We start from the raw sequence: 57,671 nt of genomic DNA on the forward strand, positions 1-57,671 counted from the left end.
AATTGATGTTCCGGTTTACAATATCAAATTCCAGAATACTGTTTTCTATAATATCTGTGATTGTTTCCAGCTTTGTTAAATTATTTTTACGTATTGTAATATCTCTTGCAACACCGACAAAACCCATTAAAATATCGTCCTTAATTACTGGTCGAGAAGATACTTCAAGCCAGATAATTTTTCCTTCTTTATTCGAAAAGGGGACTTCAAAAATTGCATCTTCAATAATTCCTTTCTCCAAAAAAACATTGCGTCTATTCATTAAAACATTATACAGTTCGCTTTCTTTGGTAATATTCAATAATTCAAAAACAGATTTTCCAACTGCTACTTCGCAAGGCAACCCCGAAATCTTCGTAAATGCAGGAGAAACATATTTTATTAAGTAATTATCGTCAACTTCCCACAACACATCCTGAATACTTTCCATATACAAATCAAATCGTTTCTTTTCAGTTAAAATAGTTTCCGATTGTGCCTTCTGAAGAGTAATATCTCGATTGTCTGCTATTCTCCCGATGTACTTTCCATCTTCATATATAGGTCTGCATATATGCGAAATTGTTTTAATTTTTCCGCTTTTTGTAACAATTCTGAATACTATTTCATTTGTTTCCGGGTTTTCCGAATAAGCTGTCTTTTTATGTTCAATGAATTGCTCTTTATCTTCTTCATAAATAACATCTATTAAAAAATTTTCATTCGCGGCTATCTCTTCTAGTGTATATTCCGTAAACTGCTCGACTGATTTTGAGTGGAACATTGCTTTGCCCTCTGCATCCACCCAATATATCCAGTCAGCAATGTTGTCAGCAATGATTTTTAATGAGTTTTCTTTCATAGTTTATCGTGATAATTTTTTAATTATTTTTATGTTTTATTATTGACTTTGTTAATATCAGAATATTGCATACAAAATTATCATCTTAAAAGAATAATACACTTCAGAAAAAATACTTATTTTATATTATGATAATAATTATTTACTTGTAATAAATTTCTTTTGCAAGAGTAAATTTATTCCTATAATTACTTGATTTTTCGAAATATTAATATTAATTTATATACTTATTTGCAATTTAGTAGGAAGCACAATGAATAAATCAAACAAAGCTCAAACAAACAAAATAGATTATTTCGCTCCTCAATATTATATAAATCGTGAACTCAGCCTGATTGAATTTAACCGAAAAGTGCTGTTCGAAGCCACCGACAATCAGCACCCGCTGCTCGAACGTCTTAAATTTGTCTGCATTTTTAGCTCCAATTTGGACGAATTTTTTATGATACGAGTTGCTGGGCTTAAAAGCCAGATTGCCGAAGGTGTTATTGAATACTCTTACGACGGCAAAACTCCGCGTGAGCAACTAACAGAAATTCGTACCGCTCTGCTTCCGCTATACCAGATGCAGGAACAATTGCTAAACGAAGAAATATTGCCGGAACTTCGTAAATATGGTGTTGTTTTCCATCGTTTCGACGAACTTGATGAAAAAGATAAATCATATTTGGAGAAATACTTCCGCGAAAATATAATGCCGGTGCTTACTCCGCTAACTCTTGGTCCGGCTAATCCTTTTCCGCGACTGATTAATCGTAGCCTTAATATTGCTTTTGCTTTTCAGGATAATTTAGCTGACGATGAGGATCGTCGTATTGGGTTTCTGCAAATTCCCTCTGTTGTGCCAAGATTTATCCCACTCAACGGCAAACGCAAGCACAACTATATTCTGGTCGAGCAGGTTATTCGTGCATTTGCTGAACAACTCTATCCCGGAATGACTATACTTTCCTCGAACACTTTTCGTGTAACACGCGATGCTGATATTGAAATAGCAGAAGACGAAGCCGAAGATTTGCTTTCAGAAATCGCAGAACAAGTCAAACAACGCCGCTGGGGCGGCGCAGCTGTGCGTCTCGAAGTTAATTCCAATATGCCTGACTTTGTTGCCAACATTCTTATGAAATCACTCGATTTGGAACCAACAGACGTCTATAATCTTAACCGTCCGCTAAATCTCCCTGATTTTATGGAACTGCTCAAACTTGAGCTTAAGGATATTAAAGATAAACCGTTTTCCACACGCGACCTGCCACAGTTCAAGCAGGATGGTCCAGGTGTTTTCGAAGCTATTCGCCAGTCTGATCTGCTTGTGCATCATCCATACGATTCATTCACAAACAGCACTTTGCGTTTCTTAAATCAAGCTGCCGACGATCCGGACGTCCTCGCCATCAAGATTACTCTTTATCGAACAGGTCGATACTCCGCTATAGTCGAGGCTCTAAAACGTGCAGCCGAAAACGGAAAATATGTTACTGCTTTCGTTGAACTTAAAGCTCGTTTCGACGAGGAATCCAATATTATCTGGGCAAAGGAACTTGAAAATGTAGGTGTTCACGTTGTCTATGGAGTTCCGGGACTAAAAACCCACTGCAAAATTGCCCTGATTGTGCGTCGCGAAGGTGGAAAACTAAAAAAATATCTTCACCTTTCCACTGGGAATTACAACCAAGTTACTGCTCGCATCTATACAGACATTGCTATGTTTACCTCTAACGATGAATTTGGCGATGACGCTGTTGATTTGTTTAATTACCTTACAGGTTATTCTCACTACGACAATTGGAAACATTTTTCTGTTGCTCCGATTAATCTGCATAATAAATTGATCTTTTTGATTCGACGCGAAGCTGAACTTCATACCCCTGAAAATCCCGGACTTATTATTGCAAAACTTAATCAAATTGCTCAAAAAGAAGTTATTGCGGAACTTTACAAAGCATCTTCCAAAGGTGTCAAAATCCATCTGATTTGTCGGGGTGTCTGCTGTCTGAAACCCGGCGTTCCAAACATTAGCGAAAATATCGAAGTTCGGTCTATTCTCGGTCGCTTCTTAGAGCATAGTCGCGTGTTTTACTTCAAAAATGGTGGCAACGAAGAAGTTTATCTGTCCAGTGCCGACTGGATGACACGCAACTTGCTCCGCAGAGTTGAAATTATGTTCCCCGTTTATCAAACTCAAATAAAAAAACAACTGATCGAACTTCTCAATCTTTACTGGAAAGACAATACTAAATCCTGGAGATTGCTCCCAGACGGTTCTTACGAAAAAATTTCCCCGTCGAAAGGTGCTAAACCATTCTCTGTGCAGGAATATTTATTGGCAAACAATAAAAATAATTAATTATTCTCGACTTTTTTATGCTTTAATACGTCATAAATTTGAATTTATCATTTATTTGTTATAAATTATATTCTATTTATTTTCAATATTTTTGTGCTTTGTATGAAAAAAATACTGTTGTTAATATGTTTTCTGTTTATTAGTTCACAATTTGCGCATAGCCAGCTTACCCGAGGAGAAACAATGGACAAAGTGCTGGCAGTTGTTGGCAACGAGGTGATTTTGCTTAGCGACGTTCGGGGGCAACTTCTTATGATGGCTCAGCAGGATCCACGTGTTAATCCAAACGACCCTCAGCTTTTTCAAGAACTACTTGATGCCCTGATAAACGAAAAACTACTTATCACAAAGGCAATTGAAGATTCTATAGTTGTTACCGATGAACAAATCGAAGCTCGTTGGCAGGCATTTCTGCAAACCTTGCTTCAGCAATTCGGTTCAGAAGAGCGGGTGGAGCAGGTTTATAAAAAATCGATAAATCGGATTAAATTTGAATTACGCGACGATATTCGCAATAAATTACTTTCTGCTAATCTTGTTCAGCAACTTATTGGAAATGTTTCAATTACTCCGAAAGAAGTTGAGGAATTCTACAAATCTTATCGCGATTCTATACCAAAAGTGCCGGAAACCTATGAAATCTATCACCTTGTAAAAAACGTTGATGTCCGGCTTGACGAAAAAAAACGCACTTTTGAACTTGCTCGCAATGTTAGGGACTCCATTCTCCGAGTGGGTGATTTCGAAGGCTTTGCTGCCCGCTATAGTCAGGATTTTGCCACCTCATCGAAAGGGGGCGATTTGGGATGGGTCGCTCGTGGTAAGTTTTTCCCTGAGTTTGAAAATGCGGCATTTTCGCTCGAACCTGGCGATATTTCGCGCCCGGTTGAAACTCCTTTCGGGTTTCATCTAATTCAAGTGGTTGAAAAAAAGAAGGATGCTATTCACGCTCGTCATATTTTATTTAAAATTTCGCAATCGACAGAAGACTATGAACGTACTCGAGCATTTTTGGACTCGCTTCGCTTGGTTGCTATAGAAAATAATAATTTCCCTGAGCTTGCTCGCCTTCACTCTGACGATAAAGAAACACGAGGTTTCGGAGGCCTTATTGGTAGGTTGCCAATAAAAGAAATTCCGTCCAATTTTCGTGAACAAATTACTAAACTCAAAGATGGAGGTATTTCGGAACCTCTTTCGTATAATGTTGTCCAAAATAAGCCTGCTTTCCATATTATTTACAAAAAAGCAACTATTCCGGAGCATTTCGCTACTATTGAACAGGATTATGATTATATTAACAGTATTGCCCTTGACCATAAAAAAATGAAAATATATAACGACTATATTCAAAAATTGCGTAAGGAAATTTATTGGGAAATAAAGAAATAAAAGGCTTTTTATGGACAACAACAAAAAAATATTAATAGTTGATGATTCCATAGTTGCCCGGATGGCAATTAAAAAAATTCTATCAAAAAAATTTACTTCGATCAAAGAAGTAAGTAGTGGGACAGAAGCTATTAATTTACTAAAAAACGAGCAATTTGACTGCATTCTTGTCGATTACCTTATGCCGGGCATTAATGGAATTACCACAATCAAAATTTTACGTGAAATCGGCATTAACACTCCTATTATAGTTATTTCTGCCAACCAGCAGAAATCTATTTTAGACAAATTCAATGAACTTGGGGTTGTTGCCATTTTGAAAAAGCAAGTTGCAGAACAAGATTTGTTCGAAGCTGTCGAAAAAGCATTCTCTTCCTGCGGAGGTTAGCTATGAACTACGATCTTACGCTGATTCAACAAGAAGCTATTCTTGAACTTCTTAATATTGGAGTAAACGAAAGCACCAATATTCTAAGCGATATTCTAAATGTTGAGATTGAGCTTTCTATCCCCCAAATTAGAATAATTCCATCCGACCGCCTTATAGAAGAATTACAGGATCTGGGAAAAGAAGATTATTCAGCTGTAAATATGGAATTTCACAATAGTTTTTCTGGTATTTCGCAGCTTGTCTTTTCGCAGGAAAGTGCAAATAAATTAGTTGATGTGTTCTCCCGACAAGTGCTCGACTCATACGAATTTGACGAAATCAAAGCCGGCGCTTTGGTAGAAATCGGGAATATTATTCTTAATGCTATTCTTGCCACTTTCAGTAATTCTCTCGAACACGAGTTTGAATTCTATGTGCCTGTATTTTTTGAAAACTACAAAAAAGAATTTTTCGAACAACGGCTTAAATTTGTCGATGAAGTTGTTCTTCTTGGAAAAGCAATATTTGTAATTAAGGAGCTTAAAATCTCTGGCGATATTATCCTCTTCTTTAATATTCATTCCTTCCAATACTTCGTAAGTATTATCGACCAGTATATTAATAAAATTAGTTAAACATTACTCAGTGATGCTATGCTCAAAGATGTTTATTATGAAAATCCCCTCATTGCTTACGACCATATCCCAATTGGCATTTGCATTATTAATAATAATTTCAATATTATTTTCTGGAATAGAACTCTCGAAGCGTGGACAAATATCCAACGCGATGATATTATGTTTAAAAATATATTTGAATTGTTTCCACATTTGCAAACACCAAAATATAAATCAAGATTGCAATTAATGCTTTCCGGGCGCCCTCCGATGGTGCTTTCACCAATGCTTAATGAGTATTTCATCCCAATAAATGACACCGAAGGCAACTACCAGGCTCAAACAGTTACTCTTTCGTCAATTCCAACTAATGAAACTGGTTTGTATAATGTCATCATAGCCATTGAAAACGTTGCTACTTTGTTCAATAAAGTTAAGCAATATAGAATTATAAAAAACCAGGCTATTGATGAATTAAATCGTCGTATCGAAGCAGAAGAAAAACTAAAAGAATATACAAAAAAATTAGAGCAGCTTAATTCTACAAAAGACAAATTCTTTTCCATTATTGCCCACGATTTGATAAATCCTATCTCTGCCCAATATAAACTTGTTAAAATTCTTAAAGATAATATTGAGCAATTCAGCAAAGAAGATATTATAGATATTATTAATGAAATCGAGCATTCCTCATCTCACACGTATAAGCTACTCGAAAATCTGCTCACGTGGTCTCGTTCGCAGTTAAATAAATTTTCTGTCCATATTGATAAACATAATTTGATGAATATTATTAAGTTAGCAGCTAGCGATGTATCCTCGCAAATAGCAGTTAAAAAAATTACTCTCAATTTCTCAGAAAATTGCGACATATCTGTTTGCTGCGATAATAATTTACTTACTACGATTATTCGAAATCTACTTTCCAATTCTGTTAAATTCACAAATTATGGTGGGAAAATTTCTGTAAGTTGCCGTATGGATGATGAATTTACCTATATTACAGTCGAAGACAACGGTATTGGTATGGACGAAGAGACTTTAAACAACCTATTCAAATTAGATCAAACTCATTCTAAGCTCGGAACAAATAAAGAAGTTGGAACAGGGCTCGGACTTGTTATCTGCAAAGAATTTGTTGAAAAAATGAATGGCGATATTTTTGCTGAAAGCAAACTTGGCGAAGGAAGTAAATTTACAATTAAATTACCAAACTGTCGTAATCAATAATCAAAACTTACCTCCCTGAATAATTCCAGAATTTGCTGGAAGTCCTCAGGAAGTTCACTATCGAAACGCATAAATTGCTTCAACGCTGGGTGGTAAAACCCAAGCGTTTTAGCATGTAATATCTGACGCTCGTTTGCAATCTGCAGGCATTTTTCTGCTCTGGAACGAAATTTTGGGTTCTCTCCTCCAAATATAATAGACGTCCCGCCATAGGTCGGATCCCCGAAAATGGGATGCCCGATATAGTGCGAATGAACGCGTATTTGATGCGTGCGTCCCGTGTGCAAGACAAACCGGGCAAGCGACACGTATTTAAAATTTTCAAGCACTTCGTAATCTGTTTTTGCGTATTTCCCACCTTTTGGAAGAATAGTGAAAAGCTTCCGATTTTTGGGCGAACGTCCTATATTGCCTACTATTGTTCCTTTCTCTTGCCTTGGATTGCCCCAGATTATTGCCTGATATTCGCGTTCGGTCGTTTTTTCGGCAAATTGCCGGGACAGTTCTGCGTGTATAGCAGCATTTTTTGCAACAACAAGTAGCCCGGAAGTGTCTTTGTCAATTCTATGGACTAATCCCGGGCGAACAGCGTCGCTTGCAAAAATTTGCTCGTCTGTGAGTTCGTCGTCGTTTTCAATTTCCTCGTCTTCATCGTCAAGTTCAAGTTTTATTGCGTCTCGCAATCCAAAATGATAAAGCAAAGCATTGATAAGCGTTCCGCTTCTGTGCCCAATCGACGGGTGAACAACCAGCCCGCGTTGCTTATTGACCACTACAAGATGCTCATCTTCATAGACTATTTCAATCGGTATCGGCTCGGGAATAAGCTCAATAGGCGGCAATTTCAGAATAACGCATTCGACTTCGTCCCCAGGCTGGATTTTTCGACTTGCTTTGACAGGCTTGCCGTTAATACGAACGCATTCTGCATCTATGGCTTTCTGAACACGGTTGCGGGTTGCCCCGGCAATTGCCCGCGTCAAGAATACATCAACGCGTTCGGGCTTCTGACCCGATGTGATATTGAATTTATAAACGGTTTCAATTTTGTCGGGATAATTATTGTTCGCCTGCATTTTCCTTTTGCAAGTCCTCTATTTGCGTGTTTTTCCCAAGTATTTCCTTTATTCCAGGTAATTTGTTGTGAAATAAAATAAGCAGAATAATTCCGCAAGTAACGCAACTATCCGCAATATTGAAAATAGGGAAGTGGGTGTAATGAATGCCCATAAAATTTATGTCCGGAATATCTACCTGAATGAAATCGACCACGTGCCCGTAAAATAGCGGTTGTGTCCCATAGAATACACCGTAAAACACTCTATCGATTAAATTTCCAACCGCACCCGCAAACACAAGGCTTATTCCAATTTTCACTGCTTTGTGTGCGAAAGTGATTTTGTATAAGTAGTAACCAAGTGCAATTGAGGCAAAAATCGAGAACAAACTCAAAAATATCTTACCCCAGCCGAATTCTATTCCGAACGCCATACCGGGATTTTCAATATATGTAAGTTGCAGAAATGTCCCCCATATCGGTATGGATTCGCCATAATACATTCCTTCGTGTTGCCAACCGAACAGATTGAACCCTTTCACAGCTAGTTTTGTCGACTGGTCGAATATTATCAATAAAGTTGAAACCAGGAAATATATGTTGTTGTTTTCTCTATTATCCATAAATTTTTCAATGATATATCACAAAACAACAAATATAGTAAAAATATGGTAATTTTTTGCAAATAGTGCAATTAGCAATTATATAAGAAAACTCTTTTATAATATTCCAATCTAATGTAAATTGTAGTTTATTATCATCGATTTTTCTTATTTTGCTATGAGAATTTCTATCGCTTTCAAGCCCGAACGGAATATTTTCCTGCTTCCAACAAATTATAACTATGAATTAAGCTCTATGATTTATTATATTATGTCTTTGAGTGGTCCAAAGTTTTCCAATTGGTTGCACTCGCGTGGCTTTAGTCTTGATGGTGGGAAAAGATTTAAATTCTTCAATTTTTCCAGGTTATTTTTCCACGAAAAAGAAATACAGGGGGACGTAATCAAAGCTTCGGGCAATTTTAAGCTCATATTTAGCACACCTATCGACGAAAGCGTCCTCACAAACTTTGTTTCTGGAATTATGGAAAATTCCGAAGGATTATACCTTGGCAATAAACAAGTTGGCACAAAGGTAAAGATTGTTAGAGTTAATATTCTTCCTTATCCTCGTTTTGAGCATAATACTAAATACATTATGCTTTCGCCAACAGTTGCTTCCATAAAAAACAATCAGGATAGAGTAATATATCTCGACCCGTCCGACAGCAGAACAATCGAAGTCCTGCGAAACAATATTGTGAGAAAATACGAAGCCATTTATAGAGAAAAGTGCCCTTATGCAATAGATATTGCTTTCGATGAAGATTATTTGTCGAAAAAAGGCGACGTCTCGGAGGTAATGAGATTAATCAATGTGAAAGTAGGCAAAGCAAATTCTGCAAAAATAAAAGGATTTCTTTTGCCACTTTATATTCAAAGTGATGAAACTATCCACCGACTGATTTACGATGCCGGACTCGGCGAGAAAAATTCGCTTGGCTTCGGTATGCTCGAAGTTGCAAAATAAGCAACTATCTAAATTTTGCGTTTAATAAATTATCGTGAAAAAAGTTTACCAGATTTCTTATACTATCTTTGTTCAGTTCGAATTTCCCTTTCCTATCCAGATGGGCTATGTTATTACGTATTTTTTTCAGTTCAATGAGCTTCTCTTTAAAATTGTTAATTGGTTCAACAAGCAAATCATCGTTCTTTTCTAATAATTTTGAGAGTTTTTCGTTTGCCTCAACCTTGTCTTTTATCTTCTTCTGAGTGCAAAAAGCCTCGATAACTGCTTCGTAAGCGGCAATTACTGCAAGTGAGTAATTGTGGTTTCGCTGTTGCTGGCGTGCGACTTTCAGTATTTTCTCAACGTTTGTTTTCCCATTGTTTATCTCGTCTGCAAACTCTTTGATTATTGGCTTAACGTAAAGAAATGGTTTGGGTGGTTCTTTTACAGCGTCAATCTTTTGGGAAATTTCTTTCGAAAGCTCGATGATTTTAGTAAAAGAATTCACGCTGAACGCAGACGAAAAGTCTTCTATTAACTTACTTAATTCTTCTGTGCTTTTGTACCTTTTCAGTAGCTGAGCAATTTGCTCGGGGTCTTTGTATTTGCGTAATACTTCGGCGGCAGTTACCCATTTATTCAGCTCTGTGAATAGATTAAACTCAAAAATTGGTGCTCGTCCGTTGTGTTTCGGGTCGTTCATTAGCTCTAATGCACCATAGTAGATGCTTCCCAACTTTACTTTTCCATTCGTAATCGCATTAAAATAGAATAAGCTGAACAGAAAGAAAAATGGTTGATACCTCAATCCGTGTGTAATATCGAACGATACGGTAGAACTTTTTATATCGAGATGCAAAATTTTATTGAAAATCGACCACAGCTGTTCTACGTTTTCCCCAATTTCAATAATGTGGCAATAAGTGGGAATTTCGAAGTAATCTGTCAATCGACGGTTCAATGCTTCAATTACTTCCGGCTTTTCGCCTATGCTGCTGTCTTCCACTGATTTCCATATCAATGAGAATTCTTTGAGAAGATGTTCTTTGTCTGTTTCTTCCGGGATAGTGTGAACAAACAAAGTTTCCCACATCGACGACGAAGTCCCAAAAATATGCACTTCCTGAAATTTCTTTGGGCTAAGCTTTATGATTGCTTCGCCGACAAATGGAGATTCGACGTATTCATCGCTTTTGCTCGATGGCAGATAATATTTCGTTCGCCTATAATTGCGGCTGTCTATGCTTCGCAAAACATTCTGCCCTGTCCCAAGAATTAGAAATAGAGTGTTTTTCAAGTTAGATGCTCCATAAATATTTCAACTAATTCATCAGGAATTACTATATTCTTTATGTTACTTCTGTCTAAGTCTGTCAATACAAATTCCCTTCTTTCAGCAGAAATAGTTTTGTTCTCTCCGTTCTGAACTGTGTGGATTAATGCGAGTGTTTCAAGCTCGCATAGTTCGAACGTTCCATTCCACTTCTTTGCTTCGTCTTTGTCGCGAGAAACTATTATTCCGCTATTGCAATTCGAAAAAATTGTCAAATTTTTCCTGTCTAAACGACCGCCAACATCAACCAGCACAACTTTTTTCGATTTTGCCGTATTTTCAATGAAACGCGCCATTTTACTTGCAAATTCATCAGTAAACTCGCCTTTATAGCGGAACACCTTGCCTTGATTTTCCGGAATTTCTCCGAACCAATCGCCTTCTCCATCAGGGCAAGCGCGAATGATAAAAAAATCCTCATAAAATCTTTCGGGCTTCATTGCTCTGATTTTTTCTCTCAGTGCCTGGATAAACACGCTTTTCCCACTATGTGGCGGACCACCGACGACTGTTATTAATTTTTCTAACTTTTGCTTTTCCTTGCGTTTCTTGCTTGATTGATTTGTTTCGTGTTTAATATATTGAGTGATTTCCTCAACCGAGGCAATAGTGTCGCCCACGCTTTTCCCATTTGCAACGTGATTTTCTACAATTATCGCTCCAATCCTTGGGTCGAATGTAGCAACCCACGCAAAAGGGTGAAGTTCGTGCACCAGAAAAGCATAAAGCCATATCGGCGCTTTCCCGTTGATAATCACTCCCAGATCGGTACGCAATTCTTGTGGCAACTTGACGCTTTTGAGCAAAGCAGGTTCTATCACTCCGTCTTCGGAAATCTTAATATCCAATATTTGATAGTTTTTTTCAGTACTGACAACATTAAACTTGATTTTACCACAATTGTTCAATTTTTATCCATCCTAAATGTTCATAATAATTATTTATTTCAGACACTTTGCGAGAAGTGGGGAATTTATGCAAATCTACCTTTTTTGGCTTTGCATTTTTCCCAGGTGTTTGACCTATTCTAAATAAATCAAAAATTTCCTCGTATATTTTCTTAATTTCACCATTGTTCTGTGAAATTTCATCAAGTATGTTAAACAAAACAGTTTTGCTGTGGAAACCGCCACCCCATCCGATTTTTGTGGCAATATCTTTATCGCCAATCTTTGGGAAAATTAATTTCTTTGAATTTTTAGGATATCTATCGTAAAATCCATCATCAAGTTTTTCAATTCCAACAAGATAGTTGTTCAAATAATCCATAATGTTTTCTGAAAACATCTCGACTATTAAGCTATTACTTAATTCATTCATATTTTTCTTGCTTATTCCAAACAAGTTCTCCAATTTGCTATAAAACATATCTCTTTCTTGCTTATTATCAATTGATTTCTCGACTGCTCGCAAAAATTCAATATCGAAATCTATAGTAAAATCGAACGAAACGCCTTTCTTAATCACTTCGAGTGCATTTAGCTGCCCTTGTGCAGTGCCTTTTGCAGTCAAAGTTTTTGGCAAAACCAGTTCGCAAACTTCCTCGGGCAATCGGCAATTTGTGTCGCTCACACGAACAAACTTCATCAAATCGTATTTTGCATCATATTTTTTTGTTGTGTAGTTGAATATTTCATTAATTTCATCTTCGAAAAAATTTTTTGCGTCCTTTTTCTTTTTATTATCTTGACTTTTACATTCTCTCAATTCTGATTTTAATTTATCAAGGATTTCGATTTTTTCCGAAGCAAATTCTTTGTCTGTGAATACTTTATAAAAATACTCATTCAATATTGCTGTCCGAATTATACCTTTAATAGTTGTGCCGGGGATATAAATTTTATTATCTGCTGTTTTAATGTGTGAATTGACAAGCTTTGAAACGTTTGGTTCGTTTGTAGGCATTTTGTATCTAATAAATTTACCTTCTTTTATCTTCTGGCGAATTGTATGTTCTAAGTCCTTTCTATTGAGATGATTGGAGATAAAATCGAAAATATTGAGCTTGTATGTTCCCTTCTTTTTCAAATTGGAACTTGATTGATTATTGAGTTTTTCATCTTTTGTTTCGACCCATTCCGATATTTTATTTATTGATTGCGGCACTTCCTTGATTACGTAGCTCAATATTTCGTCAGTTTTTAGCCGATAAAAGTAATTTCCTTGAATTAAATACTCGAAGCTATCTATTTGTTCTCCACTGGAAATTGCAATTGGAGTAAGTGTTGTAATTCTAAACTTATTGCTTTCTGTGTTCATTTTATTATCCCCGAATTTTTATTTTAATTGGGAAGGACAGACCATTGAATTTTATTGAAATATTATCTGCTGTCGCAACTTCTTTTATGCTTCCGTAGTGTTTCTTACCGTTTATGATTGGGAAGACCGAACCCGCAGCAAAGTAGCTTACTGGTTTCTTGCGGAATACATTCCACGAATAATTGTTGCTGAATATTTTTCCTTCTTTCGTTTCGAGCTCGTAGAACAATAATTTTGTGTGTTCCTGATAATACTTTATCTCGTCAGCAGTCGGGTAATAGCACGAAAGATTAATAAATGCATTAGCATCTGATGGTTCTTCCAGTACAATTTCGTCGACTTCGTAACTAAATTGCCCTCGACCAGTGGAGGCATCGCGCCCAAGCCCGTAATGATTTAAAAAATTGAACACGGGCTCTACAAGCGAGAAATCACCTTCAAATAGGAAATACAGCCCACCATTATCTATAAATAAATCATCTGTATGATAAAAATGTTCTTCCTCTGATGAATTTGTCAGCCGATTTATTTGAACGTGCGGAACGGAAACTTCCCTAATTTGCGGTTGAGCGAGCTTCTCCTTCGAGTTTACAAATATCTCGAAAATATCTTGAATGGTAATTTCTCCCTTAATCAATCTGCTGAAAGTTTCCAAATCCAAATATCTCAACGACTTAAACTCTTTTGTTTTGCTGTATTCTTTTATTGTTTCAATTTCTTTTTCATCAGTTGGCAACTTCGGTTTTGGAAAATAAATTCGCTTGCGGCTGTCTATCTTGTTGAATACAAAGCAATTAGAGAAAAGAAATGGGGGCGAACCCGCTTCGAAGCTCTCGACAACCGAGCGAGTGAATTCTTCGCCTTTCAAATATCTCATCACCGTGAGAGTTATGCCGAAAAGAAAGTCGGCATCATATATTCTTGAGAAAGACGTTTTTGGATATAAATATACTATCTTCATTTTACAAATTTTTGAATTTGTTCATAATTCCCGCTAATTTCTCATCAGTAAAATCAGATAAACGCAAATATTTATCTTTATCAAATGTTACATCGATATCTTTAAGCGAATTCTTAAATCGCTCATCTGGTTTCAGATAATCTGCTCTTGTCAGAACGTATGGTTCTTCGAGTTTGAAACTTATTTTGCCATAACCGCGCGATCCACTTCCGCCAAGTGTGTTGTGTTCGAGTAGTTTCATCGATAATAATAAATCTTTGAAGAAATCAATATCTTGTTTTTCGCAATTGTCCAGCTTATAGACGCCAAAAATCATCTCAAAATTGAAGCACGAACCTTTTACAACACGTTCGAGAAATCTTGGATTGGCAGCGGAAGTGATTTTATTAATCGTGTTCTCCGGCTTGTATTCCGTATACATCAATTCTGAATCAAGGTTTTTCCACATCATTACTGTTTCCTGGTCGGGGTGAGCATCGCGGACAATCAATCGAGTTGGTCCAATTGCTTCTTCTTTGGGCGCTACTTCGGCGGGCACACCAAATATTCGCTGCAATGATGAATTGCTATCGAAATTTTTCTTCTCAGGAGGGTCTATGTCCGCTTTACCAAGATGATACGCAAGCAGCGTCCTCATCTTTCCTTTAAGCGATGAACCTGGAATATAAGGATACTGCGTAAATGGGTCGCGAATTACGGGCGAATCGACACCGCCAATTTCAAGTTTATCTTTCGAACCGCCTATGTGCAGTCCCGTTAGGCATTCTATTTTGCCTCGAAGAATAATATTTCCTAAAAATTCTATTTTCATAACTACTCCTTATTAATCTTTTCCACCATAATATTTATGATATGCTACTATTGCCTCTACAAATTCGAAAAAGTTTTCATACGCTTTTTCTTTGTTATTTGATTTATACACTTTGTCTATCACTTCAAACATTAACTCTTTGAAGTCTTCAACTTCCCGGTTTCTCCCTTTTGCGTAAGCCAACTTTGGTTTGATAAGAATTAAACTTGCGTCGAGTTCCTGGAATTCCATTTTGGTAATTTTCCTCTGTTTGAACTCGTTTCTCAAAGTATTGAAATGAGAGAAAAAGTTACGAATTTGGTTCGTTTTAATTGTTTGCGAAAAATCGTGTCCTTTCATATCCGCAACTTCATTAATTCTTTCAGCAGGAACCAGAGCGAAATCCTTTTCAGTGAAGACTTCGTTATGATTTCCTTTTTTGCTGTCGTTAAAGTTATTTCCCATTTTTACCTCTATTTTTGAATACTACATAATTTCCAATAATCGGGAATGTGCTATACCAGCGTTGCCTTTCGAGCTTTTCGCTTTTCAAAAATTGTCGCAGAAGTGTATTTTTGATTTCTCTAATTTCTTTGTCATCTTTATTGTCTTTTGAATTAATCGCGTGTTCCGACAATTCGCGGCGTGCGAATAGATAATGAAGTTTTGCAGTAAGATTGTATATTTTTTCTGTGTTCAGCTCGCCTTTTTTGTCGAAAGTCTGCCTCACATTCGATAGCAGGCGATAAACAAAACTCGACGTTATCCCTTTCGAAGATGACTTGTTTTTGTCTATTGCCTCGTTCAGGCTTTTGGCGAACTCAATTTTGTCTTCCAGTTCTTTCCAATAGACAACCGTTTCGAACACCGAAATTTTATCTTTTTTGCCTTTTTCAGTGTCTTCCCTGTGTATTGCAGTTCTCTTTGCTCTTGATTCTTCTGCCCCCGAAATCAATGCGGATTTAGCAATAGGGTATGTTGGCTTTGTAATGGCAATTCCTGCCGATAGAGTAATATTTGGATTTTTTGTTGTGTATTCAGCGAAGTTTTCTTTCACTTTTTTTGCAAATTCAATGATATTTACCCACGAACCGACTGCAAAAAGGTCGTCCCCGCCCGAATATGTAATGTATATATCGTGCTCTTTCGCAAGCAAATCCACATCACGAGTGAAGAACATATCCATCTGCCGCGAAAGCGTAGCAAGCCGCGATATAGAATATCTCTTTTTCTCCTCTTTATTCTCCATTTCTTGTTTTTGCGTCCATTTTAGCCCCTTCTTGAAAATATACCCAAGATTGTCCACATCCATACGCAGAACCCCAAGCAACGGGTAGTTCTTTGACTTCAACTCGGATATTTCGCTAAACTCCAACAACTCGTAATTATTTTTCTGATTTCTTGGCGCATTTCTTGCAATAAACTTAAAAGACAAAGCTATCGGAATATCGCAGAATTCCCTAGTAATATCGGCATTTTGTGCTATTTCAGTGTCCTTAATTGAATAAATTGTTGCAAATTCAGGTTTTTGATTATATATACTTTTGATAAACTCTTTACAATGCTCTTTGCTGTCCGCCAGATACCAGTAAGTGCAAAAATGAGGCAATTTAACCACGCGTCTGCTGAATTTTTCCTCAAAACCAATTTCCTTTGTTGATACAATTTCCACGATATACTTTGTGTGCGGTATCGCACCTCCAATTTCATCAAAACTTATTCCCTTTATTTCACTCAGCTGTTCTTCAACTGTTTCGGGGAAGATACGTTCAAGAATACTCAAAGATTTTCTTGATTTTTTCTGCCTCAACTCACTGCCCAATTTTCTCTGAACTTCATCGAACTCAACAAAAATTTCGTTTATTGACGCTTCCACCCAGGCAAGAACAACTTGCAAAGAACTTCGAAATACTTCGTATAGCGACAGATTTATTCTTTTTTCAAGTTCTTCTAATTTCTTCCGATTTTCAGTATTTGCAGGAATTAATATCTCAAATCCGCCACCGCTATTATATACAATGTTCCCATCGTATAGATTGAATTCTCTAATAATATAGTTGCCAATTGTATCAGCAAGCAATTTCACAAAGAAAGACCTACCCCGAAGCTTTTTCGAAGCTTTGTCGGTGTCCTTTATCTCGGAATAAATGAAATTCTGTATTCCCGAAATGTCGCCTTTAAGCAATATCACTTTATCAATGCTTTCCTCTGCTTGCGACATACATACCGATGCAGCTGCAACCATTCGGCTATGGTCGAATAGCGAAATATCGGGGTTTGTCAGATAACTTGCTGAACTCACAGTAGAAGTGTATTTCCACAATAGCGAAAATAATGTGCTAAGCATAGCTTGCTTGTGGTCTGTGCAGCCATTCTTGTATATTGTCTCTAATTCTTCTGTAAATTCTTCCCAACTATCTTTATGCAAAGCAATCATTTCCTCTTCATCTGGTTGCCAGCTCTTTTCGGTAACATTCCTTTTGTGCACAGGTCTTGTTATCTCAATTAGGCGTTTTAGCGGCTTGGGCTCTAAATAATACACTTCGCTGGGGGCATCGCCAATACCAATATCAATATACTTGAAAATAGACATCAGAGGACGTCGAGTTTCTTTGCTCTCTTGTTTTATGCGTTCGCTTGCAGCAGCGTGGTCAGCTTCGCGAACAAAAGTATTGCCTCTTACAAGAGCTTTTAGTATTTCATTACCTTTTGGTTTGAAGCATTCAAACTTGGTTGTCAGATATTCGCTTGCGAACATTTCGCCAAGCATTTCGTGGTCGACGCCTCTTTGGGTTTTTTTAGCTCGAAAGGCGAACTTCCCTATATCGTGAAGCAGTCCGCCAAGATAAGTAATATCAGTTTGGTTCATAAATTATTTCACTATTTTTATTCTATTTTTACTTAATTTAATCCCGTATTTTTTGTCGGCGTAGCTTCCAAGAGTGCTAATAATATAGAAATCGCTCATTAATTCATTATCTAACGCTTGTGTGATTTGGTTTTTGATAACCGAAATTGATTTTTGCAAGTTCTCGAAATTTAATTTCCCTTTCTCGAACAATCCCGACTGTGCTCTCTGCAAATGTCCTTGCGATGGTGTGTATTTGCAGTATATTTCCCATATTTCAGATAAATTCTTATCGGAAAACGATTTGCCACCACGTAGAAATTTTCCCGCCTTCTTTGCAAAAAAGAAATATACTGCAAAAGGCAACGGCTGCATTTGCACCACTTTGTTACCTATTGATATTCGCCTTGTGTTCGGATAAATTTCGAGTATTGGCAATTCGATACGGCTATCGAGTTCTTCCTGTGCGGTTTGTATTAAGTCGTTGACCTCTAAATTGCCACTTTTACCCGGATTAAACTTCAATTTTATAAAAGGCTTTTCGAAAAAAACAATCTCATTTGCTTCTTCATCGCTTTCGGGATAAAATTTCTTGCTTGCGGCAAATTTTTCGCTTGCAACAACGTGATACATCTTATCTGCGTCGCCACCGAACACCGATAGGGCAATTGCCAAATCAACGCTCATCGTTTTTCTGCCACCGGAAATTAAGCAGTGCAATGTGTTGCCTCGAAGCTTCTCGGATTTTACTACGTCGAATATTAACTTTGTCAAAGAACTGCTCGATTTTTTGTTGTATAATTCGTCATCTGCTGATAAATACTCAACACTCCATTCTTTTTTCAAATTGTAATAACCCTGGAATTCCTTTAATTTCAACGAAAGCGTTTTCTCTATGCTTCCCCGGCAATCGTTCGTTGTTATGATAATTATTCTTTGAATTTCCTGTCGCTGCTTGAACTCTAAAAAATATAACGCCTCCGTCAATATTTGCGGACTTTTGCCCGCCAAACATATTAATACGTTATCTACATTCATCTTTCGCTATTGTACTAAAAATTAATTAACAAAACAAAAATTTTTTTTATTTACTCAAAAATTCTAATATAGCACTTTCGAAATTACCTGTTGAATTGCAATTTATTGTTGTTGCCTTTGTTATATACCACAATTTTGTATTAAAATCCATCTCGTATAAATTATGCAATGCGTTATAGTTAGCTACCACTCTCACTTTTGTTTGGTTCTCATTAATCTTCGTTAGCAAAATATTCCAATTGCAACTAACTTCCTCGATTTTACCTTGCCAACCAAAACCGCTCCCAGGCACACCACAATCGCATAATTTTCCAGAACTGCCATATTTCATTGTTTTTGACCTGATTACGTTACTTGTTTTGTCCATTTGTTCTATCGGTATATCTGCTTCTACAAAGAAAGTTATCAGCATTTCCCAAACTTTGTCGTAACTTTTATTGACTACTCTTTCCTTTTCAAATTTGTATGTTTGTGGTGGCTTATAAGGTGTTGCACACCCACTTAAAAATAATACAACAAGAACTACAATTAATGAAATAAGTAAATTAGTTTTCATTTTGAACCTCAAAAAATTGTTGAATGAAGATTTTACTCAAACATAATTTCTTTTTCAGCCGTTTGCAAGAACAAGAATGTTATGAGAAGGTTCTCGGAATGTTCTTTTCTTTGATAGTTTCTATTAACATTATGAAATTGTGAATGGGAATTATTAAAAAACTTGGTTATCTTATGAAAAAAATCTATTACATCGTTAGCAAAGGGAGTTTGTATTTAGATAACGGAAATCTATATTTCGAACCATTCTACGAAGATTGCGATATCCCCAAAAAATTCAAACACGATAATGATGATGAAGAAATCCAGATTGTAAAGCAACGTCAATCAATACCTATAGAGACAACCTCTTCGATTTGTTGTTTTACTCTTGTTCAATTCGATTCAACTATCCTTAATTATATCGCTAAATACAATATTCCGATTATTAGTTTTGATAGTTATATCCCAACGGGCTACTTTTACAGTAATTTTTCCAAGCCTGATGGCAATCTTACAGTTTTGCAAGCAGCTCACTTTGCTAATAATTCTAAAAGACTATCCATTGCTCGAAAGTTTGTTCTTGGAGCTATTGCAAATAAAATTGTCAATCTTTCATATTATTACAATCGAGGTGCTATTTCTAATATTGATTTAAACAAATTTACTTTAATCATTAGCCAGGCGAACAAATGCAGTGATGTAAACCAACTTTTGCTTGCCGAAGCTCAAGCTCAGAAGCTCTACTTCTCATTTTTCAACCAGATTATCAAAAACGACAATTTTCATTTCGAAAAACGCGTCTATTTCCCACCTCCAGATCCTGTTAATGCTCTGATTTCATTTCTCAATGCTTTGCTTTATTCCACCTTGCTTACCGAAATGGCTTCTACTCCAATTTATCCTTTCATTTCATATTTGCATTCCCCTGGAAATAATAAAATGTCTCTCATTTGGGACTTTTCCGAGATTTTTAAACCCGTTGTTTGCGACAGGCTTCTCTTCAAAATGCTTAATACAAACATTATTAAACCAGATATGTTCGATCAATCTGCTGATAAATGCCTGCTTAATAAAATTGGCCGCCACAAAGTTGTTTCCGAATACGATAAAAAAATTAAAACAACAATCTTTAATAGAGAAAATCAAAAACAACAGTCTTATAGAACTATCATTAGAGAAGAGTTCTATAAATTCATCAGATTCTTGCAAAATAAATCAGACTATAAGCCTTTCAGAATGAACTGGTGATAATTTTTTTTCAGGAGTTTATCAATGTTTGTAATTCTATCGTATGACGTACATCGTAAAAGAGTGCATAAAGTTCATAAAGTTGTAAAAAAATATTTGCACTGGGTTCACAATTCTGTTTTTGAAGGAGAAATTTCACTTTCTCAAATGCAAAAATTAATTAGCCAGCTCGACGATATAGTTAAGCATAATTATGATTCTGTCGTGTTTTACATTTATCCAAATGATAAATATGTAGTAAAAAAATACATTGGAATTGATAAAAGCTGGCTCTCGTCTAACATTTTGTAATTAAATGACTTACAAAAAACAGGGTAAAAATTTAGTCGTCGAGCTCAGAGAAAAATACAACTTACGAGGACAGCAATTCGATGATATTTTCTCTTTATTTTTGTAATTCATTGGAATATAGCGATTTAGGTCTTGTCGTCGAGGATTTTGGGTGAAAAATGTGTAAGTCTATGGAAATAAAAAAAGTTTGTAAAAAGAAAAAAAGTGTTAAATTGCCGACGACAAAAAATAGAACTTTCTGATTTTTTGTGACTGAAAAGTGTTGTGCAGTCGAAAGCGTTCTTTGAAAATTTGTCCTCTCTGAATTGTACTATATTAGTATCGCGACTGAACCACGTTTTTCCATTCACATTTGGATATCCGCTCTGAATTGTACTATATTAGTATCGCGACCGTTGTTTGAAGAAACCTTGTTATTTTTTTATTTTTCTCTGAATTGTACTATATTAGTATCGCGACTCGGAGCAAAACGAAAGAGAAAAGCGAAATTTGGAGTCTCTGAATTGTACTATATTAGTATCGCGACATCAAATATATAATATGCAGCTTTATTGATAGTATCACTCTGAATTGTACTATATTAGTATCGCGACCTATGCTTGCTGGAAGTATGCATTATACTTTCAGAGACTCTGAATTGTACTATATTAGTATCGCGACAAATAATATGTTCGCAAGTTCATTTTCATCTCCTTCGCTCTGAATTGTACTATATTAGTATCGCGACTTAAGGGCTGTAATGGAGGATTTTATTTCCTCCACTCTGAATTGTACTATATTAGTATCGCGACTCCCTTGCCATTCGACCATCAATTTAACATCACTCTGAATTGTACTATATTAGTATCGCGACTAGTGTGTAATCTAAATCCCCTAATAGTTCGTATGCTCTGAATTGTACTATATTAGTATCGCGACCTTATTTGACGGAGAGAGATTTTGTCCATGACAAAGCTCTGAATTGTACTATATTAGTATCGCGACCCGTTGAGCGGTGCAAGCCTGTTAAATTTGCAATTTCCTCTGAATTGTACTATATTAGTATCGCGACTGAACATACTGTTTGATATTTCATATTCATTAAACTCTGAATTGTACTATATTAGTATCGCGACTAGTCCAAGATTGAACAGTGTATAAACCACTGTTCTCTGAATTGTACTATATTAGTATCGCGACATGCTACATAAGTTTGCTATTTGAGTTCTTGTAAACTCTGAATTGTACTATATTAGTATCGCGACTCCCTTCCTTGATTTCGTTGTAAAATTCGTTGTAAAAGCTCTGAATTGTACTATATTAGTATCGCGACTCTTTTTGGTGTATAAAACATCAAGAAGCCTCCTGCTCTGAATTGTACTATATTAGTATCGCGACACAATAAAAAATCTTTTCATTTTTCTACTCCCACTCTGAATTGTACTATATTAGTATCGCGACTCAATACGGATATGATAAGGTATATTTTGCATCTATCACTCTGAATTGTACTATATTAGTATCGCGACTACTTTTGCTGGATATAACTCATTTTATGCATCTCTGAATTGTACTATATTAGTATCGCGACTTAATTGCGTAAATGTATTATACATTATAGGTATTTCTCTGAATTGTACTATATTAGTATCGCGACGAGTTTAGCTTTATCCTTACTAAACGGGTTTGCTCTGAATTGTACTATATTAGTATCGCGACCTATGAGATGCAGCATTATTGATAGTATCATTTACTCTGAATTGTACTATATTAGTATCGCGACTGATTATCGTTGCCAATTCGTTAATCTTATCTTCCCTCTGAATTGTACTATATTAGTATCGCGACGCCAAATCCAAAACAAATGTCTTTTTCATTTTCATCCCTCTGAATTGTACTATATTAGTATCGCGACGTGGTAGCAGGTGGCTTTTTCAATTGCAGCCGTTACCGCTCTGAATTGTACTATATTAGTATCGCGACCTAAAAACGTGTCAACTGTGTCGATTATGATTGTTCTCTGAATTGTACTATATTAGTATCGCGACTTTGGTTCGAGCAAATATGCGTTAACGTTATCACTCTGAATTGTACTATATTAGTATCGCGACATTACGTCTATATCGCTTAAGTGTAGCTTGTTGTCTCTGAATTGTACTATATTAGTATCGCGACTTAGACAATGTATAACAAACAGTTCGTTTTATATTTTTGCTGCTCTGAATTGTACTATATTAGTATCGCGACCACAATCACCCTTTGCGGTCGCCCATTTTCTATTTTTACTCTGAATTGTACTATATTAGTATCGCGACAATGTCCAGCACGCCTTATATAAATTGCCTGCTTCTCTGAATTGTACTATATTAGTATCGCGACCCATTTTCCCTATCCTTTTTAAAAGAATTGTCCTCTCTGAATTGTACTATATTAGTATCGCGACGTCTCCTTGTAAACCCAAGTTTAGACAATGTATAACACTCTGAATTGTACTATATTAGTATCGCGACGTCTCCTTGTAAACCCAAGTTTAGACAATGTATAACACTCTGAATTGTACTATATTAGTATCGCGACGTCTCCTTGTAAACCCAAGTTTAGACAATGTATAACACTCTGAATTGTACTATATTAGTATCGCGACTAAACGATAAGCAAATATGCGGTCAAATCTGTACTCTGAATTGTACTATATTAGTATCGCGACTTCCAACTCGGCGATTTTGTTTTTGTAATTTTCCTCTGAATTGTACTATATTAGTATCGCGACCCATAAGGACGTCTATTTGGTCGCCTGATTTTTTGCTCTGAATTGTACTATATTAGTATCGCGACTGTCTTACTTTTATGTCGCCGCGCGCTGTAACAGTTGCTACAGCTCTGAATTGTACTATATTAGTATCGCGACAAATGGCGTAAATTTGCTTGGAGCTGGAGACGTGAATCTCTTAATTGTACTATATTAGTTTCTTCTATTTTGCCCCTTCCTTTCAAGTGTTCCTACTTCTCCAATATTATTTTTGGAATTATCTATCTCTTTGTTATATTTGTTGTAAGTAATTATCACCTTTGTATAACTACTAATTAGATTTTATGAAAGATTTCTTTACTCAATTAGGTTCGGAAAAAGCAGAAACACACCACGGCAATCCCGAAATGTTGCGGACATTTTTCGAACAAATATATAAGCAAATTATCGTCGAACCTCAGTTTATTGTGCAACCAAACCCTCTGAACAATGTTATTGAAAATGAAAAAGAAAATCTGCTCAATAAAATCAAGCAACTCGACGACAAAATCACGGATGTCCGCCAAGATGAAGAAAAATACCGTCGTGAGAAAATCGAAACTGAAGAAAAAGCTCGCAAATACGACCTCGAAAACAAAAAACTTACTTTCAATCCACGATTTTATCGAACTTTGCAAGTTATCAGCTGGCTACTTGTGATAGTCTTGGTTTTGGTTTACAGCATTTTCTTTATGCATTTGTTTGCGCCCCCTTCGACAAAAATAATTCCTCCAATTAGTGAATTCCTTGTCCTATTAGAATACTATTGGTTGGCTTGCATTATTTCAATCGTTCCAATTGCTTTGGGGTTTGTTTTTGATATGCTATGGCGTTCAGAGAAAAAAAGCAAAATATTCGCTATTATTCCTATTGTTTTGCTTACATTTGCGTTAGATTTTATTATTGCTTACTCAACTCATACACGAATTGCTCAGGCAAATGAACTTCTTGGACTTCCTTCGCCTTCGCTTCTGGCAGACACAAATTTTTGGATTGTGATTTTTCTCGGTCCAGTGCCCGTAATTATTTTATCCATAGTTCATCATTTTAAATATAAAAATTCGCGCGAGTTTATTGAAGAAAAATCCAAAAATCCATTCCTCGAACAAGTTGCCAAATTGCGTGAAAAGGAAATGAACCGAAAGCGCAAAGCCGAAGAACTAATCGCAGAAAAAGAAGAACTACAACGCCTTTTTAATAAAAAAGATGCTATTCCAAAAAGTCTGAAACTTTTGCCAAAAGAACAGCTCGACGTCCGTATATTCTATTTCTATGATGGCTGGACTTCCTGGATAACTAACTTCTTCAATAGTTCTTTCGAAAAAAAATATAATAAAAGTAAATCTGAACTCCTTTCCCTATGCAAATTAGAATATGATGAATTTTTGAAGGAATCAGATAAACATTTTACAAATATTTACAATTTGTATCAATAGGTAAATTATGAAAAATGTTGCTTCTTTGCTCCTCTTGCTTATATTAATTTCTTCTTGTGGCAATAAATCTGAACTCGAAAAAAAGCCCGTCTCTCGCAATGTCATTATTTTGCTCGATTTGTCCGATAGAATTTTGCTCGAAAACCAAATAGCCAGAGATAAATCTACAATTAATGCAATTTTCCAGACTTACTTGAATTCAATAAAAGATACAATTGTTGCCTACGACAAAGAATTTAACCGAATAAGCGATAAATTCTCTGTTAGAATTGCCTACCAGAAAAATATTCCCTACGATAAACAACACTTCGAGAACATTCTGCAATTTGATTTTGCTCGCAAAGATGCCAATAATGCTAAATTCATTCTTCAAGACTTTCCAAAACAACTTTCCACTGAACTCGATAATCTGTATAACGCAGCAAAATTTAGCGATAATTCGAAGGATTACCACGGTGCTGATATTTGGAAATTTTTCAGTGAAGATTTGGATAATTTGATTTCAGATGATGATAATTCAATTAATTATCTTTTTATAATAACTGATGGTTATTTGTATTTCGAGAATTACAAGGAAAATATTAAGCAAACAAATCGCCGACCCGATATGCAATTTTTGTCCGAACTCCGAAATAAAAATTGGGAAGAAAAATTCGACAAGGAAGATTGGGGCTTGATTCCTCTAAATAAGCAATTCCCGAATTTGAAAGTCTGCGTTTTAGAAATTGCTCCAAATGATTTCTGGAATGAGTTCGATTTATTGAAAAAAGTTTGGAGCAAATGGCTTACCGAAATGGGTATCGATAGAAATAATATATATTTCAGCAAGTCTGAAAATACAGAAGTTACTACTTCACTTGTAAAAAAAGTTCTTCGCTGATATAGTTGAATTAGTTCAAAATCAAAATAGAAATCTTTCCCCGTATTTGCGGAGGATGAGGGACTCGAACCCCCACAGGCTTGCGCCCGGCGGTTTTCAAGACCGCTGCAATACCATTATGCGAATCCTCCGTAGCGTCTTGAATTACAAAATTAACTCATTTTTTATTTTCTTCCAAAAATTTTTTTTCTCTGCTGTATTGCTTTTCCACCAATCTTTTAAAAATAATTGAAACTTACATAAAAAATATACGTATTTTCTCCGAAATATTTTCTATTTTTGTGCGTCAAAAAAACCAATTTCGTTTTTTAAGTTTTCGGAGTTTGTGTTGGAAGTAAAAGATAAAATACTCAAAATTGCTCGCGAAGAATTTGCTCGTCTTGGGTACCGGAATGTTCGCACAGACGAATTATCTCAAAAAATTGGTATTAGTAAACGCACTCTCTACGAACATTTCCGGACAAAAGAGGAATTGTTCGAATCAATCATTGATTTAGAATTAGAGAAAACGAGGTCGTTTGTCGAAAACATTCTTGAATATGTCGAACGGAACCCTCAAGCTAACCTGATTGAAGAGATTAACAAAATATGGCAATTAGATGCCGACTCTGCGATTAAATTTACCCGAGAATTTTTCGACGATATGCAAAAATATACTCCGCATCTCTGGGACAAAATCTATCAGTTCCGACAAAAAGTTATTGAAAGGAACTTTTCCCGTATCTTCAAAATTGGTGTCGAACAAGGTTTTTTCCGTTCTGATGTAAATGCCGAAGTACTCTTTCATATGCATCTTACTCTTGTTCAGAACCTTGTTACTCCAACTATGATAATGCGTCTGCAAGCTTCTCCAAAAGAAATTTTGGAAACCATTTTCAGTGTTATTTTTAGAGGTGTGCTTACTGATTCTGCTCGTCAAAATTATTCTGATTATCGTAATAAATTATGTCCAATAAATTTTCAAGAAAGTTGATGAAAAAACTTATTTTTATAACCATTTTAGCTTTTTGCTCGCTGGCTGCTTCCGCTCAAGTGAAAGTCTATACGCTCGAAGACGCTATCCGAACAGGATTGGAGAACAACTACGACATAAAGCAAGCAGTTCTCGAAATCGAGAAAGCTCGCGCAGCTGTTCGCGAAGCATACGGCTATGCTATGCCCTCGGTTGATTTATCAGCCGGGTTCAATCATTTTGTCGAAAAACCGAAAATGGCATTCCCGGATTTCCGTTCAATGCTTACAAATGCAACCTATGGCGTTTTGTTTGACGAAGGATTATTGCCGCGCGATAATTCAAAATTTCTTCCAATGAAAACTAAACTTCAATCGTTTTCTCAGGCGAACTCATACGAAACAAAAATACAGGTTTCTCAAATTCTTTTTAACTCGACAGTTTTTGAAGGTATTGGAGCATCCGGAACATACCTTCAAACTTCGAAAGTTTCTTTGAAATCGAGTATTGTATCTAAAATTACAGAGATTAAGAAGAATTTCTATTCCGTAATCCTTACTAAAAAATTATTAGAGATTACCCGCGAAAGCTTTGAAAATGCTCAACGGAATTTGTCGAATGTCAAGGCACTTCGCCAGCAAGGACTTGTTTCGGAATTCGATGCACTCACTGCCGAAGTTCGTGTTGAAAACATTCGTCCCGCGGTGCTTCAAATGGAGAATGCGTTGAAACTTGCAAAAGAAGGTCTCAAAATATCGATGGCAATCCCACAGTCGCAGGAAATTGACGTCGAAGGCGAAATTGACTACGACAACAGCAACATCATTTCCGAACAATCTGCAATTGAACAAGCAATGAAGAGCAACTATGATTTGCTTACTCTGGAAAACGTTCGCCGTGTTAATAAGGCATATGTAGAAGTTGGTCGCTCTGAATATTGGCCCTCGCTCGTAGCTTTTGGGAACTATTCATTTAATGGTTCTTCCGACAATTTGAATTTTAATAATTACAGAAGTGCTATTGTTGGTTTAAGTTTTAGCATTAACCTATTCAACGGTATGCGAACAACAAACAAAGTTCAGCAAAGCATAATAGATGTTGAAAAAACCGACTACCAGATTATGCAACTTCGTCAGGCGATTTCTATGCAGGTGAAATCCAAAATTAACGACTTAGCTCGGATTAAGTCCAACATTGAAGCTCAGGAACGCAATGTGAAACTTGCGGAACGTGGCTACGAAATTGCAACTACCCGTTATCGCGAAGGAACAGGTAGCCAACTCGAAATAGAGAATGCAGACCTTGCTCTTCGTCAGGCAAAAACTAATCTATTGCAATCATACTACGATTGGACTATCGCAAAGAACGAACTCGAAGCTTTGCTTGGAAACATAAACTCGCGATATTTCACAATTTATTCTAAATATATTGATGAAAATTAATAAATCAAGGAGTAATATAAATTATGAAATGCTTTAATTTATCTAAAACACTTTTCTTCGCTCTAATAATTGCCCTGTCGGTCTCTGCCTGCCAGAAGAAAGTAAAACCAGGCAAAAGTATCGAACAAATTCGTGCCGAATCCGGCGTCCCTGTCCGAATTATGACAATCGGCGAACGCGACTTTGCAAAAGACCTGAGCTTCTTCGCCAAAGTAACAGGCATCAAAGAAACTATGCAACAAGCTGCGATTGAAGATAAAATTGTCAAAATTAACGCAAAAGTTGGTTCTCGTGTTAGCGAAGGTCAGGTAATTGTCGAGTTCCCGAAAGATAATCCTCGTATCCAATACGACCAGGCAAAAGTCGGCTACGAAAACGCTAAAAAGCTTTATGAGCGTATGAAGCAATTACTCGCTGCCGGCGAAACTTCACAGCAGAATTTCGACAATGCCGAAGCTCAATTCTTAGTGGCTAAACGCAACTGGGAATCTATCTATAAATTAATCAATATTGAATCGCCAATCAGTGGCACCATCACTCAAATGCTTGTAAAAGAAGGTGATAAGGTGAAAGCAGGCGATAATCTCTTCACTGTAGCCCAACTTAACAAAGTTAAAGCAAAAGTTTGGGCTTCACCTATTGAAGTTCAATACATAAAGCCTGGTATGGACGCAACTATGAAAATAAACGGAGACGTCTATACGGGAAAAGTGTCTGTCGTTGATTTGTCCATCGACCCAAAACACAATGCTTATGGTGTGGAAATAGTCTTCGATAATTATCACGGCAAAATTCGCAGTGGAGTTACAGCTGATATTCGCATAAATGCTTACAAAAGAAACAACGCTATTGTTGTGCCTCGCCGCTATATTGTTTTCGATGGAGACGAAAAATTCGTCTTCGTAGAAAAAGACGGCAAAGCATACAAGCAAACAGTAAAAACTGGCATCGAAAGCAGCATCGATATTGAAATTACCGAAGGCTTGAACCCCGGCGACCGTCTTATCACAGACGGTATATTCCTGCTTCGCAATGGTAGTAAAGTTAAAATCGTAAATTAGAGGTGCAAATATGAAAATTGCTCATATATCTGTCAATCGCCCTATAATGATGAGTATGCTTATCATCGTATTCGTGTTATTCGGTGGATTGGCATATTTCAGCCTTACTCTCAACCAGATGCCCGATGTTGAAATTCCGTATGTAACAATTTCAACTGTTTATCCAGGGGCAGGACCGAAAGAAATTGAAACACAAATAACCAAGAAAATAGAAGACGCTGTTTCTACGGTTTCCAAAATTAAAGTTATTGATTCCTATTCTCTCGAAGGCATCTCAATCTCTATTATCCAATTCGAACTCGATAAAGACATAGATATTGCCAATCAAGAGGTTAAGGACAAAGTCGATGCAATTTTGAGCCAGCTCCCAGATGACGCAGAATTACCAATCATTCAAAAAGTAGATTTGCAGGCATTCCCTGTTGTAAATGTTATTCTTTCGGCCGAACAAACTGACCCACGCGACCTGTACTTTTACGCCGATAGAGTGCTTCGCGACCGCTTCTCGCAAATCGAAGGTGTGGCAAATGTTACTATCACCGGCGGACAAGAACGCGAAATTCAAGTGAAGCTCGACAACCGCACTGTTTACGAAAACAATATTTCGCTGCCTCAGCTTATTCAAGTATTAAAAGCTCACAATATAGATATTCCGGCAGGATATTTTAAACTTCAAGGTCAGGAATATACTGTTCGTATGCAGGGGCAATATTCATCACCCGAGCAAATAAAAGAACTTCAAATTCCTACAAGTGGCGGACTTAAAAAAATCGGGCAGCTTGCCGAAGTCTTCGACGAAGGAAAAGATGTCCGCGAACGCGCAGTCTTTTTCGACAATAAAGCTAAGGAACGCCTTGATAACGTGATTAATATCGGTATTATCAAGTCGCCCGAAGGAAACGTTGTAAATGTTGCCAATGCTATTCGAAAATCACTTCCACAAATTGAAAAAAACTTGCCAAAAGGGATGAAATTAGACATCGCCCTGGACCGCTCTGAGTTTATTAAAAGCTCCGTCAGCGACGCTCTTTCCAATATATATATGGGTGTATTGCTAACAGGATTAGTACTACTGTTCTTTTTGCACGATATTAGAACAACATTTATAGTTGCTCTTGCAATGCCTATTTCCATTGTCTCGACTTTCTTCTTAATGCAGGTTTCGGGCTTTTCATTGAATACGATGACACTTATGGGGCTATCGGTATCGGTCGGCGTGCTTGTTTCGAACTCAATTGTTGTTATTGAGAACATTTTCAGACATAAAGAAGAACTTGGCTCCGACAACAAAGAAGCAGCTGCCAAAGGAACTGATGAAGTCGTCGTTGCAGTCCTTGCTGCAACAATGACAAACTTAGTCGTGTTCCTTCCGATTGCACAAATGACTTCTATGGTAGGACTTTTCTTCCGCGAATTTGCTTTAACCGTTACTTATGCAACTTTGTTCTCACTTTTGGTTTCCTTTACAGTTACTCCTATGCTTGCATCATTAATTCTACCAAAAGAAATAAAAGTAGGGAAGATTGGTGCCGCGATAGAAAGATATTGGTCGAAAGTGGAACAATTCTATAAACGTACTCTTGCGTGGGTTCTTAGCCGTAAACTTTATGCTTCGATTGTTGCCTTCGGTTCGTTTACTCTGCTCATTCTTAGCTTCATTGTGTTAGGTCCGCAAATCGGTTTCGAGAATTTCCCCCGTATTGACGATTCCCAAGTTAGAATTAACGTTGAATTGCCCGACGGATATAATATAGACGAAACTGCTATCGTAATGGCAGAAATCGAGCGCCGTATCAGTCAATATCCTGACGTTACCAAAATTATTACAAGTCTGGGCAAGCAAAGCGAAATCGACAAAAACACAAACCTTGCTGTGATGGATGTAACAGTTACCGACGCTAACCAACGCGAAACCACACTTCAAGAATTCATCACTGAATTTACAAACCTGCTTTCAGACATTCCAAATGCTAAAATTAAAGTTGATTTTGCTAATAATGCTGGCGGTCCTGGTGCTCCGATTGAATTTTACTTGATGGGCAACGACGCTCTTGTCCTTGAAGAACTGAAAACGAAAGTAGTTGATGAAATATCTGATGTCCCAGGTCTTATTAACTTCGATAATTCATCACGTTCGGGCAAACCTGAAATTACAATTTTCCCATATCGTGAGAAAATCGAAGAAGCTGGAATTACTGTTATGGATGTGGCAATGACGCTGCGTGCTTCGATGGAAGGGATTGTTGCCACAACATACAGAGAAAAAGGCGAGGAATACGATATCAAAGTGAAACTATTCGACGACGCATACAACACTCCTGAAAAAGTTGGCAATATTCCAATTGCAACACCAAATGGTGCATACCGACTGTCCCAATTAGGCGAAGTCCGTTTCACCAAAGGTTTTGCAAAAATACTGCACCGCGATAAACTTACTACTATTAAGTTCACAGGGTCGCCCGCAGCTGGTGTGCCATTAGGGCAGGTTACAGACGAAATTGAGAAGCGCCTTGCCAAAATTGAAATGCCAGCAGGATATTACTACAAATGGGGTGGTAGTGCCGAGATGATGAAAGAAACAGTTGCCGAAATGTTGCGTGCGTTTTTAATAGCAATTGTGCTTACTTATATGTTGCTTGCTGCTTTGCTCGAAGATTTAGTCCAACCGCTAATTATTATGAGCACTTTGCCGCTATCATTTATCGGTGTGTTTGCAATCCTGGTTATCACGGGCTCAACTATGAATACTATTTCTATGATGGCGATAATAATGCTGGTGGGAATTGTGGTTAATAACGCAATTCTCTTACTCGACTACTCAAACCAATTAGTTCGCAAGGGTATGAGCCACCGCGATGCCTTGATTGAAGCAGCTCCAACAAAACTAAAACCACAAATTATGGCTTCTGCTGCTATTATTTTGGGTATGCTTCCAATGGCTCTTGGTATTGGTGATTTCGGCAAAGAATTGCGTATGCCGCTTGGTATTGTTTCTTTGGGCGGATTGCTTGTCTCGACAATTCTTACAATTTATGTTATTCCTTCTGCCGATTATTTAAATAACGCATTCGGTAAAGCTGTGTTCGGCAAAATAAAAGGAATTTTCAAGAGAAAAACTGCATAAAAATTAAAAAATAAAAATAATTATTCAGGCTGCCTTTTTCCAAAAGTGCAGCCTGTTTTTTATATATTAATTCATTAAAAACTAAACGTTGGCAATTCTATTCTTTATGGCATAACGAATCAAACTTGCAGTGTTCGAGCATTGAAGCTTCTGCATTAAATTATAACGGTGCGATTCTACAGTGCGAACGCTTAAAAATAGTATTTCTGCAATTTCTGCGTTGGTCTTGCCTTCAGCAATCAGATTCAACACTTCCTGCTCTCGTTTGGTAATAGAAACTGTATTGGCTTCTGTCTGGGATTTGAATAACTTATGTTGCATCATATTCAGAATGGACTTGCTGAATACTCTTTCGCCCAACACGACTTTTTTTATTGCATCTATCAAATCAGCAGATGAAATATCTTTTGATAAATACCCGTCCGCTCCGGCTTCAATTGCTTGCTCTATATGCAATGAGTCCTCGAAAGCAGTAAGCATCACAACCATTGTGTATGGCGACATTTTCTTAATCATCGGCAATGCCTCAATTCCTGTCATTACTGGCATCAGAATATCGAGCAGCATTACATTTGGCTTGTGGTAGCTCGCAAGCTCCACTGCTTCTTCGCCATTACGTGCTTCATCAATTATTCTGAAAGATTTTTCGATATTCAGCAAACGTTTAAGTCCCGCACGGACTATCTCGTGGTCGTCTGCTATTACTATCAATAGCGGATTATTTATATCGAAAAAATCGTTCATAGCTCGAACCCATCTATCTCTGAAAGCCAGATTTCCATCACTGCGTCGCTTGGCATCCTCCAGTCTCCCCGCGGAGACAAAGCGACTGTTCCTACTTTTACTCCATCAGGAATACACGAACGTTTATATTGATTTACGAAAAACCGTGTAATAAATTTTTTCATACTATCTTTGATTTCATAATTTTTAAACTTTTCGCCAAATGCTACTTTTGCCATCATCATAATCTTTGTTGGCGAATAACCAAATCGGGCAAAATAATATAGGAAAAAATCGTGTAGCAAATACGGACCTATAATCTTTTCAGTCTGCTGAACAAGTTCGTCCTCGCTTGTAGGCAATAGTTCCGGCGAAATCGGAGTTTCCATAATGTTCCCAAGTATTTGCGACACCTCTCCCGCAAATAAATTGTCTTTTGCCCAGTCAATCAAATACATCACAAGTGTTTTTGGAACTCCCGAATTAACGTTATACATAGACATATGGTCGCCGTTGTATGTGCTCCATCCCAATGCAGCTTCCGATAAATCGCCTGTTCCGACGACAATACCATTCAGCTTGTTTGCTAAATCCATTAATATTAAAGTTCTTATTCGTGCTTGTGCATTCTCGAAAACTAAATCAGTTTGATTTTCATTGTGCGATATGTCTTTAAAATGCGACCGAACAGTGTCTGTAATATCAATTTCTCTAAAACTAACTCCAAGCGCCTCTGATAATTTCTGTGCATTTATCTTTGTTCGGCTCGAAGTCCCAAAGCAAGGCATAGAGACCGCCAGAATACCATTTTTGTTTAATCCAAGTCTTTCAAAAGTTTTGGCACATACAATCAACGCAAGAGTTGAATCCAGCCCGCCGGAAACGCCCAGCACAACAGTTTGTATTCCGATATGCTTTAAGCGTTTCGAAAGAGCAGTAATTTGTATGTTTAATATTTCTTCGCACACTTCTTTTTTCTGCTGATAAGAACGAGGAACAAACGGCAACTTTGGAATATGTCGCAATAGTTTTGTTGCGGATACTGTTCCAAACTCAAATCCAATTGTTTTATACTGTTTTTGTGTGCGTCCCGTTGCAAATGAACTATTTTTCAAACGTTCTGAATTAAGCTTTTCAATATCCACATCGGAGATAATCATTTGTGTATTAAAAGAAAATCGACGGCTTTCTTCCAATGCTCTCCCATTTTCTGCTATTATGCAGTGCCCGGACATTATAAAATCGGTTGAGCTTTCGCCCGGTCCCGCCGATGAATAAAGATAAGCAGCGTGGCAACGTGCAGATTGCGATACCACCAGATTTCTCCTGTATTCTGCCTTTCCCAGATACTCACTGCTTGCCGACAAATTTAGCAACACATTCGCACCCGCAAGAGCCAAATCCGAACTCGGTGGCACTACCGACCACAAATCCTCGCATATTTCAATTCCTATGCGAAGTAATGGAAAATCCTTTGCTTCGAATACCAAGTCCGCTCCAAACGGAATTTCCATTCCATTTATTTCAATAATTGAGCAGTTCCTGTCTCCATCGCCGGAAAACCAGCGTTCTTCGTAATATTCATCGTAATTCGGAATAAATGTTTTAGGAATAACCCCCAGAATTTGCCCATTTGAAATAAAAACAGCACAGTTGAACATTTTTCCGAGCGAACGCAAAGGTGCACCAACCACAATTGTAACGGCTTGTTGCTGAGTGAATTTCTGCAAATCCAACAGTCCTTGCCCGACAGCCCGATTTAAGTTGTCCTGAAAAAACAAATCACCGCAGGAATATCCCGTTATCGACAATTCAGGGAATAAATAAAAATTACACTTGTTTTCTAAACCTGTTTCTACTGCTTCCTTGATTTTTTCCACATTGAACGGGACATCCGCAATTCTAACCTCAGGCGAGACAACCGCAAAGCGTGCAATATTGTATTTGTTCAAATTTATCAACATATTTTTCCCTTTCATTTATCGATAATTATGGCAAATTTTATACCAAATCTATTTCTTCAAAACATACATACATTCAAGCGACAGAAAATCACCCAAAAACGGTATCTTACCAATTGCCCCGATTTTCACGGTCGGCAATCCGAACTTCTTTTTGAATACGGGACGCAACAAAAAATAGTCTTCCTTAGCTATCTTGTAGCCAGCAGAATATACGCATTCTTTGAATTTTTTCGAAGAAAGCCTGATTTTGCGTAATCGTAGTGTTTCCTCCTGGTCGATTTGTCTTCCGGAGCTTATCATTTTTCGGAAAATAAAGTCCGGAAATAAATGAATATACGGCAATTTTGTCAGAAAATTGCCGGCAAGCGTATGCTGATGTCCACCATAAGGCGAACGGTAAGGCGGAAATGTAGCGTAGAGAAATCCTTCATCACGCAATAGTTCCCGGATTTTAAGAATTGCAAGTTCGGGTTCGGGCAAATGTTCAATGACATCCCGCAAAATAACTATATCGAAGTAGTTTTGCCATTTCTGAGGAATTTCATCGGTAAGAATATTGTGAGAAGTGAATTCTACATTTAATTGCGTAGCCGCTGATACTTTTCTTCCGCTTTCCAATCTGTTTTCAGCAATATCAGTGCCTAAACCATAGCTGGCGCCAGCCCGGACAAATGAATGAAGCACACCGCCCTCGGCAGAGCCAATCTCGACAATTTTTTTGTCCTTTATCTCGCAGATGTTTTTTTGAAAATATGGCACAATAATATCCCTGCCTAATTCATATTGATACCGCCAATAGTAAAAATCAGCCTTCCCAAGACCGCTTCGTTCCGCTTGTGTGATAATTTCATCTGCCATTATTTTTAATCGGATATTTTTAATAAATTAGTTAAATTTAAATATCAAAAAACGAAATTTATAATAATTAATTGCTTTTATATGAAAATAGCGTATCTTTCGACATTTTATCCTTTTCGTGGTGGTATTGCCCAATTCAATGCCGCTCTTTTCAGGGCATTTGAAAAATTTGCAGAAGGCAAAGCCTATACTTTCTCACGGCAGTATCCATCAGTATTATTTCCAGGGCAAACACAACTTGTTTCGCCTTCTGATAAAGTCGATAGACTTATTGCCGAACGTATTCTCGACACAATAAATCCGATGAGCTATCTTCGCTCGGCACAGAAAATACGCCGTTACGATCCCGATTTGTTGCTAACTAAATATTGGATGCCATTCTTCGCACCTTCACTTGGCACTGTGTGCAAGTATTTGCCTGAAAAAATCACAAAAATTTCTATTCTCGATAACGTCAAGCCACATGAAAAACGTCCCGGCGATATTAAATTGACAAAATATTTCCTTAAATACAACGATGCTTTCGTTGTAATGAGCGAAACTGTGAAAGACGACCTTTTAGAATTCAAGCCAGATGCAAAATATATCGAACATATTCACCCGCTTTACGACCACTTTGGTGAAAAAGTTCCTCAGAAAATTGCACAGGATAAGCTATTTCTACCTTTCGATAAAAAGATTTTGCTGTTTTTCGGCTTTATTCGCGACTACAAAGGGCTCGATATACTTATCGAAGCGTTGAAATATTTGCCCGAAGATTATCATCTGCTCGTTGCTGGGGAACCCTATGGCAACTTCGATAAATATGAACGGCTCATAAAACTGCACGGAGTGGGAAATCGTATCACAAAACACGTTCGCTATATTTCTGATAGTGAAGTACCTCTTTGCTTTTCGGCTGCTGATGCGTGCGTACTTCCTTATCGCTCGGCTACTCAAAGTGGAATTGTTGCTATTGCTTACCATTTTGATTTGCCCGTTATCGCTACAAATGTCGGTAGTTTACGCGAAGCAGTAGAACCTCACGATACAGGCTATCTCGTTGCAAAACCTGATGCTTTGATTTTAGCTGAGGCTATCAAAACTGCGTTCCAGCAGAATTTGCTCGAAAAATATCGCAAAAATATCCAAACATATAAATCAATTGCATCCTGGGATAGTCTTGCTCGCAAAATTGCAGACTTGCACTACGAAATTGTTCAGCAAAAAGCAGATGCAAATAAAAATAAGATAAGTTTGATGTAATATTATGCTTAATCTTTCTGCTGTTATAATTGCAAAGAACGAAGAGAAAAATATTTCTCGGTGTTTGAGTTCGCTCGAATTCGCCGATGAAATAATTCTGCTCGATACTGGCTCGACCGACCGCACCTGCGAAATTGCTCAATCTCTCGGTGCAAAAGTCTTTCGTCTTGAAAAATGGGAAGGCTTTGGGCTTGCCAAACGCCGGGCTACCGAGCTTGCCACAAACGACTGGATTTTTTCAATTGATGCCGATGAAGTTGTATCAGACGAGTTACGGCCTCGTATCCAGCAAATTTTGGAAAATCCGGAGTTCTTTCTCTACCGAATTAAGCGAAATTCCTTTTACTTGGGCAAAATGATTAAATATTGCGGTTGGCAGCGCGACTTTCCAAAGCGTCTGTTTAATCGCAAGCAAGCTAATTTCAACGAGAAGCCACTTCACGAAAGCGTTGTTGGCAATTGCCCAATCGGCACAATCTACGAACCAATCTATCATTACACTTACCCAACGATAAAATCTCATTTGCAAAAAATAGATTTCTACACCGATATTGCCGCAGACCAAAGCACAGCGAAAAAATACAGTATTTGCAAGCCATTCCTGAGCTTCTTTGCTAAATTCTGTAAAATGTATTTTCTCGATAGGGGATTTTTGGATGGGTACAAAGGGCTTGTTCTTTCCTTTATCTCTGCTTTCGGAGTTGCCCTCAAATATTTGAAAATTATCGAAAAGCAAAGCAAATGACACCTCGTGTGCTACATATCGACACCGGTCGCACCTGGCGCGGCGGGCAGCAGCAAGCCCTTTATCTCTACGAGGCAATGCTAAAAAAGGGCTTTTCAACAAATATATGCGTTGCGTTTGCTTCTGCTTTTTCAGAGAAATTGAAAAATTTAGGCTATCCATTGTGCGAACTACCACTGCGTAATGAATTAGATGTTTTTTCAGCTCGTAAAATTGCTCGTATTGCAAAAGATAATGGCTACAATATTTTGCACTGCCACTGCTCGCACAGTCTGAGCATTGCTGTTCTTTCAACTTTTTTCAATTCTGATGTAAAAATTGTCGCTTCGCGTCGTGTGGATTTTCCAGTGAAACTGACTGTTTTCAACCGCTGGAAATATCTCAATAAGCGGGTTGCTAAAATAATATGTATTTCCGATGCTATTCGGAATGTCCTGCTTGATTGCGGCTTCCCGGAAAATCGCCTTGTTACTATCCGAAGCGGAATAAATTTAAATAAATTTTCTAATTCAGACGGTTCGGCTATTCGCAAAAAGTTTCCGGGCAAAATAATTATCGGCACTGTTGCAGCTTTTGCCCGACACAAAAATTATCCACTTTTGCTCGAAGCAGCTACTTTGCTTAAAAATGAACCTGTCGCGTTTGTTGCCGTTGGCAACGGTGAACTTTTCGAACAAATGAAAAATCTTGCAGCAGAACGTTCCCTGAATAATTTCCATTTCGAAGGGTACCAAACAATCATCGGCGATTATCTGAAAGCTTTCGATATTTTTACTCTCGTTTCCAAAAAAGAAGGGCTTGGCACATCTTTGCTCGATGCAATGTCTGTGGGGTTGCCGGTTGTTGCAACTGCTGTCGGAGGTATTCCCGAAATTGTGCGTGATGGTGAAAATGGCTTTCTTGTGCCTCCCAACAATCCTAATGAACTTGCAGAACGTTTTCGCCTGCTTGTAGAAAATGCCGAACTGCGCTACCAATTTGGTGCTCGTGCGCTCGATCTTGTAAAAGAATTCGACATTAATAAAACTGTCGAATCAAATATTAATCTGTATTACGAAATTTTAAATGAGTAATATGAAAATTCTGGTTATTCAAACTGCTTTCATCGGCGACCTTATTATGACGACACCTATTTACCGTGCTTTGCGTGAAATATTCCCAAAAGCTCAAATTGATACGCTTGTAATTCCTCAATCCTCGATAATTCTTAAATACAATCCTTATATTGATAATATACACACTTTCGACAAAAAAAGCGGTTTTGCCAGAAAAATTTATTCCTTCTTTCGTATCGTTCATCAATTACGCAAAGAAAAATACGACATCGGAATCTCGGTGCAGAGTTCATATACAAGTGCCTTTATTCTTCTACTTTCGGGAATTGTTCGCCGTATTGGTTACAGACGTCTGCCATTTGCCACAGATAAGGTGCTACTTCCAAAAGGATTGCACAACCGTTTGCGTGTATTAAAACTGCTCGAACCGCTTAGCAATAATACTTTTTCTGATAGTACAGAAATTTTTCTATCCGAATCGGAAGTATTAAAAGCAAGAGAAATTATTCAAAAGTATAGTAATAATAACAATAGAAAAATCGCAATTGCTCCCGGTTCGGTCTGGGAAACAAAAAAATGGTCTTCGGAATATTATGCCGAGCTGACAAATTTACTTCGTTCCGATAATGTCGATGTTTTTTTCATTGGAAGCAAGCAAGAAACCGAACTTTGCGAAAAAATCATTTCTCATTCACAAAATAAAAATGCTTATAATTTTGCAGGTAAGCTAAATTTACTTGAATCTGCTGCGCTGATTGCCGAAATGGATTTGCTAATTTGCAACGATAGTAGCCCACTGCATATTGCTAATGCTGTTGAAACAGACGTTTTCGCCTTCTTTGGTCCAACTGTCAGGCAGTTTGGCTGCTTTCCGTATCGCCAAAACGACAAAATTCTCGAAGTAGCTCTCGAATGCCGTCCTTGCAGCAAACACGGCGGCCGCCGCTGTCCGCTTGGTCATCACAACTGTATGAAATTAATTAAGCCAGAATATGTGCATCAACTAATCACCGAAAAATTTGCTAACTCGTTGCCGAAAACTTAAATTTTGAACCCCGTTTGTGCGACGCTCTCGTGCCTGGGCAACTCTCTCTGCAGCAAGTGCAAATGTTTCGAGCCGTGCCTCGATTATTTGTGAATACACATTTCCGTCTGTTTCTATTGTCAAAAATGGTATGTTCTCAATTCCATCGAAAATACCTGCAAATGAAACATCCTGATTGCATTCTGTTTTTGCCCGCAATTTCCCTTTGGTGTTCATTTCTGGCAATCCTACTGCTTCTGTAAACCGGGTGGGCATACAGGTGAATGGTCCGAAATTGATAATGCCACAGTATTTTTCCAGTCCGTCTTTGAGAGCAATTCCGAGAGTTAATCCGGGTTCGCCTTTGAATTCGTATGGCAGCAGATGTCGGCTATGTTTCAAAATCGGTTCGATTTCGGTGCGATGAAACTTGTAGAAGCCGCTCTTTTCGAGTGTTTTCTTGATTTTTCTTTCTGCATCACGCATAAAGAAATTCCGTATTTGACGCTCAAACTTCTTGCGAAGCGATTTCTCGCTTTCGAGCAAATCTATTTGCAGCAGATAATCAACGTAAAATATCCATTCGGAAATATGGGCAGGAAGCAAAACAAATCCACGTTTCGCGAAATACTCGTTTAACCACTTGTGAGCAAAATGGTCGCGTCTGACGTATATTTCCCCGACAAACGCAATATAACGGGATTTTTCTATAGGTATTCTTGCTGGAATTTTGCTCTTCAAGGCATAAGCAAAATTTTCCAGATGACTGTAAATCTGCTCTGGGTTCTGTTCAAAATGATGAATTAGATTATCGAACTCGTTCTCAAAAATTTCTATTCCTCTGTCAGGGTTTTCTGCATTAGCCAGAATTGCATTTCTAATGTCCTCGATAACATCAGCCGCCAAAATTGCTTGAATTCCCCGTAGTGCAAAATTTTCGCCAAGTCCGGCAAAACCATCTTCGTTCATCAAGACCATCTGAGCTACATTCTCGATGCCGCGCCGTTCAAGCAACTGACGAATGAACACCGGATATTGTCCAAGCCGGCAGTTGCCTGCTCCTTGCACAGTGAAATAGGCAAGATTTGTGCGACCGTCCCAGTGATTTTCGATGTAGTCCATTAGCAAGCCAACCATTATAATTAGCGGCAAGCATTCTTTGCCTGTGCAATTTGCCCTGCCAAGTTTCAATATATCAGGTGTTGGCACTTCCAGAGCTTTGGCACGGAAACCTAACGATCGCAGTGCAGCAGCAAATAATTTTGCCGAAAACTCGCCCATCGACGGTATGAGTATTTCTACGCTTGGGTCGTTCAGTGGCACAGTTTCACCCGAAGACCTGACAAAACGTGCAACTGGTTCGGCAAATTCAATTCGCGCTAAATTTACTTGCTTGGGTTGTGAAGTTTTATTTATTCTCAAATAGTTGTTGATAATATCAATCGAAGCATCAATACGTGTGTTTATACCGGCGTCGGCTGAATGGCTGTCTAATTCGAGTGTTAGTGATGGCTTGTCCTTCATTATGTTCCGAAACGAACTGATAATCATCGAATCGGGACCACAGGAAAAATTAGTAATATAAGTTGCAAATAATTGCCTGTGCTTTTTTATAAACTTACCAATCCGAAGTATTCTTTTGCCTGCTTCCCAGAACATATTGTCGTCGATTGTTTCTTCGGAGCAGTCAAACAAATCGAACGGCAATACGTAAATTCCACGCGAAGCATATTTCTGTGGTATTCCTTTATTTGCAAAATCCGGGAATGAATTATAATGCCGACCTACAAGCACCACTCCGAATTTGTCGGGTGATTGCCCTATTTCTTTTAGTGCTTTGCGACCGAGTTCAAACGCTTCCTGCTGACAGCGGTGCTGCATTTCTATTGCGTATTCGAGAGCTGAACGAACTTTTTCCTTGCCCGAAACCCCAATTTTTACAGCAATATTATAAAATTTATCGAATTCTCGCTCAAATCCGTTAGCAAAATTGAAATTTTCTGTCAGAAGTGGAATATTTTGCAATCTATCTTTGAAAGCCTGTCGTAAATAAAACGCCTCGCCACTTACAAATACACAGGTGCAATTAAAATCAAGTCTCTGCGGCTCCCGGTCTCCAGCATTTATTTCGAAAACAGCCGGAAGAAATACATAGTCGGGCTTGAGATTTAACAATTCTTCCATCAAACCAAGCGAAAGCTGTGCAGGAAAACAAAACGATGAAATTTCCCGCTCGAACCCTTTTTTGTCTGGATTTTCCGGAATTACAACCCGAAAGCCTAACTGAGTGAAAAAGTTGTAAAACAGCGGATAGAGCGAATGCGTCAGAAACGAGTTGTTAATTCCGATTGTTTTTGCATCCGAAGGAAAATCGCTTTCTGGCGCATACTTTTCAAAAAACAAATGATTTCGCAAAGAAACATAATCGTATCTGCTAATGTTTGCATCGCGTTTAAGGTTGATTGAGTAATATTTATCGCAAGCACCACCAAATGGATAGGTGCGATCCTCGATTTGTATCAGGTTTATTGTGCATTTAAGATCGCATTTTTCTTTGCCACCACGGCAAATAAATGGCTTTTTGTAGATTACTTCACGATTGATAAGAACGTCGAGATCGAATTTTTTTTCTGAGTAAATACCAAGATTTATTTTATTCAGGACGTCGAGAGCAACTCCGTAAGCTCCCATCAGACCGGGTTCCGGTGGAACAATAATTTCTTTGCCTGTGATTGCTGCCATAGCAATCGGAACGGCGCGATTATAGCAAACCCCGCCTTGCATAAAAATCTTGTTTCCTACCGGGCGATTTCCTTTTACACGATTTGCGTAATTCATACAAACGGAATATACAAGTCCTGCTACAATATTCTCGCGCGAAATTCCCTCTTGTTGAGCCGTTTTGATGTCCGAACCGATAAAGGCGGCGCATTGGTCGCTAAAATTTGGTGGGTTGTCTGCATTCATCGCAAGCTGCTCTATCTCGTGCAGAGCTACTTTTAAACTCTCGTTTGCAGCTTCTTCCAGAAACGACCCGGTGCCAGCCGAACATGCTTCGTTCATAGCATAGTCTGCAGGCACACGATTGACGATGTAAGTGTATTTTGCATCTTGACCGCCAATTTCGAATATTGTGTCCACATCTTTGTTGAAATGCACAGCGGCTGTAGAGTGTGCTGTAATTTCGTTGATTACTGCCTCAGTTTCGGCATGCAAAGCGGCAATATGACGTCCCGAACCTGTTGTTCCAATCCCAATAATTTCAATTCTATCAGGCAATTGCTGCCGAAGCTCGCGGTAGCAATTCTTGGAAGCTTCAATTGGATTGCCGTACGTATAAAGATAAGATTTTGCAAGGATTTCCTTAGTTTCGATACTTATTGCTACTGCTTTTGTAGTTGTCGAGCCTACATCCAGCCCTATGATACAACGCTCGCCATCTTTTGCTTTGCGAACAGCAATTTGCTCGAATTGAACTTTATCTGCATACTTTTCGAGTGGTGGCAGAAACGCAAACGAACTTTCTTTGTGCCTGAAAATTTGTTCGCAATCAGCAATAGGTTCGATTTCGTTCTCGGAAGCGTACAGGGCAGCACCAAAGGCTTCGAATATTTCTGAATACTCTGATACTTCTGCATTTGGATATTTAGCTTGCAAAAATTTCATTACAGCACTATTGCGCGTAACTCCACCCAGCAGCAACACTCGCTCAATTTTTTGCTTTTCGAACAATTCCTGAGCTTTTTCTGCTATCATTTGCGAAAGACCTGCAGCAACCTCTGCTTTTGGCACACCTTTGTTGAGTGCGTGAGTGCAATCAGACTTGCAGAAGACCGAACAGCGTCCAGATACTCTGAAAGGTTTGGCATCTTTCGTTATATTATTAATTTCGTCGAGCGAAAGGTTCATTCGTTTTATTTGTTGCAGGAAAAATTCGCCCGTTCCGGAAGCACACTGATTTTTCGTAATGACACCCGAGATTTTACCGTAACGGTCGAGAGTGTAAACAAGGAAAGTTTCGCTTCCGAGCGAAGCAATTGCATCAAATCTGCCTGCACTGAATAATTTGCTATAAGCTATTTCTGTTGCTTCGGGTTCTGATATATTTGCTGTATTGATAATTGACCTGAACTTTCTTCCAGTGAAGGTAACCGGAATTTTGTGTAAATTATACTTATCGTAAAACTCTTTAATTATTTTCTGCGGAGTACCATTATGCGATTGAACTTCCCAATTTTGAAGAGCAAAACCATCCGAGCTTGTTCGGTTGATAATTGCTAATTTAACACTTGAAGCACCTATGCAAATCCCTGCTGCTAATTGCATCGAACACCATTTTGATATTCCTCTATTACAAAATTAAAAATAAATCATTATAATTTACCTTTAATTGTTTCTAAATAACACAAAAAATATAAAATCGCAAGTCGTTGAAAAACAATGATTTATTTGATTGCGATTTTTGGCAAGATATTTGATAAATTGTTGGTTGATAAATTACGGAGCGAAATTAAATTGAATTTCGACGAAAAAAAATACTTTATGCGAACGCTGCTGAAAGCTAATTTTTGGGGCGTATTTCTTTTCGGAATTATTGTTGCAATCGGGATTTATGCTCTTTCGAGCAATTTACCGGACAACCAAAGTTCCGACCAGACCAAAGTTTCGCAACAAATTGACAAAACAGCCGAATTGCTTTGCAAATATATAGAGCAAAATGTTTCTGTCAATTTCGAAAAAACTGCTTATGCAATTGACGAAAATTTAAAATTGGGCTCTGGATGGCGACTTTTTCCGGATATCCCATTTGATAAAATGTATTACGAAAGCATTCCATCTCTGTACTTTGGCAATATTAATCTTAGCAGTAACGAAAAAAACAGAATACACCCTTTCCTTCAATCTTTAAAATCTGTTTCTGGCAACGATTTTCTTATTTTTCAACGAATAAGCGAAGCCGGCGATATGTATCTTGTAAACCACACTTTCTACAATCTCCCTGATAATTTCAATCTTAATTTGATTAGTCCGGAAAAAAATCGTTCAGCTGCTCTGCTTATTGAAAAAATATTCAAAGGTCAAAGTTTCACTATCTTGCAAAATATTAACGATAATATTTATTCCGTTACATTCCGCCGGCTAATCAACCGACAGGGCAAAATTCTCGGTATGATGGGTATTCTCAACAAACTTTCAGGCTTTATCGATTTCAACATTTCTAAGCTAAATTACAATATCACTTATTATGATGCATTCACAAAAAATGTTCTTCTGTCGTTTGGGGCTTCGCCTCGCAAAAGCACATTAGCCTGGGCTGATAGTTTGCGACTTACAGGCATTGATTTTCAGACTTGCAGCTATGACTGGGGACGCTCTGCCGTATATTCAGGCAAATTGAACTTGCTGATTTTGTCTGAGTTCCCGCAACAACCCAAAATTATGCCATCCGGTTTGCGGGCAAATGGGCTGAAATTGGTTCTCGCTGTTGCAATTCTTGTAATGGCAGTGCTTGTTTTTTATTCTGTGCGTGCTTCGGACTATTTTGCTCACAAACTGCACGAGAAAGAAGAGCACTTACTCAAATTTCTTAACTATGTTGCTTTGGGCAAAAGCCGTGAATTTGAAAACGAGATTATCGAAAAATCATTCAAAGGCGAAATTGCTAACGATGAGTTTGTTAAATCGCTAAACAGAATAAATAAAACTATTTACGATTTGCAACAGGATAAATCTGATTTGCAGGATTTTATTGAAATTAAAATTAATCGCTTGCTTGACGTTGCCGATAAAATCGGGCAACTGAAGACAAATGCCGAGCTTGCCTTCGATGCCTCTATTGAACATATTGCCAGTCTGACTGTTAAAATCACTCAACTTGCTACCACAGCCAACGAACTTGCCCGATGGGAAACTCCAGCCGAAATATCTTCTAAATTCGACAATAATTCGGCAAAAGAAAAAGTCAAACAAAAAGCAATAACTATTCAGACCAAAGCAAAACTACTTACCGACAAACTTGATAAATTATTTGCAGAATTAAACAATCTGAAAAAAATATCAGACCATACTTACCTTATTGCTGTTAATTCTTCCATTTTTGCTGAAAAGTTAAGCTCAAGCAAAATGGAATTATTATCGAACGAAATTAAGAAAATTTCCGAAAATCTTCTTAATTCGCAGGACCAGCTTTACTATCTTGCTACCGAAGCACGCAACGCAATTTATGCTTGCAGCAACGACCTTGAAACTATTGAAATTGTTCTGGAAAATACTCCAACCCAATCTGATATTGCCAAAATGCTTCTTGAATACTCCAAATTCAACGAACGTCTTGCTTCTATTTCGACTAAGTTTGATTCTGTGGTCGATGATTTTCGTAATATTCTCAAAAATACTGAGAACGCAAAAAGCGATTTTGCAAAACTTGATGGTATTATTGAAGATTTGAATGATATTTCTGAGAAAATATAATGGCAGTCCGTAAAATTAAATATTATAAAAGAAGATTTACTGATAATGATTTTTTCAAATCTGAACTATCTACAAATCAATATTTCGAAGAATCGCCTCTAACTAATTTAAACAAAAAAATAACTTTACTTCCTTTCAAAATAGGAAACATTAACTTTGTTGCTAATAGCAAGTTTATTGAAATCGTAATTCCGAACAGAGAAAAGTACACTAACCAAAATTTCCCCAAATGGATTTCCGGACTTATTGCTTACGAAGGAACTATCTTGCCGATAGTTGACCTAAAGCAATTGGGCGATTTTCAAGCAAACTCCGAGACGTTTTGCACTATTATTTTCAACAACGGGACTTTTCGGTTTGGTATAGAAGTTGATTTTGTGCGTTTTCCGTTTGCTCACAACACGTTTTCAGCAATAGATAGTTCTTTGTATGGCAAGATTAACATTCAGCAAAGAGATTATTATTTTTTAAATTCTGAAATGATATTTGAATTAATTAAAGAACTCGAATTTGAGTAATATTGAGCAACATATTGAATATTTCAGGGAAGCGTGCCGCCGCCATTGCGACATTATCGAAACCTGTTTGCTTGATTACGAAAAATATCGGATATCGGAACTTTTGGCAAATGCGGCTAATTCTATTAATCAAATCAGACTGTCGGTAAAGAAATTGTCAGTTGACAATGCTGTTCTTATTGCTGATGCAATGCTCAAAATAGTTTCTCTTGCAAAAGAAAAACGATTAGACTTACTCCCGAACGATATTGATATTGTCTTGCGTGCTAATGATTTCTATTATTCAATCATTCAGTTTTCCTCTTTTGAAATTCTCGAATTGCTGAATTCCGAATTTGCAATTATCAATGAAATTACGAGCGAATTGCAATCGATTGCTGCACCTCATAGAATTAAAAAGATGCAGCCAGCCAGAGCCAAATCCGAAACATCTTCCGACGAACAGCAAAGCAAAGGAATATTGCTTGAAAAATTCAAATATGCAATTGTTCGTTCTGTAGGCACAATCGAACACGTGTTGGAACAGTCTGAAACGCAAAAAGAAACAATAGATGTGGTTCCAATTTCGCAGGCATTGAATACAATCAAAGGCGCGGCAATAAGTGCCGGAGTTTCCAAAGCATTCGATCTTGCTGATGCATTGAGCGACTTCATTCGTTTTCTTGCCGACCACAATCTTCCGATTAATCCATACCAGATGGATTTATTATTGAGCTGTAATCGATTATTCAAAGAAATTGCCGCTACAAGTGCCATCGCAATCATCGACAAAATCAAAGACTATAGCGATTATATCGACACCTATTCTGATTTTCTCCGTTCATTCCTGACCGACCAGGAACAAATGCAACCAACGCCTTCGGCTAAATTATCAAGCGACGAAATTCTTCCGATTGTCAGCTCTGGTAGTGATACAGCTGATATTGCTGCGGACGATAAACTCTATTATTTTGGCTACAAATCTTCTCAATTCAATGATTATTCTAAGTATAACAGATTGCTCGATGCTACTGTTAATATTATTTCCAACCTTGTTCCAATGGCTAATTCTATCGGAAATCTGAAATCTTTGAAATCGCTTATCCGACAAATACAACTCGATAATAATAACATCTTGTATAATATCACAAATACCGAAACGCTTACTGAAATTGCAATAAACAACGCAAAAAAACTTGATGATATTATTTCTCAATTGGATCTTTTCTCTTCTTCTGCTGATGAATATCTGCAAAACATAAAAAACAGAATTAATACTATTTACAACGGTCTTTACAATTTCCGTTCAGTTGCTTTTGGCGATATAGTTCGCGGCTACAATGAACTTGCAAATGATTTGGCAAATTATTCAAACAAAAAAGTAAGCCTTAAAATTGCAGGTCGCTTTGTTCGAATTGGTTCTGAATTGCATACTTTGCTTGAAATTTTGCTTCCTCAATTGCTTCGCGATATTATTATGAACAATATCGAACCGCCCAATCAGCGAAAAGAAAAGCCGGAAATGGCTGAAATTTCTCTTTCTGCCCGCACTTTAAGCGGTAAACTCCTTATTGAAATTGTTGATGATGGCAAAGGAGAAGACGCTACAGCTGTTGCAGGTCGCTTAGAAGGGCTTATTAATTTGATTAGCAACAACAACGGCAGAATTGATATTAGTTCTGAATCAGATTTCGGCACCAAACTTACTATTTCATTCAATATGAATTATGTTTTGCTGAAATCTCTCGTTTTTGATGTTGCTGGCAATCTCTATGCAGTCCAAATTCTCAATTGCGAGGCTCTTATAGACGAAAAGACTTTTCGCAAACAATATCCAAATACCAGTTCTATAGACATTCGAAAAGTCTTAAATATTGAAGCCGAATATATTGCAAAGAATAAACCTGTTCTATTAGTAAACGACGTTAATTGCAATTTCGCCTTGATTTTCGATAAATTTATCGGGGAAGCGGAACTTGTGCCTTCGCCACCGAACAAACTTCTCAGTGATACTCCATTTATTGCTGCATCATCAGTTTACAACAACAAGCCCGTAATGATAATTGATGTGCAAAAACTACTTAATATGTTTATTAATCAGAACGATAATTGATTTAAGTTCATCTGAAAAAGCAATTAAACCATCTTCGTGCCCACTTAACGCAAAAATTCCTTCGTTGTCTGAAAGACCTGAAACATAATCTTTTGCTTCGAGTGCTATTTCCACTGTACCATACTCAGAAAATCCATTAGTTTTAGCTCCATTTTCGATTAATAATTCCCAAATTCTTTTATTATGGAAGTGAGCAACAAACTTTGTTTTAGGTTTCGCTTCATATATCCCTAAATGAGTGATAGTTTCCGACGAAGGTAGTCGCAAGCCGCTATATACTAATGTATTTTGTAAAATATCGTAATCGTGAATAATTGAATAATCGCTACAACTGAGAATTGCTTCGCCACCAGTCTGAGAGCCGCTAACGATGAACTTGTCGTTCCATCTCTTGCTTACGTTGCCGTATCCGATTCCATTCGGTAGCATTCCGATTAAGTTTTTAATTTTCAATTCATTTCTCAATACTTGCAAATCAACTATATTAATTGCTTCGGGATATTCGTTCCCTATGCAAATTGTATTGTATTTGATATATCCTTCGCTCATTTTCTCTTTATAGCCTTGAAAAAATAATAAAATGCCGCAAATACACCAATTGCTGCGAATATTAATATGAAAAGCGGGGAAGAAGTGTATTTTTTATCTATCCACCAACCAAGCAACGTAAATAATACTACGGGAATTGCCATCTGCATCCCTAAATTCATAAACGGAGCCATTTCTCTTATGGAGCGGAAAAGTGCATCCTTTACTTTTGGTTTGTTTTTAGAAGCCATACTCCACGAGCGTTTTAAGTATGTCCTCTAAATAAATATTCCTCGATGAGCCATACCATTTATCGTCGGGGACAAGCACAATTGAACCGTATGTAGAAGGATTTTGCGGGTCAAATACAGAACTGTTTTTGCGTGTATATTCTTCCGGACGAAATTCATTATCGTAATCATGCACTGATACTGTGCATCCAAATTCGATTAACTTTCCTGTTTCAACCGGATTGCCCTGTATTCCAAAAAATGCAAATGGCACTTTGAAACGCACTACATATATAGTATCCTGGATGTCGGAAATTGCCATAATATCGTGTGCTGCAATTTTTTGATATGGTTCCAGTTCGTCTGTTGTGCTTACTTTTACCGATGCAGTTCTATCTAAAAAGTTACCCGGAAATATTTTAATATTATATATTCCGCTTTCGATGCTTTCTTTGAACGTTACTTTATCCCCTTTCAGATTTGCAAAACGATTACTTCCATCGGTATTTACGTTGAGCCATACTTCCACATAATCGCAGATACAGGTGTCGCAATTTTGGGGTACAATCTTATCATCTTTCACTTTCACCGTCATATATAAATATGTTTCATCCCACGCAGAACTTACTGAAAACGACAAATCTTCACTTCCGCCCCACCAAAAGGCACCTTTCGGAACAAAATTTATATTATCAATATAAACTTCCGAACTATAACCTTTATATACCTGACGACCTCTTCTATAAGATGGAATAGTTGTATATTCGGCAAAAAATCGTGTTTTGCCTGTATTTGTTTCAATGAATTTATCTGTATTATTCAAATTTTGATAATTTTTATATGATTCATAGGTGTATTCACCAATTCGTTCTGTTAGAAACTCGTCCAACATAATTAAAGCACCATTATCAAAGCGATATCCTCGTATTAACCAGTTGAATTGCTTATGTTTCTGAGTAACATAGCAAGCATTGTCTCTGATTACAACTCCGATTTCAAGCGGAAGTTCCACAAATTCATAAGCAAATTGTCCGGCTTTTACAAAATATCCATCTATATCTACAAACAAATATACTTGCATAATTCGCCCACGTTGTCCGGCGATCCTCACAGAGAAAGCCGCATCAGGCACACCGTCACCCGAAAAGTCGCCTACATCCCATCCCCAGATTGTATAATCACTTCCCTGTGGGAATTCGCTCTGCAAATCTTGAATCATCTCTTTGTTGAAATAATTTTCCAATCGTCTGGATAGTTCAGGAAAACGTATTCCGCTCTGTGAATATGCAAATTCACTGATGACAACCAAGAACAATATTAGGCAAACCAGTTTTCTCATTTTACTTTCGACAATATTTCATCACGAAGTTCTTTTATATCACCAGAAATTCTGGCTCCCATTTGCGAAACAACACGTGCACCAACTGCCGAAGCTATATGCCCGGCAATAACGGGATTACCCGTTGTGATAATTCCATACATAAAGCCACCCGCAAAGCAATCTCCTGCTCCTGTTGTATCGACCGGACGAGCCGGATAGGACGGTATCCTGTAAATTTTTCCTTCCCATTTTACTATCGAACCATTTCCGCCAAGAGTTACAACAACATTTGGACATTCACGGCTTAATGCTTCAACTGCATCCTCTACATTTTGCTTGCCTGTGTAGCAAAGTGCCTCATTTTCGTTGCAGAAAACAAGGTCGGATTGATTTACTACTTTTTGCAAGTTTTCGCGAAAACTATCTATGATGAATACATCCGAGAACGTTAACGAAACCTTTGTACCGTGCTTTTTTGCTAATTCTACGGAATAGAACAGTGCTTCGGTGCTGCTTTGCGCAGTGAATTTATATCCTTCGGCATAAATCCATTGAGAACGAGATATTATTGTTTCGTCAATATTATGCTTGCCAAAAAATGCTGTCGCTCCAAGCGAAGTATGCATAGTGCGTTCGCTGTCGGGTGTTATAAACACAAAGCAAGTTCCCGTAGGATAGTTGTCGAGCATTTCAGCTTTCAGTTCTATACCTAATTCAATAAATTCATTAGCATAGAATTGCCCGAATTCGTCTTTTCCTAACACAGTTGAGTATGCTGCTTTGCCGCCAAGCTGCGAAAAGCAAATAATTGTGTTTGCTGCTGCACCACCGCTACACCTGTTGAATTTGCGATGAGAATATTTTTCGAGCAATGCACGTTGCTTATCGCTTTCGACAAGTCGCATTTCGCCTTTTTTCAACCCTAATTCTGCAAGCTCGGATTCCTCGACTTCGTATTGAATATCAACAAGACCATTCCCTAATCCAAATAGTTGAATATCTTTCATAGTAAATCCAAACGTTATATGTAATTAAGCAAAAATAAAGATTTTTTGATGATTAGCAAAGATAATAGTAGAAAAAGTTTCCCGAGCTGGTTATTATTTCCCATCCGACTTTATTATTAAAGTAAAATATACAGCTACAATCAATGCAACGCCTCCTGTTGCAAAAAATGTAGCAAAGCTGCCGAATTTATACCATAAAAGACCTGCTATTGTGCTTGCAAGCATTGTGCAAATACTCTGAAATGCCGAATATGCACCTATTGCTGTTGCTGTGTCTTTTTTGTCTGTTACGTTCGAAAGCCACGCTTTCGATATTCCTTCGGTTGCGGCTGCATATATCCCATAAAGAAAGAACAAACCATAAAATACATATAAATTATCGTTCAATGCAAAGCCGAAATAGACAACTGAAAAAATGACTAATCCAAGAATAAAAATTCTTTTAAGACCAATTTTGTCGGCTATTATTCCAAGTGGGAACGAAAATATTGCATATATTAAATTGTAAAAAATATACGTGCCAATAACCATTGTGTCGTCGAGCCCGGCTTGCTTGGCTTTGAGCAGCAAAAACACATCTGAACTATTGAATAAAGTAAATAATAGCAATCCGATTACTATTTTCCGGTATGTTTGCGGGCTTTCCTTCCAATACTTAATAAATGAGAAAAAACTTGTTTTTTCCTGCTTAATTTCGGTTGTCTTTTGCTTATCTTTCAGAAAAAAAGTGAACAGAGTTGCAATTATTCCCGGAATAAATGCCAGATGGAAAAGCGTTACGTAGTTCTGCGGATAATAATAAAGATATAGCAATGCTAATAGAGGTCCGATAACTGCACCAAGTGTGTCCATCGAACGGTGGAACCCAAACACTTTGCCTTTGGTCTCTTGTGTTGCTTCGTCAGAGAGCAAAGCATCTCTTGCTCCGGTACGTATTCCCTTTCCAAATCTATCCAGTGTCCGCGACAAAAACACCCACAGCGGATGTGCAAACATTACAAGCATTGGCTTTGATATTGCACTCAAAGCATATCCCATCCGAACAAACGGCACTCTCTTTCCGGTTACATCCGATTGTTTTCCGAAATAGCCTTTGCTAAGTCCGGCTGTTGCTTCGGCTATTCCTTCTAATATTCCAATGAATAATATTGAAAATCCAATTGTTTTAAGATAAATCGGAAGAATCGGATATAGCATCTCGCTTGCTATGTCTGTAAATAGGCTAACTACCGATAAGATCCATACCGTTCGCGTGATATTCTTCAATTCATTCCCGAAATAATCTTCGAAATTGATTTTAGTGATAAGACGAAAGCGCTAAATGTTTGTTTTCAAGCTACAATATTGTTGTAGCTAATATTTATCGATTTCTCTGCAAATATCAAATGCAAATTGTTTGATATTAATGGTGTTAAGTAATTTATTATGCAAAAAAAAATTATAAACTCTACTCGAAATCGTAATATTCAATATCTTCAATCGCAGAATGGTAAAATTTCTCTAATTGACTTTCAAAGAAAAATTTCTTTTCGCCAAATGCTGGTTCTAAATCAGTAAGCCATTGTGCTTTATTGTCGTATTTGGCAAAAAAGGGTTTGCATACCCAGTCGGGATTTCTTCCTTGAATAAATCTCAACACAAAAACTTTCTCTTCTTTTATTTGGGTAGTTCCTAAAACCTGCACTTTTCCCGGAGTAGCCGACATCACAGGTCCGCGAATCGTTCGGCAAATCCCACTTACTTTTTGATATGATTTCCTAAACACATTCCAAGCTTCCTCAAGAGTAACCGAGAAATAATCTTTTGCACCTGTATCTCGGGGAATGAACATATAGTACGGTATCAGGTTCAGATTAACTTGCTTTCGCAGCATATTAGCCCAGATTTCAGGTCGGTCGTTGATATGTTTTAGTACAGGTGATTGCGTCCTTATGATCGCTCCAGTCGAGAGAACTTGTCTGATTGCTTGCTGCACCTCTTCGGTTTCAAGCTCATTTGGGTGGCAGAAATGCGCCATAATAGCAAGATTTCGACCCCTTGATACAATTGTTCGAAGTACATCGAGCAATTCTTTGCTATCATCATCCTTTGTGAATCTATATGGCCAAAAAGCAAGAGATTTCGTACCTATGCGTATTGTCTGCACATTCGATATGCTATCATCGAGCAGAGGCTCAATATACTGGCGTAGTTTGCTTGCTTTCATTATTAGAGGGTCGCCCCCTGTGAAAAGTACATCTGTGATTTGCGGATTGCTTTTTATGTATTCCACCATTAATTCAGTTTCTTGAGTGGCGAATTTCAATTCATCTACACCAATAAATTGAGGCCACCGAAAGCAAAATGTGCAATATGCGTGGCAAGTTTGTCCGTGACTTGGAAATATCAATAAAGTTTGTTTGTATTTATGTTGAAATCCGAACAACTTTTTGCCATTTATTTGCGGGATATTCAGTTCTAATTGTCCGCTAGTGTGCGGATTTAGCAGCATATGTATTTCGTTTGCTCTCTTTTTAATTTTTTCTTGTGGTGCATTGCTTCTAAGCATTGTTGCAATTTCCTGATAATGCTCTTTCTTTAGCATTCCCTTTTGTGGAAAAGTTAAAATAAAAAGAGGGTCAGTTTTATAATTTGACCAGTCAATTAATTTTTCAATTACATAATTGTTAGTTTTGAATGGGAAAATGGTACTTACCACATCAATATCGAAAATCTCCTTTTCTGTCAATTTGGATATTTCCGGTATCTGTTTGTAATTGCTTCTTGTATATGTTTTGTATTTCATTCTACTTATTGAGGTAATTAACAAAAATCAAGTTTCAAAAGAATATAACATTTTTTTTTATAAAATGCAAATTCTTTCGAACAAATGTTTATACACTTCAATTTTTAGAATGAAGAGTTGTTCTTTGGTCTTTTATAATTGTCTGATTTATACGAACGTTTTTTGTCAGACTTGAAATTTTTATCAGACTTGAAATTGCTGTCAGACTTATTATCTCTATCAGATTTGTATTTCCTGTCGGATTTAAAATCTCTATCAAATTTAAAATTTCTATCGGATTTGAAATTTCTGTCCGACTTGAAATTTCCATAATTTTTATTACGTGGGCGACTTGAATAATCAGATTGACGATAAAGTTTATCTGCCGCTTTCGAAAAAGTATTTTGTTTATGTCCTTCGAAGCATATTACAAATTCAGCTTTAATATTCTCATCTTTGAACTTTTCGTATAGTTCTGCAAAAGTGCCATAATGGTGTGTTTCATACAACATTGTAAGGTTCATACCAATATAGGCGCGCCGCTCCGGCATTACCCGAGCTGCAGCTTCGAGCAATGGCTTCAACCGGTAAGGAGTCTCCAACAATATTACTGTCTTGGGAAAATGCGAAAGCTGCGTTAGTTCGTGCACGCGTTCTTCTTCCTTGCGGCTGAGCATACCTGCAAAGAAAAAAGATGATGCGTCAAATCCGGAACGCACCAGAGCCGTTAATATGCTTGATGCTCCCGGCACAACTTCAATCTCTATATCTGTTTTCAATGCAGCTTTAAGCAAATGGTGTCCTGGGTCTGCAAGCAATGGCGTTCCACAATCAGACACCAAGCAAGCACGGTCGCCTTTTTCTAACCGTTCCAATACTATAAATGTTTGCTCAATTTCGTTCTGTTCGTTGAGCGGAACAAGTTCTTTTTCAAGATTTATGTTTTTAAGTAATCGCGCGCCTTCTTTTAGTTCTTCGCAAATAACAAAATCACATATTTTTAGCACTCCCAAAGCACGTAAAGTTATATCTTCTTTGTTGCCAATAGGTGTCGATACAATAAAAAGCTTTCCTTTTTTCGGTTTGTTTCCCAATTTAAATATCCTAAATCAATTGTAAAATTCTATTTTACAAATTTACTAAATATTAACGACTTATTTTAACTGAAATTGGATTATGCAATTTGTTGGTTCATTTTCTACATTTGTTGCAACATCTTTCGTGCTTTGGGGACATATTCGCTTCTTGGATATTTCTCTATTATTTCGCGGTATGTGTTTTTTGCTTCTGCTACCCGCCCAAGCTTTATTTTGCAATCTGCAAGCTTAATGGCTATTTCGGCTGATTTTTCGCTGTTGCCTTTTTTTATTAAATCCGCATATATTTCTGCTGCTTGTTCGTAGTTGCCGAGTTGTGAATGACTTTCAGCAAGCAAATACTTAGCTTCGTTCCTGACTGCTTCGTTTTTTGTATTATTTGCTACTTTTTCCAGTTCTTCGATAGCTTTATCGTATTGTTTTTGACTTATTAACGCTAATGATTGTGTCATTTCGGCTTTATCGTTGATTTCTTGCTTGATTTCCTGATTTGGTTTATCCTGCGGCTTTTCAGCAGTCTGAACCGTTTTCTTTTGCTTTACTGTATTGCTGCTTTGTTGAACAGTTTTATTGACAGATGAACTTGTGTGTCTTGTGTTGGTTGCTTTTTGGGTGCTTTCAGATGCAACTTTTTGAGTTCTCTTTATGTAATTCTTACCAGCCTCTTCGTCCGATAGCAAAATAGCAGAGTTATTGGTTTTGGGTTCTGCTTTTTCTGCAGATTCTTCTTTATTTGCAGGAATGCCTGCTACAGCATTTTTCTTTTCTACAACATTTGATTTTTGGAGCGAACCTTTGATTTCATCAAGTGTGTAACGCAATTCTTCAACATCTTTTTGCAAATTGGAAATTTGATTTTTCATTATAACTTGCTCGTTGCCTATTGCGGCAAGCTGCTCTTCCAGTGTTGGTAATATCCTGTTTTGCGAGTTGCTTTCAGCTTTTTGAGAATTAATATTTTTTTCAAATTCAGCAATTTTATCATCAATTGGCACTTCCTGTTTCTGCGATTTCGCAACACTTGCTTTTTTTATGGATTTGTTCCCGGTACGCACTGCCGATGGAGTACACCCAACAAACAAAAATATGCATATTATCAGCCATACTGCTGATATTCTCCATAATTTACTGTATTGGATTCTGCTGTTCATTTCTATATTCCTTTTATTTTCAACAATTTCAATATTATTTGTATGTTTTATTTATTTAATCTCCAATTTAAATGCCGAAATACTTAACTTTTTCATAATTTTGTTTTTTTTAAATGTAATTTCGGAGCAAATATGGGTGATTTAATTAATCGTGAACATCAGGTTTTTTTTCAAACGTATAAACGTTTGCCAATAGAAATAGACCACGCAAGCGGTGCAAAAATTTGGGACCGCGACGGCAACGAGTATCTTGATTTCCTTGCCGGAATTGCAGTAAATGCTCTTGGGCATAGTCATCCAAAAATCATTGAGGCTGCTAAAAAGCAAATTTCTCAATATATGCACGTTTCGAACTACTTCTACCAGGAACCTCAAATATTACTTGCTGAGAAGCTTACTCAGCTTACTGGATATTCTCGCGTGTTTTTCACTAATTCCGGCACCGAAGCCACCGATGGAGCCATTAAACTTGTCCGTAAATATTCGTTTGGGCGTGATAAGAA

Annotated in this window: 46 protein-coding genes, 1 tRNA gene and 1 CRISPR repeat array (2 of these 48 cut by a window edge); of the genes, 22 read left to right on the forward strand and 25 right to left on the reverse strand. The window is 37.5% G+C overall.

Annotated features, from left to right (window positions below; translation table 11 throughout):
* A protein-coding gene (locus ACY2LT_RS08445; protein WP_491815119.1) for a PAS domain S-box protein crosses the window boundary here: on the reverse strand, positions 1–841 show its start. 1,724 nt of this gene lie to the left of the window's left edge; the window shows 841 of its 2,565 coding nt (coding positions 1–841); it begins with the start codon at positions 839–841; its stop codon lies off the left edge, out of view.
* Positions 842–1,094: 253 nt separating this feature from the next.
* Between ACY2LT_RS08445 and ppk1 the strand changes: the two genes are divergently transcribed.
* The 5 genes from ppk1 (at position 1,095) to ACY2LT_RS08470 (ending at position 6,797) form a co-directional block, all read left to right on the forward strand.
* On the forward strand, positions 1,095–3,188 hold the full coding sequence (ppk1, locus tag ACY2LT_RS08450; RefSeq protein ID WP_491815120.1) for a polyphosphate kinase 1: 2,094 nt from the start codon (positions 1,095–1,097) through the stop codon (positions 3,186–3,188).
* A 183-nt stretch (positions 3,189–3,371) separates the two neighbouring features.
* Positions 3,372–4,580, forward strand: a complete 1,209-nt coding sequence (locus ACY2LT_RS08455; protein ID WP_491815121.1) for a peptidylprolyl isomerase — start codon at positions 3,372–3,374, stop codon at positions 4,578–4,580.
* A gap of 10 nt (positions 4,581–4,590) precedes the next feature.
* Entirely contained in the window at positions 4,591–4,968 is a 378-nt protein-coding gene (locus ACY2LT_RS08460; protein WP_491815122.1) for a response regulator, read from the forward strand.
* A gap of 2 nt (positions 4,969–4,970) precedes the next feature.
* Positions 4,971–5,585 carry a hypothetical protein gene (locus ACY2LT_RS08465; protein WP_491815124.1) on the forward strand — a complete coding sequence of 205 codons (615 nt, stop codon included), beginning with the start codon at positions 4,971–4,973 and terminating at the stop codon, positions 5,583–5,585.
* An 18-nt stretch (positions 5,586–5,603) separates the two neighbouring features.
* Positions 5,604–6,797 carry a sensor histidine kinase gene (locus ACY2LT_RS08470; protein WP_491815126.1) on the forward strand — a complete coding sequence of 398 codons (1,194 nt, stop codon included), beginning with the start codon at positions 5,604–5,606 and terminating at the stop codon, positions 6,795–6,797.
* On the opposite strand, the gene ACY2LT_RS08475 is transcribed toward ACY2LT_RS08470, so the two are convergent.
* Both ACY2LT_RS08475 and lspA read right to left on the reverse strand, forming a co-directional pair.
* The gene (locus ACY2LT_RS08475; protein ID WP_491815127.1) at positions 6,791–7,873 is read right to left on the reverse strand and encodes an RluA family pseudouridine synthase; all 1,083 of its coding nucleotides are present in this window, start codon (positions 7,871–7,873) and stop codon (positions 6,791–6,793) included. The two genes, ACY2LT_RS08470 and ACY2LT_RS08475, sit on opposite strands and share 7 nt — an antisense overlap.
* A complete protein-coding gene (gene lspA / locus ACY2LT_RS08480; RefSeq protein WP_491815129.1) occupies positions 7,857–8,477 on the reverse strand; it encodes a signal peptidase II in 621 nt (206 codons plus the stop codon). The genes ACY2LT_RS08475 and lspA overlap by 17 nt, the downstream gene beginning before the upstream one ends.
* A 157-nt stretch (positions 8,478–8,634) precedes the next feature.
* On the opposite strand from lspA, the gene cas6 reads away from it, so the two are divergent.
* Positions 8,635–9,426, forward strand: coding sequence for a CRISPR-associated endoribonuclease Cas6 (cas6, locus tag ACY2LT_RS08485; protein WP_491815131.1), 792 nt, complete (start codon positions 8,635–8,637; stop codon positions 9,424–9,426).
* Positions 9,427–9,430: 4 nt separating this feature from the next.
* Here the strand turns inward: cas6 and csx2 are convergent, their stop codons facing one another.
* From csx2 to ACY2LT_RS08530, 9 genes are read right to left on the reverse strand one after another with little or no spacing between them, the layout of a single operon-like run.
* Positions 9,431–10,705 (reverse strand): TIGR02221 family CRISPR-associated protein, encoded by a 1,275-nt coding sequence (csx2, locus tag ACY2LT_RS08490; protein ID WP_491815132.1) that lies wholly within the window; start codon positions 10,703–10,705, stop codon positions 9,431–9,433.
* Positions 10,702–11,649 carry a CRISPR-associated ring nuclease Crn3/Csx3 gene (gene crn3 / locus ACY2LT_RS08495; RefSeq protein WP_491815133.1) on the reverse strand — a complete coding sequence of 316 codons (948 nt, stop codon included), beginning with the start codon at positions 11,647–11,649 and terminating at the stop codon, positions 10,702–10,704. Before crn3 ends, csx2 begins: the two co-directional genes overlap by 4 nt.
* Positions 11,633–13,000 carry a type III-A CRISPR-associated RAMP protein Csm5 gene (gene csm5 / locus ACY2LT_RS08500; protein WP_491815134.1) on the reverse strand — a complete coding sequence of 456 codons (1,368 nt, stop codon included), beginning with the start codon at positions 12,998–13,000 and terminating at the stop codon, positions 11,633–11,635. Before csm5 ends, crn3 begins: the two co-directional genes overlap by 17 nt.
* Before the next feature lie 4 nt (positions 13,001–13,004).
* On the reverse strand, positions 13,005–13,961 hold the full coding sequence (gene csm4 / locus ACY2LT_RS08505) for a type III-A CRISPR-associated RAMP protein Csm4 (protein WP_491815135.1): 957 nt from the start codon (positions 13,959–13,961) through the stop codon (positions 13,005–13,007).
* Between the two features lies 1 nt (position 13,962).
* A complete protein-coding gene (gene csm3, locus ACY2LT_RS08510; protein ID WP_491815137.1) occupies positions 13,963–14,772 on the reverse strand; it encodes a type III-A CRISPR-associated RAMP protein Csm3 in 810 nt (269 codons plus the stop codon).
* A gap of 12 nt (positions 14,773–14,784) precedes the next feature.
* Complete coding sequence (gene csm2 / locus ACY2LT_RS08515; RefSeq protein ID WP_491815139.1) at positions 14,785–15,216, reverse strand: type III-A CRISPR-associated protein Csm2; 432 nt, start codon at positions 15,214–15,216, stop codon at positions 14,785–14,787.
* Positions 15,206–17,620: a type III-A CRISPR-associated protein Cas10/Csm1 gene (gene cas10 / locus ACY2LT_RS08520; protein WP_491815140.1), complete on the reverse strand. Its 2,415-nt coding sequence runs from the start codon at positions 17,618–17,620 to the stop codon at positions 15,206–15,208. Before cas10 ends, csm2 begins: the two co-directional genes overlap by 11 nt.
* A 3-nt stretch (positions 17,621–17,623) precedes the next feature.
* Entirely contained in the window at positions 17,624–18,637 is a 1,014-nt protein-coding gene (locus ACY2LT_RS08525) for a CRISPR-associated ring nuclease (RefSeq protein WP_491815141.1), read from the reverse strand.
* 46 nt (positions 18,638–18,683) lie between these two features.
* Positions 18,684–19,193, reverse strand: coding sequence for a hypothetical protein (locus tag ACY2LT_RS08530; RefSeq protein WP_491815142.1), 510 nt, complete (start codon positions 19,191–19,193; stop codon positions 18,684–18,686).
* Positions 19,194–19,366: 173 nt separating this feature from the next.
* Here ACY2LT_RS08530 and cas1 point away from each other — a divergent pair, with 173 nt between their 5' ends.
* From cas1 to ACY2LT_RS08550, 4 genes are all read left to right on the forward strand, one after another.
* Positions 19,367–20,422, forward strand: a complete 1,056-nt coding sequence (cas1, locus tag ACY2LT_RS08535) for a CRISPR-associated endonuclease Cas1 (RefSeq protein WP_491815143.1) — start codon at positions 19,367–19,369, stop codon at positions 20,420–20,422.
* 24 nt (positions 20,423–20,446) lie between these two features.
* Positions 20,447–20,713, forward strand: coding sequence for a CRISPR-associated endonuclease Cas2 (cas2, locus tag ACY2LT_RS08540; RefSeq protein ID WP_491815144.1), 267 nt, complete (start codon positions 20,447–20,449; stop codon positions 20,711–20,713).
* A gap of 298 nt (positions 20,714–21,011) precedes the next feature.
* Positions 21,012–23,600: direct repeats of the CRISPR family, unit length 30 nt; unit sequence CTCTGAATTGTACTATATTAGTATCGCGAC.
* 185 nt (positions 23,601–23,785) lie between these two features.
* Positions 23,786–24,916, forward strand: a complete 1,131-nt coding sequence (locus ACY2LT_RS08545; protein ID WP_491815145.1) for a hypothetical protein — start codon at positions 23,786–23,788, stop codon at positions 24,914–24,916.
* Positions 24,917–24,923: 7 nt separating this feature from the next.
* Positions 24,924–25,796 carry a hypothetical protein gene (locus ACY2LT_RS08550; protein WP_491815146.1) on the forward strand — a complete coding sequence of 291 codons (873 nt, stop codon included), beginning with the start codon at positions 24,924–24,926 and terminating at the stop codon, positions 25,794–25,796.
* Between the two features lie 49 nt (positions 25,797–25,845).
* Here ACY2LT_RS08550 and ACY2LT_RS08555 read toward each other — a convergent pair.
* Positions 25,846–25,927: transfer RNA gene (locus ACY2LT_RS08555), tRNA-Ser, on the reverse strand.
* A 197-nt stretch (positions 25,928–26,124) separates the two neighbouring features.
* Between ACY2LT_RS08555 and ACY2LT_RS08560 the strand changes: the two genes are divergently transcribed.
* Genes ACY2LT_RS08560 through ACY2LT_RS08575 form a run of 4 tightly spaced genes read left to right on the forward strand, consistent with a single transcriptional unit; the run spans position 26,125 to position 32,375 of the window.
* Positions 26,125–26,769, forward strand: a complete 645-nt coding sequence (locus ACY2LT_RS08560) for a TetR/AcrR family transcriptional regulator (protein WP_491815147.1) — start codon at positions 26,125–26,127, stop codon at positions 26,767–26,769.
* A complete protein-coding gene (locus ACY2LT_RS08565) occupies positions 26,769–28,190 on the forward strand; it encodes a TolC family protein (protein WP_491815148.1) in 1,422 nt (473 codons plus the stop codon). The genes ACY2LT_RS08560 and ACY2LT_RS08565 overlap by 1 nt, the downstream gene beginning before the upstream one ends.
* Before the next feature lie 23 nt (positions 28,191–28,213).
* Positions 28,214–29,251, forward strand: a complete 1,038-nt coding sequence (locus ACY2LT_RS08570) for an efflux RND transporter periplasmic adaptor subunit (RefSeq protein WP_491815149.1) — start codon at positions 28,214–28,216, stop codon at positions 29,249–29,251.
* Between the two features lie 10 nt (positions 29,252–29,261).
* The gene (locus ACY2LT_RS08575) at positions 29,262–32,375 is read left to right on the forward strand and encodes an efflux RND transporter permease subunit (protein ID WP_491815150.1); all 3,114 of its coding nucleotides are present in this window, start codon (positions 29,262–29,264) and stop codon (positions 32,373–32,375) included.
* An 81-nt stretch (positions 32,376–32,456) separates the two neighbouring features.
* Here ACY2LT_RS08575 and ACY2LT_RS08580 read toward each other — a convergent pair whose 3' ends face one another.
* The 3 genes from ACY2LT_RS08580 to ACY2LT_RS08590 are packed head-to-tail and all read right to left on the reverse strand — an operon-like array spanning position 32,457 to position 35,920.
* A complete protein-coding gene (locus tag ACY2LT_RS08580) occupies positions 32,457–33,119 on the reverse strand; it encodes a response regulator transcription factor (RefSeq protein ID WP_491815151.1) in 663 nt (220 codons plus the stop codon).
* The gene (locus ACY2LT_RS08585; RefSeq protein ID WP_491815152.1) at positions 33,116–35,062 is read right to left on the reverse strand and encodes an NAD(+) synthase; all 1,947 of its coding nucleotides are present in this window, start codon (positions 35,060–35,062) and stop codon (positions 33,116–33,118) included. Before ACY2LT_RS08585 ends, ACY2LT_RS08580 begins: the two co-directional genes overlap by 4 nt.
* A gap of 48 nt (positions 35,063–35,110) precedes the next feature.
* Positions 35,111–35,920, reverse strand: coding sequence for a class I SAM-dependent methyltransferase (locus ACY2LT_RS08590; RefSeq protein WP_491815153.1), 810 nt, complete (start codon positions 35,918–35,920; stop codon positions 35,111–35,113).
* Positions 35,921–36,001: 81 nt separating this feature from the next.
* Between ACY2LT_RS08590 and ACY2LT_RS08595 the strand changes: the two genes are divergently transcribed.
* Genes ACY2LT_RS08595 through waaF form a run of 4 tightly spaced genes read left to right on the forward strand, consistent with a single transcriptional unit; the run spans position 36,002 to position 40,010 of the window.
* Complete coding sequence (locus tag ACY2LT_RS08595; protein ID WP_491815154.1) at positions 36,002–37,165, forward strand: glycosyltransferase; 1,164 nt, start codon at positions 36,002–36,004, stop codon at positions 37,163–37,165.
* Positions 37,166–37,169: 4 nt separating this feature from the next.
* Complete coding sequence (locus ACY2LT_RS08600; RefSeq protein ID WP_491815155.1) at positions 37,170–37,910, forward strand: glycosyltransferase family 2 protein; 741 nt, start codon at positions 37,170–37,172, stop codon at positions 37,908–37,910.
* Complete coding sequence (locus ACY2LT_RS08605; RefSeq protein WP_491815156.1) at positions 37,907–38,983, forward strand: glycosyltransferase; 1,077 nt, start codon at positions 37,907–37,909, stop codon at positions 38,981–38,983. Before ACY2LT_RS08600 ends, ACY2LT_RS08605 begins: the two co-directional genes overlap by 4 nt.
* Position 38,984: 1 nt before the next feature.
* Positions 38,985–40,010, forward strand: coding sequence for a lipopolysaccharide heptosyltransferase II (gene waaF / locus ACY2LT_RS08610; RefSeq protein ID WP_491815157.1), 1,026 nt, complete (start codon positions 38,985–38,987; stop codon positions 40,008–40,010).
* Here waaF and ACY2LT_RS08615 read toward each other — a convergent pair.
* Positions 39,969–44,315 carry an acyl-CoA dehydratase activase gene (locus tag ACY2LT_RS08615; protein ID WP_491815159.1) on the reverse strand — a complete coding sequence of 1,449 codons (4,347 nt, stop codon included), beginning with the start codon at positions 44,313–44,315 and terminating at the stop codon, positions 39,969–39,971. The two genes, waaF and ACY2LT_RS08615, sit on opposite strands and share 42 nt — an antisense overlap.
* Before the next feature lie 114 nt (positions 44,316–44,429).
* Here ACY2LT_RS08615 and ACY2LT_RS08620 point away from each other — a divergent pair, with 114 nt between their 5' ends.
* Genes ACY2LT_RS08620 through ACY2LT_RS08630 form a run of 3 tightly spaced genes read left to right on the forward strand, consistent with a single transcriptional unit; the run spans position 44,430 to position 49,070 of the window.
* A complete protein-coding gene (locus ACY2LT_RS08620; protein WP_491815160.1) occupies positions 44,430–46,460 on the forward strand; it encodes a hypothetical protein in 2,031 nt (676 codons plus the stop codon).
* Positions 46,460–46,978 carry a chemotaxis protein CheW gene (locus ACY2LT_RS08625; protein WP_491815161.1) on the forward strand — a complete coding sequence of 173 codons (519 nt, stop codon included), beginning with the start codon at positions 46,460–46,462 and terminating at the stop codon, positions 46,976–46,978. Before ACY2LT_RS08620 ends, ACY2LT_RS08625 begins: the two co-directional genes overlap by 1 nt.
* Complete coding sequence (locus ACY2LT_RS08630; RefSeq protein ID WP_491815162.1) at positions 46,971–49,070, forward strand: chemotaxis protein CheW; 2,100 nt, start codon at positions 46,971–46,973, stop codon at positions 49,068–49,070. The genes ACY2LT_RS08625 and ACY2LT_RS08630 overlap by 8 nt, the downstream gene beginning before the upstream one ends.
* On the opposite strand, the gene ACY2LT_RS08635 is transcribed toward ACY2LT_RS08630, so the two are convergent.
* From ACY2LT_RS08635 to ACY2LT_RS08670, 8 genes are all read right to left on the reverse strand, one after another.
* Positions 49,035–49,619, reverse strand: coding sequence for a class II aldolase/adducin family protein (locus ACY2LT_RS08635; protein WP_491815163.1), 585 nt, complete (start codon positions 49,617–49,619; stop codon positions 49,035–49,037). The two genes, ACY2LT_RS08630 and ACY2LT_RS08635, sit on opposite strands and share 36 nt — an antisense overlap.
* Positions 49,616–49,849, reverse strand: a complete 234-nt coding sequence (locus ACY2LT_RS08640; protein ID WP_491815164.1) for an AtpZ/AtpI family protein — start codon at positions 49,847–49,849, stop codon at positions 49,616–49,618. The genes ACY2LT_RS08635 and ACY2LT_RS08640 overlap by 4 nt, the downstream gene beginning before the upstream one ends.
* On the reverse strand, positions 49,839–51,167 hold the full coding sequence (locus tag ACY2LT_RS08645) for a sugar-binding protein (RefSeq protein ID WP_491815165.1): 1,329 nt from the start codon (positions 51,165–51,167) through the stop codon (positions 49,839–49,841). Before ACY2LT_RS08645 ends, ACY2LT_RS08640 begins: the two co-directional genes overlap by 11 nt.
* A complete protein-coding gene (locus ACY2LT_RS08650) occupies positions 51,164–52,156 on the reverse strand; it encodes an adenosine kinase (protein ID WP_491815166.1) in 993 nt (330 codons plus the stop codon). The genes ACY2LT_RS08645 and ACY2LT_RS08650 overlap by 4 nt, the downstream gene beginning before the upstream one ends.
* A 93-nt stretch (positions 52,157–52,249) precedes the next feature.
* The gene (locus ACY2LT_RS08655) at positions 52,250–53,422 is read right to left on the reverse strand and encodes an MFS transporter (RefSeq protein ID WP_491815168.1); all 1,173 of its coding nucleotides are present in this window, start codon (positions 53,420–53,422) and stop codon (positions 52,250–52,252) included.
* A 181-nt stretch (positions 53,423–53,603) separates the two neighbouring features.
* The gene (locus ACY2LT_RS08660; RefSeq protein WP_491815170.1) at positions 53,604–54,941 is read right to left on the reverse strand and encodes a KamA family radical SAM protein; all 1,338 of its coding nucleotides are present in this window, start codon (positions 54,939–54,941) and stop codon (positions 53,604–53,606) included.
* A gap of 104 nt (positions 54,942–55,045) precedes the next feature.
* On the reverse strand, positions 55,046–56,014 hold the full coding sequence (gene rsmI / locus ACY2LT_RS08665; RefSeq protein WP_491815171.1) for a 16S rRNA (cytidine(1402)-2'-O)-methyltransferase: 969 nt from the start codon (positions 56,012–56,014) through the stop codon (positions 55,046–55,048).
* 104 nt (positions 56,015–56,118) lie between these two features.
* Positions 56,119–57,168 (reverse strand): tetratricopeptide repeat protein, encoded by a 1,050-nt coding sequence (locus tag ACY2LT_RS08670; protein WP_491815172.1) that lies wholly within the window; start codon positions 57,166–57,168, stop codon positions 56,119–56,121.
* Between the two features lie 132 nt (positions 57,169–57,300).
* Here ACY2LT_RS08670 and ACY2LT_RS08675 point away from each other — a divergent pair, with 132 nt between their 5' ends.
* A protein-coding gene (locus ACY2LT_RS08675) for an aspartate aminotransferase family protein (protein ID WP_491815173.1) crosses the window boundary here: on the forward strand, positions 57,301–57,671 show its beginning. The gene runs 826 nt beyond the window's last position; only the first 371 of its 1,197 coding nucleotides appear in the window; the start codon lies at positions 57,301–57,303; the stop codon falls past the right edge of the window.

The sequence above is a fragment of the Eximiradius proteiniborus genome (genome assembly GCF_058546985.1).

Excerpts from the sequence above, each read along its gene's own strand:
- ppk1 (WP_491815120.1), top strand. The coding sequence starts at position 1,095 with ATGAATAAATCAAACAAAGCTCAAACAAACAAAATAGATTATTTCGCT.
- ACY2LT_RS08455 (WP_491815121.1), top strand. The coding sequence starts at position 3,372 with ATGGACAAAGTGCTGGCAGTTGTTGGCAACGAGGTGATTTTGCTTAGC.
- ACY2LT_RS08460 (WP_491815122.1), top strand. The coding sequence starts at position 4,591 with ATGGACAACAACAAAAAAATATTAATAGTTGATGATTCCATAGTTGCC.
- ACY2LT_RS08465 (WP_491815124.1), top strand. The coding sequence starts at position 4,971 with ATGAACTACGATCTTACGCTGATTCAACAAGAAGCTATTCTTGAACTT.
- ACY2LT_RS08470 (WP_491815126.1), top strand. The coding sequence starts at position 5,604 with ATGCTCAAAGATGTTTATTATGAAAATCCCCTCATTGCTTACGACCAT.
- ACY2LT_RS08475 (WP_491815127.1), bottom strand. The coding sequence starts at position 7,873 with ATGCAGGCGAACAATAATTATCCCGACAAAATTGAAACCGTTTATAAA.
- lspA (WP_491815129.1), bottom strand. The coding sequence starts at position 8,477 with ATGGATAATAGAGAAAACAACAACATATATTTCCTGGTTTCAACTTTA.
- cas6 (WP_491815131.1), top strand. The coding sequence starts at position 8,635 with ATGAGAATTTCTATCGCTTTCAAGCCCGAACGGAATATTTTCCTGCTT.
- csm5 (WP_491815134.1), bottom strand. The coding sequence starts at position 13,000 with ATGAACACAGAAAGCAATAAGTTTAGAATTACAACACTTACTCCAATT.
- csm4 (WP_491815135.1), bottom strand. The coding sequence starts at position 13,961 with ATGAAGATAGTATATTTATATCCAAAAACGTCTTTCTCAAGAATATAT.
- csm3 (WP_491815137.1), bottom strand. The coding sequence starts at position 14,772 with ATGAAAATAGAATTTTTAGGAAATATTATTCTTCGAGGCAAAATAGAA.
- csm2 (WP_491815139.1), bottom strand. The coding sequence starts at position 15,216 with ATGGGAAATAACTTTAACGACAGCAAAAAAGGAAATCATAACGAAGTC.
- cas10 (WP_491815140.1), bottom strand. The coding sequence starts at position 17,620 with ATGAACCAAACTGATATTACTTATCTTGGCGGACTGCTTCACGATATA.
- ACY2LT_RS08525 (WP_491815141.1), bottom strand. The coding sequence starts at position 18,637 with ATGAATGTAGATAACGTATTAATATGTTTGGCGGGCAAAAGTCCGCAA.
- ACY2LT_RS08530 (WP_491815142.1), bottom strand. The coding sequence starts at position 19,193 with ATGAAAACTAATTTACTTATTTCATTAATTGTAGTTCTTGTTGTATTA.
- cas1 (WP_491815143.1), top strand. The coding sequence starts at position 19,367 with ATGAAAAAAATCTATTACATCGTTAGCAAAGGGAGTTTGTATTTAGAT.
- cas2 (WP_491815144.1), top strand. The coding sequence starts at position 20,447 with ATGTTTGTAATTCTATCGTATGACGTACATCGTAAAAGAGTGCATAAA.
- ACY2LT_RS08545 (WP_491815145.1), top strand. The coding sequence starts at position 23,786 with ATGAAAGATTTCTTTACTCAATTAGGTTCGGAAAAAGCAGAAACACAC.
- ACY2LT_RS08550 (WP_491815146.1), top strand. The coding sequence starts at position 24,924 with ATGAAAAATGTTGCTTCTTTGCTCCTCTTGCTTATATTAATTTCTTCT.
- ACY2LT_RS08565 (WP_491815148.1), top strand. The coding sequence starts at position 26,769 with ATGAAAAAACTTATTTTTATAACCATTTTAGCTTTTTGCTCGCTGGCT.
- ACY2LT_RS08570 (WP_491815149.1), top strand. The coding sequence starts at position 28,214 with ATGAAATGCTTTAATTTATCTAAAACACTTTTCTTCGCTCTAATAATT.
- ACY2LT_RS08575 (WP_491815150.1), top strand. The coding sequence starts at position 29,262 with ATGAAAATTGCTCATATATCTGTCAATCGCCCTATAATGATGAGTATG.
- ACY2LT_RS08580 (WP_491815151.1), bottom strand. The coding sequence starts at position 33,119 with ATGAACGATTTTTTCGATATAAATAATCCGCTATTGATAGTAATAGCA.
- ACY2LT_RS08585 (WP_491815152.1), bottom strand. The coding sequence starts at position 35,062 with ATGTTGATAAATTTGAACAAATACAATATTGCACGCTTTGCGGTTGTC.
- ACY2LT_RS08590 (WP_491815153.1), bottom strand. The coding sequence starts at position 35,920 with ATGGCAGATGAAATTATCACACAAGCGGAACGAAGCGGTCTTGGGAAG.
- ACY2LT_RS08595 (WP_491815154.1), top strand. The coding sequence starts at position 36,002 with ATGAAAATAGCGTATCTTTCGACATTTTATCCTTTTCGTGGTGGTATT.
- ACY2LT_RS08600 (WP_491815155.1), top strand. The coding sequence starts at position 37,170 with ATGCTTAATCTTTCTGCTGTTATAATTGCAAAGAACGAAGAGAAAAAT.
- ACY2LT_RS08605 (WP_491815156.1), top strand. The coding sequence starts at position 37,907 with ATGACACCTCGTGTGCTACATATCGACACCGGTCGCACCTGGCGCGGC.
- waaF (WP_491815157.1), top strand. The coding sequence starts at position 38,985 with ATGAAAATTCTGGTTATTCAAACTGCTTTCATCGGCGACCTTATTATG.
- ACY2LT_RS08615 (WP_491815159.1), bottom strand. The coding sequence starts at position 44,315 with ATGCAATTAGCAGCAGGGATTTGCATAGGTGCTTCAAGTGTTAAATTA.
- ACY2LT_RS08620 (WP_491815160.1), top strand. The coding sequence starts at position 44,430 with ATGATTTATTTGATTGCGATTTTTGGCAAGATATTTGATAAATTGTTG.
- ACY2LT_RS08625 (WP_491815161.1), top strand. The coding sequence starts at position 46,460 with ATGGCAGTCCGTAAAATTAAATATTATAAAAGAAGATTTACTGATAAT.
- ACY2LT_RS08635 (WP_491815163.1), bottom strand. The coding sequence starts at position 49,619 with ATGAGCGAAGGATATATCAAATACAATACAATTTGCATAGGGAACGAA.
- ACY2LT_RS08640 (WP_491815164.1), bottom strand. The coding sequence starts at position 49,849 with ATGGCTTCTAAAAACAAACCAAAAGTAAAGGATGCACTTTTCCGCTCC.
- ACY2LT_RS08645 (WP_491815165.1), bottom strand. The coding sequence starts at position 51,167 with ATGAGAAAACTGGTTTGCCTAATATTGTTCTTGGTTGTCATCAGTGAA.
- ACY2LT_RS08650 (WP_491815166.1), bottom strand. The coding sequence starts at position 52,156 with ATGAAAGATATTCAACTATTTGGATTAGGGAATGGTCTTGTTGATATT.
- ACY2LT_RS08660 (WP_491815170.1), bottom strand. The coding sequence starts at position 54,941 with ATGAAATACAAAACATATACAAGAAGCAATTACAAACAGATACCGGAA.
- ACY2LT_RS08670 (WP_491815172.1), bottom strand. The coding sequence starts at position 57,168 with ATGAACAGCAGAATCCAATACAGTAAATTATGGAGAATATCAGCAGTA.